Here is a 57,671-nt window from a genome sequence, read left to right on the forward strand (position 1 = left end):
CTCGAAAACGAGGAGGAGTTCGAGCACCGCAAGCTCGGTCTCCTGGGGGTGATGATGCCGGCGCGCGGGACTGACGACGGCGGCGCGGAAACAGCGGCGCCGTCGGCGCCGGCGGGGCGGTCAGCGAGACGGTTCCCAGCCTCGCCGGGGAGCCTGGGAGCCGGCCCGCTGCTCGTCACGGCTGCGGTAGACGACATAGGGCCGGGTCAGGTAGCCGATGGGCGCGGTGAGCATGTGCACCAGCCGGGTGAACGGCCAGATCGCGAACAGCAGCAGCGCGCTGAGCGCATGCAGCCGGAACAGCGGCGGCGCGCCGGCCATCGGCGCCGGATCGGGCTGGAAGTAGAAGATCGAACGGAACCAGGGCGAGATGGTGGTGCGGTAGTCGTAGCCGCCGCCGACGACGTTGGCCGCGACCGTGGCGGCCAGGCCCAGCACAATGACCAGACTCAGCGTCGCGTACATGAACTTGTCATTGCGGGTGGTGGCGGTGAACACCGGGCCGACGGTGCGGCGCCGGTAGATCAGGATCGCCAGGCCGCCGAGAGTGGCCACGCCCGCGATGGTGCCCAGCCCGACCGCGACGACATGGTAGGCCTCCTCGCCGACGCCCGCCGCCTCGGTCCAGCTCTTGGGGATCACCAGGCCGCCGATGTGGCCGAGCAGCACGACCAGGATGCCGAAGTGGAACAGCGGGCTGCCGATGCGCAGCAGCCTTGATTCGTACATCTGCGACGAACGGGTGGTCCAGCCGAACTTGTCGTAGCGATAGCGCCACACGTGCCCGAGCACGAATACGGTGAGCGCGATGTACGGCGTCACCACCCACAGCAGCACGTTCACCGCGTTCACCTGCTCGCCTCCATAACCGCGTAGGGCTCCAGCCCGACCTCCTCGGCCGGCGGTCCCTGCGTCGCCAGCCGCAGCGCGGCCTCTTGGTCGCGCTGGCTCGCCGGGCCGAGCGTGGCCAGCACCGCGGCCACCACGTCGGCGTACGGCGAGTTCTCGGCCTCCAGCGCCCTGCGCAGCAGCTCCACGCCCGCGCGGTTCTCCTGCAGCAGGCGCCTGGCCTCTCGGACGGCGCCGCGCGCGGACAGCTCGCACACCACCGCCAGATGGTCGGGCAGTTCCCCGTCGGCGGGTTCGAAGCCCGCGCTGCGGAAGGCGTGCTTGAACCGCAGCAGCGCCGCGCCGCGCTTGCGGGTGTCGCCGTAGGCGTAGTAGGTCAGGTAGGGGCAGCAGCGCCGCTTGAGGTCGAACGTCGCCACGTAGTGGGCGGCCAGTTCGGCCCGGCCGGTGGCCGCGGCGTGCTCAAGGAAGGCGGCCAGCCGGTCGCGGACCTCCCCGGAGGGCAGGCCGGCCACCGCTTCGGACAGGATCTCGTGCCCGCCGTACAGCCGCTCGTCGGGGTAGCCGAGCATCACCGCGGCCACCATGTGGGCGGTGCGCAGCCCGCCTTCGCCGAGAGCCCTCATGACCGTCCCTTCCCGTTCTTGCCGTTCTTCGGGAACAGGCCGTCGGGTGTGCCCCTGCCGTCCCAGTTGAGGAGGTTGACCCGGCCGCGCAGCTCATCGGCCCCCTCCGGGCCGTCGTCCGTCTGCCGCTTCTTGAGCATGTGGAAGTTCTCCACCGCGATCGGGGCGGGCACGCCGGAGGCCTCACCGAACGGGCCGCCCATGCCGGGGCCGCCCTCGTAGTCGAGGCTGCAGCCGGTGGCCGCCTCCTCCAGTCGCGCGCCCTGCTCGGCGTGGGCCTTGGGGATGACGTAGCGTTCGCCGTAGGCGGCGATGGCCAGCAGCCGGTGCATCTCCTCGATGCCCCGGCCGGTCATGCCGACCGCTGCCGCGATCGACTCCTCGCGCTCCTGGCCGAGGTTGACGCGGCGCATGTAGGAGCGCATCGCGGCCAGGCGGCGCAGTACGGCCCGCACCGGCTCGGGGTCTCCGGCGGTGAACAGCTCGGCCAGGTAGCCGATCGGGATACGCAGGGCGTCGATGGCGCCGAACAGGTTGCCGGCGTCCTCACCGTCGTGGCCGGTGCCGCTGAGCACGTCCACCACCGGCGACAGCGGCGGGATGTACCAGACCATCGGCATGGTCCGGTATTCGGGGTGCAGCGGCAGCGCCACCCCGAATTCGAAGATCAGCCTGTGGACGGGGGAGCGGCGCGCCGCCTCCAGCCAGTCCTCCGGGATGCCCTCGGCGCGGGCCGCGTCGATCACGGCCGGGTCGTGGGGGTCGAGCATGACGCCTCTCTGCGCCTCGTACAGATCCTTCTCCTCGGCGACGGAGGCGGCCTCGGTCACCCGGTCGACGTCGTAGAGGATGATCCCGATGTAGCGCAACCGGCCCACGCACGTCTCCGAGCAGACGGTGGGCAGGCCCACCTCCACGCGGGGAAAGCAGAAGGTGCATTTCTCGGCCTTGCCGGTGCGGTGGTTGAAGTACACCTTCTTGTACGGGCAGCCGGTCACGCACATCCGCCAGCCGCGGCAGCGGTCCTGGTCGACCAGGACGATGCCGTCCTCGGATCTTTTGTACATCGCCCCGGAGGGGCAGGAGGCGACGCACGAGGGATTGAGGCAGTGCTCGCAGATGCGCGGCAGGTAGAACATGAAGGCGTTTTCGAAGTCGAGCCGGACCTGGCCGGAGATCTTGCGCAGGACGGGGTCGGCGGGCGCGAGCTCGGGGCCCCCGGCAAGGTCGTCGTCCCAGTTAGCGCTCCAGCTGATCTTGGTGGGCTCGCCGGTGATGAGCGAGCGGGGCCGGGCGACCGGGGTGTCGTCCTGCATGGGCGCGGAGAACAGCCGGTCGTAGTCGTAGGTCCAGGGCTCGTAGTAGTCCTGGATCGACGGCATCAGGGGGTTGGCGAAGATGGAGAAGAGCTTCCTGAGCCGGCCGCCGGCCTTCGGTGTCAGCCGGCCTCGCCTGTTCAGCCGCCAGCCGCCCTTCCACCTGTCCTGGTCCTGGTAGGTGCGGGGGTAGCCCTGGCCGGGGCGGGTCTCGACGTTGTTGAACCAGACGTATTCGGTGCCGGCCCGGTTGGTCCAGGCCTGTTTGCAGGTGACCGAGCAGGTATGGCAGCCGATGCACTTGTCCAGGTTCATGACCATGGCGAGCTGGGCCATGACGCGCATCAGTAGTCGACCTCCTGGTTGCGGCGGCGGATCACGGTGACCTCGTCACGCTGATTACCGGTCGGGCCGAGGTAGTTGAACGCGAACGACAGCTGGGCGTAACCCCCGATCAGGTGCGTGGGTTTGATCAGCAGCCGGGTCAGGGAGTTGTGGATGCCGCCGCGCCTGCCGGAGGCCTCGCTCCTGGGCACGTCCACGACCCGTTCCTGGGCGTGGTACATGTACACCGTTCCGGTCGGCATACGGTGCGAGACGATCGCGCGGGCCACCACGACGCCGTTGCGGTTGAGCGCCTCCACCCAGTCGTTGTCGCCGATGCCGGCGCGCTCGGCGTCGGCGGGGCTCATCCAGATGGTCGGCCCGCCCCGCGACAGCGTCAGCATCAGCAGGTTGTCCTGGTATTCGGAGTGGATCGACCACTTGGAGTGCGGTGTCAGATATCGGACGGTGATGCCCTGTTCACCGCCCTCGCCGACGGCCGGCTCGCCGAACAGCGCGGTCATGTTCAGCGGCGGCCGGTAGATCGGCAACCCCTCACCGGCCTCGTGGATCCAGTCGTGGTCGAGGAAGAAGTGCTGGCGGCCGGTGAGGGTGTGCCAGGGCTTGCGGTGCTCGACGTTGATGGTGAAGGCCGAGTAGCGGCGCCCGCCGCTCTCGCTGCCCGACCACTCCGGCGAGGTGGTCACCGGCACCGGCCGGGCCTGCGTGTCGGCGAACGTGATCCTCTTGTGCTCGTCGGCGAGCCCGTCGAAGCTCGTGCCCGTGCGGCGGGCCAGGGTCGCGAAGCCCTGCGCGGCCAGATGGCCGTTGGTGGTGCCCGACAGGGCCAGGATCGCCTCGCACATGTCGGTGTCGCGGGCCAGCGACGGCTGGCCGTCGGCCACGCCGCCGCGGACGGTGCCGTTCATCCGGCCGAGCCGCTTGATCTCGCCCGACACGTCGAACGTCAGGCCCTTGGTGGTGGCGCCGAGTTTTTCCATCAGCGGGCCGAGTGCGGCCATCTTCTGCGCGATCGCCCCGTAGTCCCGCTCCACCGTGACGATCTTCGGGAAGTTCCGGCCCGGCACGGGCGCCCGTCCGCCGGCACGCCAGTCGTCCACGACGCCGCCCGGGGTGGCGAACTCGTCGGGCGTGTCGTGCAGCAGCGGCACCGCCACCAGGTCCCTGCGCACGCCCAGGTGGGTGGCGGCCAGCGCGCTGAAGGCCTTGGCGATGGCGGCGAAGGCCGAGAAGTCGGTGCGGGTCTGCCAGGGCGGGTCGATGGCCGGGGAGAAGGCGTGCACGAACGGGTGCATGTCGGTGGACGACAGGTCATGCTTCTCGTACCAGGTGGCGGCGGGCAGCACGATGTCGGAGAACAGCGTCGTGGAGGTCATCCGGAAGTCCAGTGACAGCAGCAGGTCGAGCTTGCCCTGTGGCGCCTCCTGCCGCCATGTGACGTCCCGCGGCCGCTGTTCCGGGGCGGCCTCCTCGGCCCGGACGGAGGAGTCGGTGCCCAGCAGGTGACGCAGGAAGTACTCGTTGCCCTTGGCCGAGGAGCCGAGCAGGTTGGCCCGCCACACCGTCAGCACGCGCGGCCAGTTCCGCGGCGCGTCGGGGTCCTCGCAGGCGAAGCCCAGCGTGCCCGCCGCGATCTGCTCGGTGACGTACGGCCCCGCCTCCCGGCCCGCGGCGGCGGCCTCGTCTGCCAGCTCCAGGGGGTTGCGGTCGAACGTCGGATAGGACGGCATCCAGCCCATCCGTGCCGAGGCCGACAGCAGGTCGGCGGTCGCCTTGCCGGCGAACGCGCCGTCGCCCAGCGGGGAGGAGACCACCTCGGCGCTGTAGGTGTCGTAGCGCCACTGGTCGGTGTGCAGATACCAGTACGCGGTGCCGATCATCTGCCGGGGCGGGCGCGACCAGTCCAGGGCGGAGGCCATCTGCGCCCATCCGGTGACCGGGCGGCACTTCTCCTGCCCCACGTAGTGGGCCCAGCCGCCGCCGTTGACGCCCTGGCAGCCGGTCAGCGTCGTCAGCGCCAGGAAGGAGCGGTAGATCGTGTCGGAGTGGAACCAGTGGTTGGTGCCCGCCCCCATGATGATCATGGATCGGCCGTTGGACTCCTCGGCGTTGCGGGCGAACTCGCGGGCGATCTTGATCGCCTTCGCGGCCGGTACGCCGGTGATCGTCTCCTGCCAGGCCGGCGTGTACGGCGCGCTCGCGTCGTCGTAGCCCGACGGCCGGCCCCGCCCGCCTCGCGCGTGCGGCTCCTCGCCGCCGGTTCCGCTGGACACGCCCTTCCGGGCGACGCCGTACTGGGCGAGCATGAGGTCGAAGACCGTGGTCACCAGCCTGCCGGCGATCTCGCGCACCGGCACGCCGCGCCGCAGCACCCCGCCGGCCCCGTCACCGTCGGCGGCCTGGTCGAAGCGGGGCAGCAGCACCGTCGCGCTCCGCCCGCCGTGCAGCGTCAGCTGCGGGTCGACGCCGTCCAGGTCGAGGTTCCATCGTCCCTGGCCCCGCTCGGAGTAGCGGAAGCCGAGCGAGCCGTTGGGCACGACCGGCTCGCCGGTGGCGGCGTCGACGAGCACCGTCTTGAACGCCGCCTCATCGCCCGCCTCCCCGAGATCGGCCGCGGTCAGGAACTTGGCGGGCACGTACCCGCCCTCCTCGCGCTCGGTCAGCGTCACCAGGAACGGCAGGTCGCTGTGGCGCTTGACGTAGTCGGTGAAGTACGGCACCTGCCGGTCGACGAAGAACTCCTTGAGGATCACGTGCCCCATCGCCATGGCCAGGGCGCCGTCGGTGCCCGGATGCGGCGCCAGCCACTCGTCGGCGAACTTCGTCGCGTCGCTGTAGTCGGGGCTGACCACGACGACCTTCTGACCGCGGTAGCGGGCCTCGGTCATGTAGTGGGCGTCGGGGGTGCGCGTCACCGGCACGTTGGAGCCCCACAGCATCAGGTAGGCCGCGTCCCACCAGTCGGCCGACTCCGGTACGTCGGTCTGGTCGCCGAACACCTGCGGGGAGGCCACCGGCAGGTCGGCGTACCAGTCGTAGAACGACAGCATCGTGCCGCCGATCAGCGAGACGAACCGGGCACCGGAGGCGTGGGAGACCATCGACATGGCCGGGATCGGGGAGAAGCCGGCGACACGGTCGGGGCCGTAGGTCTTGATGGTGTGCACGTGGGCCGCGGCGATGATCTCGGTGGCCTCCGGCCAGGTGATGCGGACCAGGCCGCCCTTGCCCCGGGCCGACTGGTAGCGGCGCCGCCGCTCCGGGTCGGTGGTGATCTCCGCCCACGCCTGGACCGGATCGCCCAGCCGGGCCTTGGCCTGCCGGTACATCTCCACCAGCACGCCGCGCGCGTAGGGGAAGCGCACCCGGGTGGGGGAGTAGGTGTACCAGGAGAAGGCGGCGCCGCGCGGGCAGCCGCGCGGCTCGTACTCCGGGCGGTCGGGGCCGACGCTGGGGTAGTCGGTCTGCTGGGACTCCCAGGTGATGATCCCGTCTTTGACGTAGACCTTCCACGAGCACGATCCGGTGCAGTTCACGCCGTGGGTGGAGCGCACCACCTTGTCATGGCTCCACCGGTCGCGGTAGAAGGCGTCCCCCCGGCGTCCGCCGATCTGGTGCACGGTCCGCAGGTCGTCACCGACCCGGCCCGGCCGTAGGTGGCGCCCCAGCCGTAACAGGGCGTCGTTGACCGGCCCGTCCATACCCGCCATAGGTGACCCTCTTTCTCTTGTCACGAACCGGATGTGCCCGTCATCGGTGTTTTCATGGCCAGACAGCCGCATGGAAGACCCTGCGTCGTTTGACCTGTGTGCCACCTGTGTCGCTCCGGCCCGGTGCTGCTGTGATCTTGATCTTTGCGGCTGACCGTATGACCAGCTCAGGGCCTTTAGTCCCATTTTTAAATCCGAAGGACCCAGAGCCTGCCGTAACGGGCCGGGGGCCTGGCTCAATCCGGCGGCGGGTCCCCGTGCCGACGTCACCGTGAGGACATCAACGGCGCCGGGGTCACGGCCGCGTGGCGCCGAGCGGTTGAGCGGACCACGGTCAACGTCAGCACCGCCACCCCGGCCAGCAGGGCCAGGCCCAGGCCGTAGGAACCGAACCGGCCGTAGACGAAGCCCATCACCAGCGGCGGAACGAACCCGCCCAGGCCGCCGGCGGCGCCGACCAGGCCGGTGACCGAACCGACCTTGTCGCCCGGGGCCACCTGGGAGACAAGGGCGAAGGTCGCCCCGCTGCCGGCGCCGAGCGCCGCGGCCATGGTCAGGAACGCGGCCGTGCCCAGGAACATCAGCGGCGGCGTGAACGCCTGCGCCGCCGCGCAGAACGCGACCACGGTGAACACCGCGGCCAGCACCGGGATCGACCCGATCCGGTCCGACAGCCAGCCCCCCACCGGGCGCATCACGACCGCCACGAGCACGAAGCCCGCCATCCGGTTCGCCGCGTCCGCCTGCTCCAGCCCGTAGGCCGACCGCAGGTAGACCGGCAGGTAGACGGAGAAGGCGACGTAGCCGCCGAACGCCACCGCGTACAGGATGCAGGCCCGCCACGTGATCGGGAGCCTTACGGCGGCGGCCAGCCGGGCGGCGGTCGGCTGCGTCGGCGCCGTACGGCCCGGCGCGTCCCGCAGGAACAGCCCCGACACGACGGCGTAGACGGTCAGCACGGCCGCGGTGAGCAGGAAGGGCGTGGCCGAGCCGCCCGCCCTGACCAGTTTGACCGTGGTCAGGGCGCTGATCGCGGTGCCGGCCATCCCCATGCCGAAGACTCCGACGGCCAGGCCGCGGCGCCCGGGGGGGAACCAGGCGCTCACGAAGGGCACGCCCACGGCGAACACCGTCCCGCCGATCCCCAGGAAGAACCCGCCGGCCAGCAGCGCCGCCGGCGAGGTCTGCCCGGCCACGCCGATGAACAGGACGGGGACGATGGTGGCGGCCGAGATCAGCGGGAACATCACCCTGCCGCCGAACCGGTCGGTGAGCGCCCCGACAGGAACGCGGCCCAGCGAGCCGACGATCACCGGGACCGCCACCAGCAGCGCCTGCTGGGAGGCCGACAGGCTCAGGAGCTCCTTGAACCTCGGGCCCAGAGGGCTGAGCAGCGCCCACGCCCAGAAGTTCACCGCGAACCCCACGGTGGCCAGTGCCAGCATCAGCGCCGGCCCGCGGCTGAAATCGCTCAGAGTTTTCCGATTGGCTCTGTCGGTACGCATTTTCGTCCGTTCCTGTCCGCGGGTTCACACCCACGCGGCGCCGTGGTGCGTCTCGCTGTGCCCGGCACGTGAGGGTGTCTGCGTGCGAGCGGGGCCATACGGCATGACCGGGATGATCGGTACGTGTCCGATGGGAGGCGACGGGGCGGCCCGGCAGGCTGTGAATCCCCCGCATGAACGGCTCTCACGACGATCCGCCCCTCAGTCATCATCCACCGGCACCGGTGCTTCCCGGGCGGATCCTCCGCTCACGGCGGTTCTTCCTTTTCGCCCTCATCCCACCCCGAAGTCTTGGATCCCCGTAGAGACCAAGGTCCTGCCGGCCGAGGACCTTTCGCCCCCGCCTTCGCCTGAGGCCGCCAACACGTCCCCGAGGGGTCGCGCATGGCACCGATGGGCCTTTCGACGCGGCGGAGGCGGGCGCGGCGGAGGCGGGCGTCTGCTCCCGGGTGAGCGGGATGGGCCCGGCGTCCTGGAAACGGGTGGCGGGACCGATCACTCCCGCCACCCGTGTCACGCCCGGTCTACCTGTAGAACGACACCGACCCCACATGGATGCCGGGGTCGTAGTGCGTGCTGTGGCCGGGCGGGATGTCATCTCGGGGGTACCACCGGTCGTGGCAGCCCGGGTCGCTCCACAGCAGCGCCAGAGCCGGGGTGTCGTTGTGCGCGCCGGTGATCAACTCGTCCCCCAGGTTCGTGCAGCCGTCGTTGAAGGGGATGACGATGGACGGGCCGGACGCGGTGGTCAGGGTGAGCCGGCCGTCGACGTCGAGCCGGGGGGCGGCGTCGGCGGTGCCGGCGGCGGCGACGAGCAGGGTGGCGGCCAGCGCGGCCGCCGGGGCGAGGAGCTTGATCGTCTTCAAGAGGGTCTCCTGACAGGGGGAGGGAACTGCTCTCACAACCATTGCTCGCTCATGGTAGGCGAATGAATACGCAGAGTAAGGTAATGGTGGTGTCACCTGCCGTCATGCGGGGGTGGGCCGCTCGCCACAGGCTCGCGGGATGTCCTGCCTCGACGGAGCCGGCGTGAGGCCGGCGCTCCGGCCTGTGACACGCCGGCCCGGATGAGTGGGAACGACCACCCGGTCAGGAGGGGTGCGCCAGCAGCCGCCGGTAGGCCGCGCTGCGGGCGAGGAGATCGTCGTGCGAGCCGGTGTCGGCGACACGTCCCTCTTCGAGAAGGACGACGGTGTCGGCGGTGCGCAGGGTGGAGGACCGGTGGGCGATGATCATGGTGGTGTGGTCGCCGCGGGCCGAGCGCAGCGCCTCGTCGATGGCGGCCTCGCTCTCGGCGTCGAGGTTGGAGACGGCCTCGTCCAGCACCAGGATCGGAGCGCGGGTGAGCAGGGCGCGGGCGATGGCCAGGCGCTGGCGCTGCCCCCCGGACAGGTGGGCGCCGCGTTCGCCGACGAGGGTGTCGTAGCCGTCGGGCATGGCGGTGACGAAGTCGTGGGCGCAGGCCGTGCGGGCGGCGGTCTCCACTTCGGCGTCGGTGGCGTCGGGGCGGGCCAGCCGGATGTTCTCGCGGACGCTCATCGCGAACAGGTAGGTGTCCTGCGGCACGGCCACGACAAGGGAACGCAGCCTCTCAAAGGACAGGTCGCGAATGTCGTGGCCGCCGATCCGCACGGCCCCGCCCGCGACGTCCCAGTGGCGCAGCAGCAGGGATGCGCAGGTGCTCTTGCCGGCCCCCGAGTGCCCGGCGACGGCCACGGTCCGGTTGGCGGGGATGGTGAAGGAGATCCCGGTGATCGCGTCCGGCAGACCGGGACCGTAGCCGAAGCGGACGTCCTCGAAGGTCACCGTGGGATCGAGTGACTCCCGCGAAGGGGCATCGACGCGTTCGACGACATCGGGATCGGCTTCCAGGATCAGCAGCAGCCGGTTGGCGGCGGCGCGGATGGTGGACAGCTCCCGCCAGGTGTCGACGAGGGTCATCAGCGGCAGGAACGCGAAGGCGCCGAGCACCGCCACGACGACGATCCGGTCGGCCGTCAGGGCTCCGGAGTCCACCAGGGCCAGCGCGACCAGCAACGCGGCGATCAGGCCGATCGCCGCGACCGCGTCTCCGGCCGCCTTCTCGATGCCGCCCCGTGAGCGGTGCGCGCGGGTGGCGAGATTGAGCCGGTCGGTCGCGGTGCGCAGGCGGCCCGCCTGATGGTCCTGCCGGCCGAAGACGAGGGTCTCCGACAGGCCCTGGACGGCGTCGACGGTCTCCGCGGCCGCCTCGCCCGCGGCGTCGCGCATTCGCGCCGCCTGTACGGCGGAGCGGCGCCGCAACCAGAACGGCACCGTGGCCATGGCCACGACGGCGGGCAGCAGCGCGGCCCCGACGAGCGGGTGCAACCAGAACGCCGCGACCAGGCAGGCGGGCGGCACGGAGCCGGCGACGACGAGCGGGGTGAGACTGTGGGCGAAGAACAGCTCCAGCACCTCCACGTCGGCCATCGCGGTCGCGCCGATGTCACCGGAGCGACGGCGCAGCAGGTAGCCGGGGGTCAGCGCGGCCAGCTTGCGGTAGCAGCGGTCGCGCAGCTCGGCGAGCACGCGGAAGGCCAGATCGTGGGCGAGGTAGGACTCCGCCCACGCGGCCGGCACCTTGGGCAGCACCAGCGCGGCGAGCAGGATCAGTCCGGGGACGAGGTCGCCCGGGGCGATACCCCTCAGGGCCTGGCCGACCAGGCTCGCTCCCAGGAGCGCGGCGGCCAGCGCCAGCCCCTGGTCCAGCAGCCCGAAACCGATCGCCACGGTCAGCCGGGCCCGCTGAGGACGCAGCAACGTGAGCAGCGCGCCCCGCCGCCGCGCCCCGCCTTCAGCCGTTGCCTCAAAGGCCCCGGCGCTCCGCGCGGCGTGGTCGGAGCGCACGGTCCGGGGGGTCGCGGTCACGGGGTTCCCTCCTGCTGACGGGCGACGAGACGGGCGTAGGCACCACCCGTGGCGAGCAGTTCGGCCGGCGCGTCCGCCTCGGACACCCGGCCCTCGTCGAGGACGACCAGGTGGTCGGCGCCGGCGACGGTGGACAGCCGGTGGGCGATCACCAGCACGGTGCGACCGGTGCGCAGCCGGTCCAGGGCGCCCACCACGGCGCGTTCGGAGGCGACGTCGACGCTGGAGGTGGCCTCGTCCAGGATCAGCAGGGGGGCGTCGGCGAGGACGGCGCGGGCGATGGCCAGCCGCTGGCGCTGCCCGCCCGACAGCCGCAGGCCGCGCTCGCCGATGACCGTGTCGTAGCCGTCCGGCAGTTCGGTGATGAAGTCGTGGGCGTGCGCGGCGAGCGCGGCCTTTTCGATGTCGGCCCGTGAGGCGTCGCCACGGCCGAAGGCGATGTTGCCGGCGACGGTGCCGTGGAACAGGAAGGTCTCCTGGGAGACGACGGAGATCCGTGAGCGCAGGTCGGCGAGGGGCAGATCGCGCAGGTCGACGCCGTCGAGGGTCACCCGGCCGGCGGTGGGGTCGGCGAAGCGCGACAGCAGGCGGATCAGCGTGGTCTTACCCGCTCCGGACGGGCCGACGACGGCGGTGGTGCGGCCGGCCTCCAGGGTGAGGGTGACGCCGCGCAGAGCGGGCCGCTCCCGCCCGGGGTAGGTGTAGGCGACGTCCTCGAAGGCCACCCGGGGCGGCGCCGCCGGCGCCGGGAGCCGTACGGTGCCCGAGTCGGCGACGGGCGGTTCGGTGGCGAGCAGTTCGGCGATGCCGCGCGAGGCGGGCAGCGCCGCCTGCCCGGAGTGGAAGGCCGCCATCAGCTCGGTGACCGGGCGGAACGCCTCACGTGACAGCAGCAGTACGGCGAAGACCGCCGAGACCGTGAGTTCGCCGGAGGCGTACTGCCAGGCGGCCAGGCCGACGGCGGCAGCGGTACCGAACGCCGCGAAAAATCCGACGAATCCCGCGGAGACCGTGGAGACGAAGGTGAAACGCAGTGACTCGCGGAAGAAGGCCCATGCCTTCGCCGACAGACGTCGTCCGAAGCCGCCGTCGGCGCCGACGGCCTTGAGCGTGGGGAGTCCCTGCACCGCGTCCAGGTAGTCGGCGCTCAGGCCTCTCCAGCCCTTGAAGAAGCCGGTCAGCCCAGCCTGCATCCGGCGGCGCATGAGGCGGGGCGCGGCGGCCGCCGACCCGGCCATGATCGCGACGAGCCCGGCCACGGCCGGGTCGATCCAGACCAGTACGGCGACGATGCCGGCGCCGCCGAGCACCGAGACGAGCACCTGGGGCAGAAACACCCCGATGTAGCGGTCGATCGCCTCGACGCCGTCCACCAGCGTGGTCAGCACCCCGCCGGTGCGCACGTCGGAGACATAGCCCGGGCCCAGGGTGAGCAGGTGCCGGTAGAGGCGACCGCGCAGCGCGGTCTTGACCTGCTCGGCACCGCGCGCGGCGGCGACCTCTCGGGCCCACACCAGGACGGCGCGGACCGCGACCAGCGCCAGCGCGCCGCAGCAGGCCCCCACCGCGGCCCGCAGGTCTCCCTCAAGGCCGCCCGCTATCGCGAGGGTGAGTAACAGACTCTGCCCGACGTAGGTGGCCGACACGCCCACCCCGGCGGCCACGGCGGCCGACAGCCGGCCCCGTCCAGGACGGATCAGGTTCAGTAGCGTCCGGTTCAGCATGCCGGCTCCCGCGGGCCGGAGGTCAGGGTCGTCACAGGCGCTCCTCGGACTCGGTCAGCGGTTCGCACCACAGCGCGTGCCGCCCCGGCTCGATCTCGATCTGCCGGCTGCGCACGCCGAACACCCGCGCCACCAGGTCGGGCCGGAGCACCTCACGGGCGGGTCCGGCGGCGACGACCGTCCCGGCGTCCAGGACGCACAGCCGGTCGCAGTAGCGCAGCGCCAGGCTCAGGTCGTGGATCGCCAGCACGGCGGTCAGCCCCAGGCCGCGGATCAGGGTCAGGGCCTCCAGCTGGTGGCGGATGTCGAGGTGGTTGAGCGGCTCGTCCAGCACCAGCGCCCGTGGCTGCTGGGCGAGCGCACGGGCCAGCAGGACCCGTTGGCGCTCGCCGCCCGACAGGGTGCCGATGTCGCGATCGGCCAGGTGTTCGGCGCCGACCTGCCGGAGCGCCCGGTCGACGATCTCGTGGTCCGCGGCGGAGGGGAACCGCCAGGCGCGCAGGTGCGCGCTGCGGCCCAGCAGCACGACGTGGCGGACCCCTAGCCCGCCCGCCTGCTGCGACTCCTGCGGCAGGGCGGCGGTCCGCCGGGCGGAGGCGCGGTCGTCCATGGCCAGCAGGTCGGCGCCGTCGACCAGGACGACTCCGGCCTTCGGGCGCAGCGCCCGGTACAGACAGCGCAGGAGGGTGCTCTTGCCGGCTCCGTTGGGGCCGACGACGCCGAGCAGCTCGCCGCCCTCCACGTCGAGGTCGACGCCGCGCAGGATCGGGAGGCCGCCGAGCGATACCCGCAGCCCGGCGACGGTGAGGGTGGCCGCCCGGTCGTTCACGCCGTCGCTCCCGGACCGTCGCCGCCGCGCCGTACCAGCAGCCACAGGAAGACCGGTCCGCCGCACAGCGCGGTGACCACGCCGACCGGCAGTTCCGCGGGGGCGACGATCGTCCGGGCCAGCAGGTCGGCCCAGATGAGGAAGATCGCGCCGAGCAGCGCGGCGACCGGTAGCACGCGGGCGTTCTCGGAGGTCCGCAGCAGCAGGCGGGTGAACAGCGGCATCATCAGCCCGACGAAGCCGATGGCGCCGCTGACCGCGACGAGCGCGCCGGTGAGCAGCGAGGTCAGCAGGAACAGCTCCCCCCGCAGCCGGCCGGGCCGCAGGCCGAGGCCGGCCGCCGTCTGCTCGCCGAGCAGCAGCGCGTCCAGCGCACGTGCTCGCAGGGCCAGTGCCGGCAGCGTGAGCACGGTGAGCGCCAAGATGATCGCCAGTGAGGTCCAGCGGGCTCCGCCGAGGCCGCCCATCAGCCAGAACAGGACCTGGCGGGCGGCTTGACCTCCGCTGTCGTCGCCGAACAGCACCAGCAGGTTGATCACGGCCTGGCCGATGAAGGCGACGGCGACACCCGCCAGGAGCAGCCGTGTCATGCCCCCCGCTCTCGTGAGCGCGAACACCAGCGCGGTGGCGGACACCGCCCCGGCGAAGGCTCCCGCCGACAGCGTGTGGATCCCCGCGACGGCCGATCCCGCCAGGGTGACCGACACCGCGCCGACTCCGGCACCGTAGGAGGTGCCGAGGATGAACGGGTCGGCCAGCGGGTTGCGCAGCAGCGCCTGCAGGACGGTGCCGATCATCGCCAGCCCGGCGCCGACCAGGACGCCGAGCAGCACCCGGGGCAGGCGGATCTGCCACACGATCGCGTTGTGACGGATGTCCTCGGCGGCCAGGGGGGAGCCGCCGAGGACGGCCCACAGAACGCGCAGCAGGGAGTCAAGGGGAACCCGGACCGGGCCGAGTGCGATGCCCGCGATCACACTGGCCAGCAGCGCGGCGATCAGGGCGGGGACGAGGTACCGGGTCCGGGCCCGGCCTCGCGGGCCGGCCCTGTCCAGGGGGGCGGCGGTGAGCGCCACCGCGCTCTTTCCCGGGGTGTTCACCGCCGCGGGTGGAGTTCGTCGGCGACCTGCTGGGCGACCTCGGGGTTGCGTGGGCTGATCGCGCCGAGCCCGGTGAGGCCGATCGTGACGAACCGGTTGTTCTTGACGGCCGTGACGTCCTTGAGCACGGGGTCGGCCCTGAGCTGCCTGATCTTCGCCTCGGCGGTGGCCCCGGCGGTGAGGTAGTCGACCACGACGATCACGTCGGGGTCGCGCCTGACGATCTCCTCCCAGCCGGTCTCGGCCCAGTCCGTGGCCAGGCCGGCGAAGACGTTGCGGCCGCCGCCGGTCTCCAGCAGCGCGCCGGCAAGCCCCCGTCCGCCACCGACCGTGGGCGCGCTCTGCCCGGAGTCGAACAGCAGCACGTCCACCGGCGCCTTGCCCCGGACCTGGGCGCGCACCGCGTCGAACCGGGCGGCGAGTTCGGCGTTGAGCCGATCGGCGGCCTGCGGCGCGCCGAAGAGCGTCCCCAAGGCGGTGACGGTCTCGGCGAGGGAGTCGAGAGTGAGCCTCTGCCCGCGGCACTGGACGGTGAACAGCGCGATGCCGGCCTGCCGGAACTGGTCCGGCGGCAGCCCGTTGGCCTCGCTGAAGGTCGGGCCGAACCCGCCGATGAGCACGTCCGGCCCCAGGGAGATCAGGCTCTCCTTGGACGGATAGGCGGTCTCCGACAGGACCGGCACCCTGTCGTAGGCGGCTTTGAGATCCGGCCGGACCGGGTTGTCCAGGAGCGAGCTGCCGATCAGCCGGTCACCCAGTCCCATCGCCAGCACCAGCTCGGTGGCGTGCTGGTTGAGGGTCACCGCGCGGGAGGCGGCCCTGTCGAGCTTGATCTGTTCGCCGCATCGCCGCAGGGAGATCGCCGACCCGCCGGCGGTGGCCGCTGCGGGTTGAGGGGCCGTTGCGGTGTTTCCGCAGGCGGCCAAGGCGAGGGCTGTCGGCAGAGCGACGATCAGCAAGCGCGAACGCCTCACACACTTCTCCCTGATGCATGTGGATCGCAACAACGAAACTATTGCAAGAGTGTCCGTTGCGGGCCAAAGTGGCAAGTGCCCCCGCCAACCTCGGGGGCATGTTGATCCACGAGGGAGATGCGCATGGACTACTCCAACGAGGAACTGGCCAGAGTCTTCGAGGGCGACGAGTCCGAAGTCGTCGTGAGCGTGGCTCACCACACCTGACGGCGATGACGCTCTGACGTGCGGGGTCCCTGCGGGCCCCGCACACCCACTCCGGCCAGGGGAGGTGCTTCAGTCCACCGTGACGACGGTCTCGGGAATCCACACGCGGGGAACCCACCGGGCCGTGCCCCCGGAGGAGACATGGTCACGGATCGCCCCGCTTCTCAGCCGCTACGGCGTCACCCGCATCGCCGACGTGACCGGCCTGGACCACATCGGCATCCCGGTCTTCCAGGCGGTACGGCCCGGCGCCAGAACCGTCTCGGTCTCCCAGGGCAAGGGCCTCACCCGAGCCGCCGCTCGCGTGTCCGCCGCGATGGAGGCCGTCGAGCTGCGACACGCCGAGAACCTGATCGGTGACAGCGGGCCGGCAACCGGGCCCGTGACCGCCCGCGCGCTCGGCCTGCCCTACCGGCTGGACGAGCTGGACCTGGCCGACGGCTCGCTCGTCCACCCGGACCTGCCGTTGCGCTGGCTCACCGGGGAGGGGGCGCTCAGCGGGGCGGCCGTCCCGGTGCCCCTGGACGCCGTACGGCTCGACCACACCTTCCGGGCCGAATGGCGTCCGCCGCTCTTCCACGCCACCAGCAACGGCCTCGCCTCGGGCAACACCGTTCCCGAGGCCACCGCGCACGCGCTGGCCGAGCTGTGCGAACGCGACAGCCTCGCCCTGCTGCGCCGCCGCCCCCGCGAGGAGTGGCGCCGCCTGGAGCTGCCCACCGTCGACGACGAGGACTGCCGCACCCTGCTGAAGGTCTACGCCGAAGCCGGCGTGCAGGTCGACGTGGTGATCGCCACGTATCCCTCCGTGTCACCGGTGTGCTTCGAGGCCCGCATCCGCTCCGAGGCGTTACCTGTCACCTTCACCGGCGCCGGATGCCACCTCGACCCCGCGATCGCGCTGTGCCGGGCGCTGACCGAGGCCGCGCAGAGCCGCCTGACCGCGATCGCCGGAGCCCGCGACGACCTGCCCGCACTGCTCTACCGAGCCTCGGCGGGAACCGCCCGCGAAGACCTGGGCACGCCCGTCCCCTGGAACGGCCGCTCGGCGAGCGCCGCCGACCTCGCCGCCGACGCGCGCGTCCTGGCGCACCACATCGCCGAGCGCACCGGTCACGAGCCCGTGCGGGTCGTGCTTCCCAGCCCCACCGGCATCGCGGTCGTCAAGGTCGTCGCCCCCGGACTGGCCTTCGACTCCCGCACCGACGTCAGCGCGGGACGCCCGGCATGACCGACCACGTCTACCTCGGCCCGTCCCTGCCCGCCGAGGCCGCACGCGAGGCGCTGCCCGGCGCGATCCTGCATCCGCCGGTACGGCACGGCGACCTGACGGCCTGCGACGCCGGCCCCGGCGACCGCGTCGCCGTCGTCGACGGCCAGTTCTTCCAGTCGGCCTCGGTGCGGCACAAAGAGATCTGCGCGCTCCTCGACCGGGGAGCCGAGGTGTACGGCGCGGCCAGCATGGGCGCCTTGCGCGCCGCGGAGCTGGGCCCGTTCGGAATGGTCGGTCACGGCGTCGTCCACCGCCTCTACTCCAGCGGCCTGATCGACCGCGACGACGAGGTGGCGCTGGTACACGCCGACCCGGACGCCGGCGCCCGGCCGTACACCGTCGCCCTGGTCTCCGTCCGGGTGGCGCTACGCAGGCTGCGACGGCGCGGCGCGATCGGCCCGGCCGACGAGACCCGCCTGCTGGAGGCGGCGCGGCGACTGCCGTTCACCGAACGAACATGGCGGCGGCTTCTCACCACCACCTCGGGCGTCCCCGGCAACGCCCTGGAGACCCTCCGCCAGACCACGGCGGCGCCCGCCCTCAGCTGGGACGTCAAGGCGCAGGACGCGCTGGCGCTGCTGCGGCGGCTGGCCCGGAACCTGCCGGCCACCCCCACCCGGCGGCGCCCCGCCCCCGTCACCACCCACATGGAACGCTGGCGCCGCGCCGCGTATCCCGACGACACCGTCCTCGTCTCGGCCGCCCAGCTCTACGCCGAGGACTATCCCAAACTGCACCATCGTGTGATCTTGCGGCTGATCACCGGATCCGCCGCCGAGGACCTCGACGAGCTCGGCCACCACGCGTTCGGCCTGGCCCGGCAGCGCGGCCTGTTCCCCTCGCCGGACGGCTCGCACAACCCTCACCCGGGGCTTCCCCCAGCCTGGACCCACTGGCTCGATCCAGAAGAGCGCCCACGAACCGGCACGACCATCCATCAGGACCCGGCTGCGGACGGCGGTCTGGTCCGTGCGGTGGCGCTCGTCCTGGTCCGGTCCTACCGCTGGCGGTCCGGACTGGCACCGATCCCCGCCCTCGCCGAGGCCATCCGCCCGCTGCCCGGCACCCACCGGATCCGCGAACTCGCCGCCGCCGCCGACACGCTCAACGCCACCCTGGCCGAGCGCGGCCGACACCTCGACCGGATCTCCCCTCAGACGCTGACCCGGCTCTGCCTGCAACGCTGGAAGGCCCCCGATCTCGCTCCCACCCTCTACGACCGGGGTTTCCTCGATCTCGGCGACCTCGCCGCCAGGGCCACCCGTTTCTGCCCGCAGCTCGCGCTCACCGACCCGCCCGCCGTACGCCTGCAAGGGAGCTGACCGATGGCCCTGCACCGCCTCGTCGACGATACCGACCGGCTCCGCGCCGCCTGGGAGGCCGAGGTCCTGCACTGCACCGGGCTGGGCGGCTTCGACGACGTCTTCGGCCTGGCGCTGGCCGAGGACCTCATCGTCAACCGCGGCCTGCGCATCCCCTATCTCCGGCTGCTGCGCGACGGTGCGTACCTGCCGTCCGCGCGCTTCACCCACCGCACCGGCACCGCCGCCGGCCAGGCCGACGGCGTCGCAGACCCGCACGCCATTCTGCGTGAAGTCGCCGGGGGCGCGACCGTCGTGCTGCGCGGACTGGTCCGCTACGCGCCCACCATCGCCGACTTCTGCGCGGAGCTGTCGGCCGAGCTCGGCGTGCCGCTGTCGGCCGGCGCCTACCTGACTCCAGCCGGCTCACGCGGCGCGGGACCGCACTACGACCCCATGTCCGTCCTGGTCCGCCAGGTCCACGGGACCAAGCACTGGCGCCTGCAGGCCCCGCCGGAGCGCCGCCCGCGCACCCTGCCCGCGCCCGGCGAGCGCTACGACACCCCCGTCATCGCCGAGCCGACCCTGCGCCCCGGCGATTCCCTCTACATTCCGCGCGGCGTCGTACATGACGCCTGGACCGGCGACGAGCCGTCGGTGCACATCACCTTCAGCGGCGACACCCCGCCCACCTGGGCGGACGTCATGCACCAGCTCGTGGAGCGGGCAGCCGCCGAAGACGAGCGGCTCCGGGAGACCTTCCCGTGGCGCTTCGGCGACGACCCCGACGCGCTGACCGGCCAGGCCAAGGACCGGATCGCTCTCCTGATCGCCTTCCTCGGCACCGCCGACCCCGGCCGGTTGGCCTCCGAGGTCATCGCCAGGCACGCGGCCCTGCCCGAACCCGCGCCGCGCGGGCGGCTCGCCGCCGCCCTCGCCCGGCCCGTATGAACGCCTACCCCCGCGTCGTCGCCGCCGCGGCCCTGTCCAACCTGGGCGACGGCATCCGGGTGGTGGCCCTGCCCCTGCTGGCCGCCACCCTCACCCGTGACCCGGTACTGGTCGCGGGCCTGACCGCGTGCTCCTTCATGCCCTGGGTGCTGTTCGGTCTGCCTCTCGGGGCACTGATCGACCGCAGCCGTCCGGAGGCGGTCATGGTGGTCGCCAACGTCGGCCGCGCCGCCCTGCTGTTCCTGCTCACCGCCGCGCTGCTGGCCGATGTCCGCTCGATGCTCCTCATATACGGCGTGGCCTTCCTGCTCGGCGTGGGCGAGGCGGCCTACGACAACGCCGCCCAGTCTCTCGTGCCCAAGGTCGTGGGCGACGCCGGCCTGGAGAGGGCCAACAGCGCACTGGTCACCGCCGAGCGCGTCGGCCAGGACCTGATCGGCCCGGCGGCGGGTGGCGTGCTTTTCGCCGTGGCCCTCGCCCTGCCCTTCGGGTTGAACACCGCGGCCCTCGTCGTGGCGGTCGCGCTGCTGATCGGGATTCGCACCGCGGCCCCACCGCCGGCTGACTCCGGGCGGGGCGCCAGAGCCGTACTGACCGACATGGCCGACGGCATGCGCTGGCTGCTGCGCCCTCATCTGGTCAGGACCCTCGTCCTGGCCGGGGCCGCGCTGACCTTCCTCACGATGACCTGGGAGGCCACGCTGGTCCTGCTGGCCACGGGCCCCATGGGAGTCGGAGAGGCCGGCTACGGTGTGGTGCTCGCCGCGGGGGCCGTCGGGGGCGTCGCCGGAGCGGTGATCACGCCGCTGCTGGTCCGCCGTTTCGACCGCCGGACACTGCAGGTGGCGGCCCTGGCGGTGTGCGCGCTGATCGACCTGACGCTGGCGGTCGTGCCCACTCCCGTCACGGCCGCGGTCGCCTGGGGCGGCACCGGGGGCGCCTTCGCCGTGTGGAACGTGCTGTCGGTCACCTTGCGTCAGCGCCTGGTCCCGCCCGGGCTTCTCGGGCGCGTCAACAGCGCCGCCCGCACGCTGTCGATCTCAGCCGTCCCCCTGGGCGCGCTGACCGGCGGCGCGATCGCCTCCTGGGACCTTCGGGCGCCGGCATGGGTGAGCGGCATCGGGCTCGCCCTGCTGACGGCCGGATTCACGCTGGTCACCCGGGCTCGCCGCAACGCCGTTCCGGAGCCACGATGACCGGACAGGAGCCGATCCAGGACCCATGGAGCGTCTCGAATCCCAGCTGCCGGCCGTAATCTCCCCGGCGCCGGCGCAGACGGCTGGCGGCCAGGTACTCACCATCGCAAGGCGGAGAGGTCGACGGGCCGAGGCCGGAGCGTCCGCGTCCGTGTCGTGAGCCCGCTCAACCGCCGGGACATCTCCTGGACCGGAAGCCGCCTACGGTCACCATGACCTGGAAGGAGCCACTCGAAGCGGAGGCGGCCGGCCGTGCGGGCCAGGGAGGCGGCCAACTCCTCTATGGAGTACCAGGTGACGCTCTCGGCCACTTCGAGATCCGCTGTGGTGCGCGACCAGTAGAAGCTGTCGCCGCTGAAGCAGTACCGCTCGTCGGCGACGTAGAGCACGCTTCCCCGGGTGTGCCCGGGCAGCGGGTACGCCATGACGTTCTCGGCGATCTCGGCCGGGCCGATGCCCCGGATCACCCGATCGGCGTCCGGTGCGGCGTCGAGGTCGCCCTCGTGGATCCACAGGCGGGCGCCGAAGCGGTCGGCGTAGCGGCGGCCGTGCGCGGCGTGGTCGCGGTGCGTGAGCAGCACGTCGGTGACGGGCCCCAGCGTCTCGTACCGCGACGCCAATCCACGGTCCCACCGCGGAGTGTCGATCATCATCATGGTCCCGGACGGGCGTCGCAGCAGGTAGGAGTTGGCTCCCGCGGTGTGCCGGGAGTTGTGCCCGCACAGATGAACGGAGTCGTCGAGAGCGAGGGGGAAGGGATCCGCCTCCGGGTCCAGAGCCCGGGAGGAGTGACGGATCGACCGTGTGGGGCAGGCGAAGGCGGCCGCGTGCATCCGCCCGGTCTCCGCCTCGCCGTACGGCTGACGGAGCATCACCGAACGGCCGTCGGCCTCACCGATCAACCCCGGGGCGAGCTGCCGGGCGACGTCGCAGTTCGTACAACGGCCGTCCACGTACCACCCCTGTTCGCCGCCGGGCTGCTTCGTCGCCGCGGCGGTCTCCTGCATCCGCGCGGGGGCGGCCGGGTTGTCCATGGTGCCCTCTTTTCCGTCTTTTCCATGAGCCGCCGGGATCCGGCCGCCTGTCCTGCCAGGAATATCGCGCAGTACGCGAAAAGGGAAGAGGGCCCGCTTCTTGCGCTTTCCAGGAAGTTCACATCTCATAACCGCTTCTGGTGAAGACAGAAAGGGGAACGCGGCATTAGGCCCTTTCTTACGGATCATGCCTGATCCGCGAGCCGGGAATGATCCGGCGGAAAGGTGTCATGCCGTCGGGAGCATCGCGCGGCGTCCAGGAGCGGCGGGGGATTGGCTGGTCATTCCTCCGTCCACCACCAGAAGCTGTCCGGTCAGATAGCGGGATTCGTCGGAGGCGAGAAAGACCATGGTGTAGCCGATGTCCTCGGGAACGCCAAGGTAGGGAAGCGCGTTGTATCCCTTCAGCGCCTCGATCACCTCGGCGGGAAGGTTGTCCAGAAGCGCCGGGGTCATGATCGCTCCTGGGGCCACCGCGTTGCAGCGGACGCCCTGCGGGCCGTACTGGACGGCGATGGACTTGGTGATGTTGATGACCGCCGCCTTTACCGCTCCGTAGGAGATCTGGAGTACGTCGCCGACCAGACCGGCCACCGAGGCGGTGTTGACGATCGAGCCACCGCCCGCCCGGATCATGTGCGGGACGGCGTGCCGGGAGCCCGTCAGGGTGGAGCGGATGTTGAGGTCGACGGCCCGGCCGAACTCCTCCATGTCGAGGCGGAGCAGGTCCAGGTCCTTGCGCGGATCCGTCCCGCCCACGTGGTTGCAGAGCACGTCCAGTCGTCCGAACTCACGCACGGCCGCCTCCACCATGTCGCCCACGGACGTGTCGTCCGTGACGTCCACCGTGCACGGCACCGCCAGGCCGCCCGCCTCGACGATGGCGCCGGCGGCACTCTCGGCCGACGCGGCATCGTGATCCGCCACGAGGACACGGGCGCCCTCGCGGCTCATCAGCTCCGCCGCGGCCAGGCCGATCCCACTGCCCGCGCCGGTGATGATCGCGGCCTTGTCCTTCAGGCGGTTCATGGATTGCTCCTTTGCTCGTCCCAGGGCTGCCCGCGAGCTTTGTCAATACGATGACAAGCGTAAGTCGTCCATGATGACTTACCGCCCTGACCTCGCCGAGGAGCGCGTCCACCATGACCTCACGCCCGCGCGCATTCCGGGCCCCGGCGGTCGGCGGCGGTGACCCGAGCCGGCGACCGGCGTACGGCCCCGTGCCGTGGCGGCAAGACGGATCAGCCGTGGCCGCCGACGCTCGGGAGAATACGTTGCGGTCGTTAAGGTCCTACGCGGCGCAGAACTCGTTGCCCTCCGGGTCCCGCATGATCCACCACTGTCCGGCGGGCCCCTTGTTCACTTCGCGGACGCGGGTCGCGCCCAGGTCCTCCAGTCGTGTTACCAGCTTGTCGAGGCCACCGGGCTCACCGTGGACGTCAATGTGCAGGCGGTTCTTGCCGGCCCTGCCCTCAGGGACGTCCTGGAAGAGCAGACGCCGCCCGCGGCCGATGCCGCTGGTCTCGTCGAACGGATCCTCGGGGTGGCGGATAGCGGCGTAGCCGCGGAAGGTCTTGCGGCCGCGGTGTTCGGCGACCGCCTCCTCATCGATGTGGCCGGCGGCCAGCAACTGCTCGATGAGCGCGCCGGGGTCTTCCACCTCGTAGCCCAGCGCCGCGGCCCAGAAGTCCGCGAGTGCGGGTGCGTTCGTGCTGTCGACGACAAGTTTCCAGCTCAATGCCATGTAACTAGTTATATTGGTTACATGGACTCCGTCGCAACCCGAGGGCTCACGCTGTACTCCCACACCGGCGTCGCCTACCGGTTCGACCCCGGCGCCCTGTGTCTGGAACTGCTCACCACCGGCGGCCCTGGCCCCTACCGCCGGTACGAGGTACTGCACCAGCCCGCCGACCTGGCCGCCTGGGCCGGGCGTTCGCGGCTGACGCCGACACCGGAACTGCAGATCTCCGACGCCGAGGTGGCCGACGCGCGCCGACTGCGTAACGCGCTGTTCCGGACGGCTGTCGCCCGCACCCGCGGCGAGCCGCCCGCACGCGCCGATCTGGAGGTCATCAATCGAGCAGCCGTCCAGCCACCCCTGGCACCCGTCATCGGATCGGATGGAGACCGGCAGTGGCCGGGGACCGCCGACGGCACGCAACTGCTCGCCACCGTCGCGCGTGACGCCGTCGAACTTCTCACCGGTCCCTTCGCGCACCGTATCCGGATGTGCGCGGCCGAGGACTGTCATCTGATCTACGTCGACGCCTCGCGGCCCGGCCGTCGCCGCTGGTGTTCCATGGAGCACTGCGGCAACCGGCACAAAGTACGCGCGCTCCGCACCCGCCGTTCCAAGGAAGACTGATCACGATGCCCGCCGGACCCGCCAGGGATGTCGACCGGCGGATCGGCGTCTCCCGCCCTCTCTCCGTACGACGGGGGAGGATGTCAAGTGCTGGGTCTGCCGGCAGGTGGGGCAGGGGTTCGGCCTGTTCAGGCGTCCGTCGTGCTCTGGGCGGCTCTGGCGGTCGCGGCGGCGTGCTCGTCGGCGGTCATGCCGAGGTTGGGGTAATGCTGGTTGAGGTCGTGCTGGTCATCGGCCCACTGCCGGTAGGCCCGCCGGACGGTGGGCTCGTCGGAGTCGACAATGCGGGCGATATCGGCCCAGGTGACCCCGGCCAGCAGCGCGTGGTGGACATTGGCGGGATGGCGCACGGTGCGCGCGATGCACTCCGCCAGCGCCAGCAGCTCGATGTGCTCGGCCACGGTGAGCGGAGGCCGATCCTCGGCTCCGTGCCGGACCGGGTCATAGACCCCTCGGGCCACCAGCTCAACCCGGGCGCGAGCCGACGTGTCCTGGGCGGCCAACTTGTCGTAGCGCTCCAGCTGCTGACTGACGGGCATGTCGTAGTGAGCGTCGAGCCAGGTCGTGAGGTGCTCAGGCGTGGTCATGACGGCTTCTCCAGAGCGGTCGGGATGGTGACTTCAGGGGCCCGGTAGTAATACGAAATACCCCTTGGGTTCGTTGGGCTCATTGTGGCCCGCCTAGCAGATCGTGACCACATGTCTCTGATGAGAGGGGCCCTTAGATGGGACCAGCCCGGTCGAGGCCCCTTTACGGGGACGGCCCAGCCCTCGGCGCACGACCCGCACCCGCTCCAGCGCCCGGTGAAGGGGGCGTCAGACAGTACCTGGACCTCCCCGGCGAGCGCACAACGTCACGTGGTGCGGCGGCGCACGATCCAGATGGTGGCGGTGAAGAGTACGGTGGCGAGGCCGAGGGCCCAGATCGACTCGATGGCCTGGAAGGCCTGGAAACTGCTGCCGGGGTGGTATTCGGTGTAGTGGCGCAGGCCGTGTTCGGCCATGTACTGCTCGACCAGGTTGCCGGAGCCCGGGGCGGGCCTGTTCCCGTCGTAGATCTGGCGGATGATCGCTGATTTCCTCCCGTCGGTGAGCCGCTGCCCGGAGCCGTCGATCCAGCCGTTGTCGATGGCCCAGTCGGTGGAGGGCCGCCACCCGGCGCCGGGCCGCGTCGTCGGGTCGGTGATCCGCACGAGGGGCGTCCGGTACCGGGGCCGTAGGTACTCCTCCATGGTGAGCCGTACGGCGATGAAGACGGCGAGAGTGGCCGCCATGGCGGCGATGGTGCGCCGCAGCAGCGCGCCGGCGAGCACGCCCACGGCGAACGCGAGCAGGGTGAGGGAGGCCAGGCTCGGCGCGGCGACGATGAAGGCGGCCGTCCGCAGGCGGCCGCCGAGCTCGTCGAGAGGAGCACGCCACCAGGTGAACAGGGTGGCGAACGCGCAGGCGAGAACGGCGACACCGGCGCCGACCAGGGCGAGCTTGGCGGCCAGCCAGCGGGTGCGGGTCACGCTCTGGGTGAAGGCCAGCCTCCACGTGCCGTGCTCGAACTCGCGGGCGAGCAGCGGCGCGCCGATGAAGACGCCGGCGAGCGCGGGAAGGAATGTGACCCAGACGAGCCGGTTGCCCCATTCGGTGTGGCGGCCGAGGAACTGGTCGACGAGCTGGGCGCAGTCGCGTTGGCCGGCGGGGTCGGCGACGCAGGCTCCGACCCCGCCGGACCGGTACTCCTGGTGCATGGCGACGCCGGTGACGATCAGCGGTACGGCCACCACGGCCAGCAGCAGGGCGGCGGCGAGCAGTTCTCCTCGGTGTTCCGGACATGGGCGACCACACTCCCGCTCGACATGCGATTTCAAACGCACAGATGTGTTTCAATTCACAAAACAACGACCAAAGCTACGGTTACCGACTCTATCTAAACAGGCCAGGACAGTACGCTTGGGCAAGCTCTGTCTACTATGGACCAAAGTCAGGAACATGTAGCCCCTGGAAGAACTTTAACGACGACTTCGCAGGGCTACTTCAGCAATTCAGTTCTCCTCGCCTAGGCTGGTCCGATGTTTGGCTATACTGGAACTAGTAATATCTGACCCCCGTAGCCTCCAAAATGCGGCTACGGGGGTTCCATATTATATTTTGGAGCCAACTATCAGCTCACTTCGTCTTACTAGCCTGGTTTTAGCTGCGCTCGTGGCTCTATCAGCATGCACGCAAACCGGTCCTAACACTCAAACGGCCAACTCTAAGAAGACACCCGAAACCGCCGTGTCGAAGCCTGAGCCCGTACTTAAAGGTATCCGAGAAAACATCGGAAAGCGGCCAACCAGCCTTGCCGAGGTCAGGACTCTTGGATCCGCCACCGCTGACGGCAATCGCTGGTCGCTAGTTGCCTTCCGTGACGGCAACGGAGTCTTCTGCATCGCTGTCGATTCATCGCATCGGCAAGGGACGCCTGCTTGCGACATTGAATTGCCTAAAGCTCACCCCATCAATATGGCAATGGAGGTCACGGACGGCAAGAAAATTCTTCTCTACGGTGGAGTTAGAGACGAAGTACGCGAGCTCTATCTTTCCGACGCGTCTGGCTCTCACCGACAACGCACGTACACATACTCGACCCAACCAAATAGATGGTTTTTTATCCTCATTAACCATCTTCCGATCAAGAATATATCTGCAGTACTGTCCGACGGACGTTCCTATTCAGTGCAGCCTGAAATAGTGAAGGCCGCTAATGCGGCGGCAAAAGGGCAAGCTCCACCTACGTCCAGCAATCCCCCCACCCCTATTGGCCCTAAATCTCAGTGATCCACTCCTTACGGCGCGTTGCTAATCGTGTACTAACCTCGATGTTTCGTGATGTTGGTGGGGCCGTATAACAACCCCACCAACTGCTGTTTTTCAGCAGTGGGTCAGGCCGGCGGCCCGACTCTCGCGTCGAGTGGGCGGGGTTCCACGGGCACGGGTGGTGTCCCTTCCGGCTTGTTGAGGCGGTTGTCGCCGGTCAGGGGGCTGGCAGGGTCTGCAAGCGGGTGATCGCGGAGGCGATCAGGCCGGCCCATTGCCACTGGCTGCTGAGCCGGAGCCGAAGTCTCCTGCCGCCTCGGGCCAGGCGTCCGGCAGCGGAGAACAGGCGTAGCCGCAGACGTTTGGGTTCCCAGCGGCGGGCCGGACCGTCAAGGGCGAGTATCTGGGCCCAGGCCGTCACCTCGGAGGCCGGCGCGACGAGTTCGAGCCACAACTGGTTCTGAGCGAACCCATGCAAGGGGAGATTGCGCAGGCCGGTGTCCTTGGCGGCGCGAATGCGGTCTTCGCAGCGGGCTCGCCGCCGGTGCCGCAGTTCAAGGTCGCCGAGCTGGCCGCGGCCACCGCCGGGCCGGGTGCCGGTAACGAAACAGGTGATGGGAATCTGGCCTACGGCCAGTCGTCCTTCAGGTTGTGTTCCCCGACCGGCGGCGCTTCTCCTTGGTCACCCGGTTCTGTACGGTCTCCCGCGACACACCGAAATCCTTAGCCGCTTGCCCGATCGTCGACCGCTCGTCCAAGACGGCCTTGACGACCTCCTTCTTGAACTCCTCTGAATAGTTCTTCCCCGCCACGAACCCTTCCTTCCGAACCAGTCAGCGCCCTACTTGGCACCGTGTCCGGAAGATCAGGGGCACCTCAAGGGCCCTCCAGCTGGTCCAGGCCGCGATCGTCTATTTGAACACCCGCATGGTGCAACTCGTCTTGGCCGAACCGAAGTGGAGCAAGAAGCTCACCGACGCCGACCTGCGCGGCCTGTCAGCCCTGTTCTGGACCCGTCTGAACCTGTACGGCAAGTTCGAGCTCGACATGAGCAAACGACTCGACCTCGGTCCGGACCTCGCAGCTCCGGACCTCGCATCAGATCCGCAGACCGAGATCGGCCAGGCATAGCCCGGTGAGCACGTCGAGCGGTGGTGACCTCGCTCGGTGCAGGGTCACCACCGTTCCTGGATGTCAGCAGCAGGCGCCGGCCTTCTGCCATCGGCCGGCTCGGCTGCGCTGCCGTCGGCGGTGGCGGCCGCTGGGCTGCAGCAGGCCGAATCGGCCTGCTTGGCCAGCGTGTTGGCGTCGGCCTTGACCACGTACACCTCCCACGGCTCGGCGCCGGGCCCGTTCACCCACACCTTGTCCTGGACGGCGTAGCAGCAGGTGGTGTCCTCCTCCACCGTGGTCGCCAGGCCGCGCCCGGCCAGGTGGGTGGTGGCGGCGGTGACCTCGTCGGTGGAGGCGACCTCGACGCCGAGGTGGTCCAGGCGAGTGTCGGTGCCCGGCTCGCCTTCGATGAGGACGAGCTTGAGTGGCCAGCCCAGCTTCGACGACATGCTCGCCCTGCTCCGCCGCATGATCATCGCCTCACGATTTTCCGCTACCCGGTCCGCGCAGCCCGACCTCGCGAAAATCGAGGATGAGGCTCTGGCTTGGGCTTACGCAACGGGATAGCGGCCAAACCCGAGCAGGAATCAACCTAATCTTCAATAGACTCGCGGACGGGCTGCGCCCGGCTCGGGCGCATCAGCCACACGGCAGCGGCGAGCGTGAGCACCCAGCCGATCACTTCGATGAGCAGGTGATCCGTTGCGTTGGGGACGGATTGCAGCAGGTACACCCGGACGCTGTTGATCGCTCCGTGCGTCAAAACCGCGGGCCAGACACCCCCCGACTGCCAGCGAAGTGCGAGCAACAGCGGCGCCCATGGCAGCATGCCCGCGAAGTAGATAACGATGTCCCAGGGTGGTCGATCACCGATGACGGCGAGGACCGGCAGGTGCCAGACGATCCAGACCAGACCGCTGACAAGGGCCAGCGGCCAGAATCCCCATGACGCGGCCCGCGTCGCCAGCCAGCCGCGCCAGCCGAACTCTTCGCCGATGGCGAAGACTGACTGCATGAGGAAGACCGGAACGATCCATATGGTCGCCGCGAAGATCTGGTCAAGCGGGTTGAGCTGCCAGATCCCCAATGCCAGTGCGATGGCGGTTTGGATCGCGGCGATCGCGGCGATGAGGCCGATGCCGATGCCGGCCCACTTGGGTGTGCCGCGCCACCTGGTGGCGAACGTCTCTCGGAACGTTCCGGGTCGTCGGGCAAGCCACATGATGATCGCTGCGAGCAGCGGGGTCAGTTGCAGGATCGGAGTGATCAGGTTGTAGAAGTCCGTCGGGACCAGCCGGAAGACCATCGGAACGGCCAGCGCGAAACACAGCAGGACGGCGATCGCGAAGAACCACGTGGCATCGATAACAGTTGATCTGGCAGAACTGGAGCGCGTGGGGGGCGCAGTCATGATGACCTCGTTTCGTGCGGGCGCGGGGATCTAGCTCGATGAGTGATCTTGGTGTAGCGCGGATCGGCCATCTTGAACTCGGGGAGAACCTTGACGACCGGGTCGTCCACGGAAAATCGGTCCGTCAGCAGCATGATCGCCGTCGCCGTCATCGACTTGCTCAAGGACGCGATACGGAACGGCGTCCGGGGCGTCACCGCGTTGTCGTCCTCATCCCGGACGCGGACGATCGTCTCGACGGACGACCCGTCGATCACGGCAGCTGCGACGCCCGGCGTGCCGTAGACGGAGCGGTAGTCGTCGATCAGCTCCTGGTCACCGGCATAGGCCGGGGCTGTCCAGCCGACGAGCATGACGACGCTGAGAGGTATGAGACGTAGGAAACGCACAATCTCGAAGCTAGGCCGGGCGGAATCGGTCCGGCCTCACCCGAAGGGGTGAACCTGGTACCGCCCGTTAGGATGGAATTCGTGGCGAGCGACGAGCCCGTTCTCGTAGGCGTAGATCACCACGTGCACGCGGTCACGCAGGTCCAGCTTCTGCAGGACGGCCCGGACGTGCGACTTCACCGTGTTCTCGCTCAGCACCAGTTCCGCGCAGATCTCGCTGTTGGACCTGCCGCGGGCGAGCAGGCCGAAGATCTCGACCTCGCGCGGGGTGAGGCCGTCCAGGGCCGCCGTCCGCCGCGTCGGCGCCTGCCGTACGAAATCAAGGACAGTCGCGGCGACCCCCGGGGCCGGCGCCGACGCGCCGGAGGCGACGTCGCACACGGCCTGGGCCGGGGCGGCAGGCCGAACTCCTTGGTCAGGTAGCCGCTCGCGCCGGCCGATCCTCACGAGCTGGCCTCAGCGCAACCGGGCGACACGGTCCGCCTGGTGCCCGGATCCTTGGCCGAGGCGACGATCGCCGTGGTGCCCGTCGGCGACCAGGCCGGATATCCCCGCCCGGCAAGATAAGCAAGGTGATCAGCTCCTGGCTGGAACCTCGCCGTCGTCGGCCAGCACCCGGTAGACGCCGGCCACCGAGGGATGCCGGCCCTTGCTCTTGCCCGCGGGGATGACCAGCTTGCGGGCGATATCGGGCACCGCCACGCCCCGGGCGCGCAGCGACCGGGCATAGGCGATCATGCCGTCGTCGAACACCTTGGGGCGGCCGCCGTGGCGGTCGCGCTCGCGTGCCGAGGCCTGGCCTTCGAGGGACTTCTCCCGGATGTACTCCCGTTCGGACTCGGCCATCCCCGCGAAGAAGGCGAACAACGCCGCCCGTGCCCTGAGGGGTTGTAGATGCCCTGCAGCGGGCCGCTCAGCAGTTCCAGTTCGATGTCGTGGCGGTGTAGTTCCTCGGCGATGGCGAGCAGTTCGGCGGCACCCCGGCCCAGGCGCTTCATCTCACGCACCGTGAAAATCACGCGCTGATGCGGGACGGCCTGCTTGATCGTGCGGGCGTGGTCCATCGCGCGGGCGGACTCCGGCCGCAGCTTGATGCGCGTGCTGATCTTCTCGGCAAAGATCGGTTCGCAGCCCGCCGCCTTCAGGGCGTCGAGTTGACTGTCCAGCTCCTGCTGCGCTGTGCTGCACCGGGCATAGCCACCCGGGTCGGCCTCCTCGCGGCCGGCGGCGCCACAGCGTCCAGGGCCGGTTCCACCTGCCAGACGCGGCCGGGCCCGTGCTTGGCGGGAGTGCGCACCTCCAACTCGGTACGCAACTGCGGCACCAGCATGAAGCGCGGCGTGTGGTACTTGGACGCGACCTTGCCGCCCCGTGTCCGGCAGGCGCTGCCCGCAGGCGCCTCACACATCGGGCAATCGAACTGTTCGACAGCGGCGGCCGGGGCCGCGAGCTCGGTCATGTCGCAAAACCTATCGCGGGTGCTGTTAGAAGGCGGTTTTGCGAGAGGTTATGAGAACGGAGATCGAGGACAAACCGGACGCGCGCCGGATGGTCGTGAGCTCTCGCGGAACTGGTCATTTCTGCGAATCACACACCGTCACCTTGGCTACGAAGAGCTACCTCGCCCCCGGTGACGCCGACCCGAATACCGGGCCCAGACTGCCGGCCCGCCCGGAGGCGACCCTGTGCGTCGCACCCTGAATAAGGTTAGCCTTGCCTTGCAATAATGCATACCGAGGAGAGGGTCCACTATGCGGGTCGTCATGTTCGGCTACCAGACCTGGGGCCATCGCACGCTGCGGGCTCTGCTGGACTCCGACCACGAGGTGGTCCTGGTGGTGACCCACCCCAGGAGCGACCACGTCTACGAGAGGATCTGGGACGACTCGGTCGCGGAACTCGCCGAGAAACACGACGTCCCGGTGCTGCTGCGCTACCGGCCCGACGACGACGAACTGTTGCGCGCGCTCCGCGACGCGGCACCGGACATCATCGTCGCCAACAACTGGCGGACCTGGCTACCGCCGGAGATCTTCGACGCGCCGCCGCACGGCACGCTCAATGTCCACGACTCGCTGCTTCCCGCTTACGCGGGGTTCTCCCCGCTGATCTGGGCCCTGATCAACGGGGAGAGGGAGGTCGGGGTCACCGCGCACCGCATGAACACCGAGCTGGACATGGGCGACATCGTGCTGCAACGGGCCGTGCCGGTGAGACCGGACGACACCGCCACCGACCTGTTCCACCGGACGATCGACCTGATCGAGCCGATCGTGCACGACGCGCTCGACCTGATCGCCTCCGGCCGGGCACAGTGGGTCCCACAGGATCGCAGCAGGGCGAGTTTCTTCCACAAGCGGTCCGTCGAGGACAGCCGTATCGACTGGAACTGGCCGGCGGAGGATCTGGAGCGGCTGGTGCGCGCGCAGTCGGACCCGTATCCCAACGCGTTCACCCATCACTGCGGGGAGCGGATCCGGATCGTGTCGGCGGCGGTGTCGCGGGCCCGTTACGGCGGCACCCCGGGGCGTGTCTTCATCCGTGAGGGGGACGGGGTCGTCATCGTCGCCGGCGCGGATGCCCGGAGCGGGCGGAGGCCCGGGCTGGTCGTCAGGAGGCTGCGCACCGATGACGGCACCGAGCACGCCGCCTCCGACTACTTCCAGACCATGGGCGGCTATCTCACCCCGCAGCCGTGAACATGGCGCCCGCGCTCGGCGGAGGGTTCCCGTCGCGGGGGCGCCCGCTCCCGGCATGACCGCCGGCCGTCGCCCGAGGTGACGGCCGGCGGAGGGCTCAAGCCGTCTCGGCGACCGCCCTGACGCCGGGGGCGTCGTGGTGGCGGCCCATCGGGATGATCAGCGGTGTGCCGCTCACCGGGTCCGTCATGACCTGGCAGCGCAGATCGAAGATCTCCTCCACGGCCTGGGCGGTGATGACATCGGCCGGGGCGCCCTCGGCGACGATGTGGCCGGCCTTCATGGCGACGACGTGATCGGCGTACCGGCAGGCCTGGTTGAGGTCGTGAAGGACCATCACGATCGTACGGCTCTCGCGCCGATTGAGGTCGGTGATCAAGTCCAGGACGTCGACCTGGTGGGCCAGGTCCAGGTAGGTCGTCGGCTCGTCCAGGAGCAGCACCGGGGTGCCCTGGGCGACGGCCATGGCGATCCAGGCGCGCTGGCGCTGGCCGCCGGAGAGCTCGTCGACCGCGCGGTTGGCGAGGTCGGTCATGCCGGTGGCGGCCAGGGCGCGGTGGACGGCCTGCTCGTCGGCCTTCGACCACTGCCGCCACCATGTCTGGTGCGGTGACCGGCCGCGGTTGACCAGGTCGATGACGGTCAACCCCTCCGGGGCGACCGGTGTCTGCGGCAGGATGCCCAGGCGCTGGGCCAGTTCCCTGGTCGGGATGGACTGCAGGGCGCGGCCGTCGAGCCGGACGGTGCCCTGACGAGGCGCGAGCAGCCGGGCCAGGGCCCGCAGCAATGTGGACTTGCCGCAGGCGTTGGCGCCGATGATGGCGGTGATGCGGCCCGGCGGGATGACCAGGTCGAGATCCTCCGCGACCAGCCGGTTGTCGTATGCCAGGTGCAGGCCGTTCGCCCGCAGGTCCGGGTCGGTGGTCGACATGCGTTCAGCCTCCTGAGCCCGCGCGGTTGGTGCGGATGAGTAGCCAGAGCAGGACCGGCGTGCCGAGGACGCCGGTGACGATTCCGACGGGTAGTTCCGTGCCGGAGATCAGCTCGCGTGCGATGAGGTCGCCGGCGAGTACGATCAGGGCCCCGGTCAGCCCCGAGGCGATCGGGGGCGGCCAGGCGGTGCCGGCCAGCCGCTGGGCGATCTGCGGCGCGGCGAGTGCCACGAAGGCGACCGGCCCGGCCGCCGCGGTGCCGAAGGCGACCAGCCCGACACCGGTGAGCAGCAGGGCGAAGCGGACCGGCTGCACCCGGGTGCCGAGACCGGCGGCGACGTCGTCGCCGAGCTGGAGCGTACGCATCAGGCGGCCCAGCACCAGCGCCGTCGGCACCAGCAGCGCCATGACGGCGGTGAGCGGGACCGCCTGGTCCCAGCCGCGGCCGTTGAGGTTGCCCACCAGCCAGCCGAGCGCGGCCTGCGCCTGGAAGCGCCCGCCCCTGGCCACCAGGTAGTCGGTGGCGCTGGTGCAGACCCACGACACCCCGATGCCCACCAGGATGATCCGGTAGCCGGTGGTGCCGCGCTTCCAGGCCAGCGTGTAGACGAGCAGGGCGGTGGCCAGCGCGCCGAGCAGTCCGAGTGTCTGGGTGCCGAGGCCGCCGTCCCAGCCCAGTACGATGCCGGCGACCACGGCGGTTCCGGCGCCCGCGGTGAGGCCGATCATGTCCGGGCTGGCCAGCGGGTTGCGGGTCATGGTCTGAAACAGCGCGCCGGAGACGGCGAAGGCGATGCCGGCCAGGAGCCCGACCACGGCGCGCGGCAGTCGCAGTTCCCGGACGACCAGCAGCGTCCCGGGGTCGCCGGAGCCGGTCAGCGCCTTCACCACGTCGGTCAGGCCGATCGGGTAGTCGCCGACCGAGATGCCCCAGCAGAAGACCAGAAAGGCGGCGACGGCGAGTGCCACGCACACCGCGATCAGCCGGGGCCGCAGGATTCCGGAGACGGGCGGCGCGGTCAGCCGGAAGGGGTGGTGGAAAGGGGGCGGGAACGTGTCGCCGGGGTGGTGCGAGTTCTGCCGGGGGTGCGGGGGCGACGGGCGGGTCATGCTCACACCTCCGCGAGCCGGCGGCGGCGGACCATGGCGATGAAGAACGGGCCGCCGATGAAGGCGACCAGGATTCCGGCCTGGATCTCGGTCGGCCGGCCGACGACCCGCCCGGTGATGTCCGCGGTGAGCAGCAGGCAGGGGGCGAGCACCGCCGACAGCGGCAGCAGCCAGCGGTGGTCGGGGCCCAGACCGGCGTATTGGGCGAGGACCCGGGCGATGTGCGGGACCGCCAGGCCAAGGAAGACGACCGGGCCGATGACCGCCACCGCCCCGCCGGTCAGCAGGGTGACGGCGATCACGCCCTGGAGCCGGATGAGACCGAGCCGCCGCCCCAGCGAGGCGGCCACGTCGTCACCGAGGGCCAGGCTGTTGAGCATGGGCGCGCAGGCCAGCGCCAGCACCGCGCCGGCGGCGACGAACGGCAGGAGCTGGAGCACCACCTCGCCGTTCTGGTCGGCGAGTGAGCCGGCCGACCAGAAACGGTAGCGGTTGAGCGTCTCCGGGTTGGTCAGGACGACGGCGCTGGTGAGCGAGAACAGCAGCGAGGTTACGGCGACTCCGGCGAGTGCGAGCTTGACCGGGGTCAGGCCGGAACGCCCCAGCTTGCCCAGCAGGAAGACCAGGACACTCGCGACGAGGGCGCCCGCGAATCCGAACCAGATGTAGCCGAACAGCGACCCCGGCCCGAGGAACGCGACCGACAGCACGATCGCGAAGGCGGCGCCGGCGCTGACGCCCAGGATGCCGGGGTCGGCGAGCGGGTTGCGGGTCAGCGCCTGCATGAGCGCGCCGGACAGTCCGAGAGCCGCGCCGGCCGTGAGGCCCAGCGCGGTGCGCGGCACGCGCACGGACCAGACGACGTTCTCCACGAGCGGGCTGCCCGGGTGGCCGAACAGCGTCCGCACGACCTGGTCGAGGGGGATGCTCAGGGCCCCGAACGCGATCGACAACAGGCAGAGCGCGACGAGGACACCACCGAGCAGCGTCACGAGAAGCGCCGGCCGGAGCCCCCCGCCTGGAGTCATCGAGCTGTCTCCACTTTGCGACTTCCTTAGGTTAGGCAGACCTTAACTTTAGCCATTGGGTCTGTATTGCCACTCTTGGCAGGGGTCTATCTACTTAGGTAACGCTTACCTTAGTATGTGGCGGTCGCGGCTCAGCCGAGCCGGTTCCGTCCAGCTCGGGAGGAGCGGTCATCCGTGTCCGCTAGTGAAGAAGCGATGGCGTACTGGCGTCGGCAGCTTGCCCCGCTTCCGCAGGAAACGGCTCTTCCGGTCGATTACCCCTATCCGCCGGCGTCCGCCGAGAACCGGCGGACGCGCGCCCGCACACTCGCCGTCACCGCGCCGGAGACGTCCTTGCTCGCCGCGTACGTCGCACTGCTGCACCGCTACGGCAGGTCGGGCGAGATCAGCGTCGGATATGACGGGCTGCCGCTGCGGATCGGGCTGAGCGGCGAGACGGGCTTCGGTGAACTGGAACGGCGCGTGACGGGCGCCTGCCGGGAGGCGCGGGCGCACCGGGTCCCGCTGTCGGCCCTGGTGGCCGAACTACGGCCGGAACCCACGCGCGGCGGCGGGCTGTTCTTCAACACCGGCTTCGGTCCCGGCTCCGCGGCGGGGGAGGCCGCCGGACCCCTGGACATGGTCCTGGAGGTCACCACGGGACAGGCGCGGGTGACCTACCACCCGGATCTGTTCGAGGCCGCGACCGTCGACAGGCTCCTGGGGCACTACGCGACCCTGCTGGCCGACGGTCTGGCCCGGCCGGACGTCCCCGTCGGCGATCTGGAGTTGCTGAGCGCCGGGGAACGGCACGAGATCCTCGTCGAGTGGAACGACACCGGCCACTCCGTCCCGCCGCTCACCTGGCCGGAGATGTTCGCCGAGCAGGTCCGCAGGCGGCCGGACGCCGTCGCCCTCGTGTTCGAGGACACCTCGTTCACCTACGCGGAGCTGGACGAGCGCGCCAACCGGCTGGCCCACGCGCTGATCGCGCGCGGTGCGGGCCCCGAGCGCGTGGTGGCCCTGGCCCTGCCCCGGTCGGCCGAGCTGATCGTCGCGGAGGTGGCCGTCCTGAAGTCCGGCGCCGCCTACCTGCCGGTGGACACCGACTACCCGGCCGATCGCATCGCCTACATGCTGGCCGACGCCGCCCCCGCCTGCCTGATCGCCACCGCCGACACGGCGGCCGGCATCCCCCCGCGCGCCGGGACGGAGGTGATGCTCCTCGACGCGCCGCAGACCGCGCGGGAGGTGGCCGCCCGCCCCGGCCACGATCCGGCGGAGGCCGACCGGGGGCCGCTGTCCGTTCTCAACGCGGCATATGTGATCTACACCTCCGGCTCCACCGGCCGCCCCAAAGGCGTCGTGCTCTCCCACGGCGGCGTCGCCAAACTCGTGGCCACCCAGAGCGAGCGCTTCGGCGTCGGGCCGGACAGCCGCGTCCTGCAGTTCGCCTCCCCCAGCTTCGACGTGGCCTTCTGGGACCTGTGCCTCGGCCTGCTCTCCGGGGGCCGCCTCGTCGTCGTGCCGGCCGAGCGCCGAGTGCCCGGCGCGCCGCTCGCCGACTACGCGAACGCCAACGGCGTCACCTTCATGATCCTGCCTCCGGCCCTGCTGGCCGCCATGCCGGACGACGTCCGGCTGCCGCCCGCCGCCACCTTGCTGGCCGGCACCGAACGCGTCTCGCCCGAGCTGGTCGGCCGCTACGCGCGCGGCCGGATGATGTTCAACGCTTACGGCCCGACCGAGGCGACCACCAACTCCACCCTCGGCCTGTGCGACCCCGACATCCCCTCCGGCGCCATCGTGCCCATCGGCGGCCCCGACCCGGGCACCCGGGCCTATGTGCTCGACACCCGCCTCAGGCCCGTCCCGGTGGGGGTCACGGGCGAGCTGTACCTGGGCGGCGCCGGGCTGGCACGCGGCTACCTCGGGCGGACGGGCCTGACCGCCGAGCGGTTCGTCGCCGACCCCTTCGGCGCACCGGGGGAACGCCTGTACCGCACCGGTGACCTGGTGCGCTGGAAGCCCGACGGGCGGCTGGAGTTCCTCGGCCGCGTCGACTCCCAGGTGAAGATCCGCGGCTTCCGCATCGAGCCCGGCGAGATCGAGTCCGTGCTGTGGGGGCACCCGGCCGTGGACCAGGTCGCGGTCGTGGTCCGCGAGGACCGGCCGGGCGACCGGCGGCTGGCCGCCTACGTCGTCCCGTCGCTGGACGCCGAGGCGGGCCGCGACGAGACCGAGCGGGTGCAGGAGTGGAAGGCCCTTCACGAACTGCTCTACTCCGCCGCCGGCTCCGAGGGCTTCCGGGAGAACTTCGCGGGCTGGAACAGCATGTACGACGGCCTGCCCATCCCGGTGGAGGAGATGCGGGAGTGGCGGGACGCCACGATCGGCCTCATCGACGAGTCGCGGCCGCGCCGGGTGCTGGAGATCGGCGTCGGCAGCGGACTCATCCTCTCCCGCGTCGCGCCCGGCTGTGAGAGCTACTGGGGCACGGACGTCTCCGAGGAGGCGGTACGGGCGTTGCGCGCCCAGGCCGGCGCGGTGGCGGGGCCGACCGGCCGGGTGGAACTGCGCGCCCAGCCCGCGCACGACGTCACCGGGCTGCCCAGGGGCTTCTTCGACACGGTCGTCGTCAACTCCGTCGCCCAGTACTTCCCGAGCGCCGAGTACCTGAAGGATGTGCTGCGCGAGGCCGGAGCGCTCCTGGCCCCCGGTGGCAGCGTTTTCGTCGGCGACGTGCGCAACCTGCGCCTGCTGCGCTGCCTGCGGGCGGCCGTCGAGACCCGGCGCGGCGCCGACCCGCAGGACAAGCAGGCCCTGCGGGCGGCCGTCGAGCGGTCCGTGGCGTGGGAGGGCGAACTGCTGCTCGACCCCGACTTCTTCGCGACGCTGGAGGACTTCGAGGCCGACATCCACGTCAAGCGGGGCTCTTTCCACAACGAGCTGACCCGCTACCGCTACGACGTGGTGCTGCGCAAGCGGGCCACCACCACGCCGGACGGCGACGGGACACCGGCCCCGGCCGGCGCGGAGGAGATCGGCTGGGCCGACCTCGGCGGCCTGGGCGCGCTCGGCGCGCGCCTGGCCGGCCGTCCCGCCCGGCTCCGGGTCACCGGCGTGCCCAACGCCCGGCTCACCGAGGACCTCACCGCGCTGTGCGCCCTGGAGGACAGCAGCCGTCCCGCCCCGGCCGACGACACCGACCCCGAGACGCTGCACGCGCTCGGTGCCCGGCACGGCTACCGCGTGGCCGTCACCTGGAACGGTCACGCCGACGACGGCCGCCTCGACGTGCTCTTCGCCATCGGGGACACGCCGCTCGCCGTCCCCTACCGCCCGGCCGGCGGCTTCGCGCACGCCAACCGGCCCGCGCCGTTCCGGGACGTCACCGCTCTGATGAGGACCCTGCGCTCACACACGGCGGAATGGCTGCCCGAGTACATGGTCCCCTCCGCCTTCGTCCCCCTCGACCGGCTCCCGGTCACCCCGAGCGGCAAACTCGACATCGTCGCGCTCCCGGCCCCCGACTACGCGGCCCTCAGCTCGGGCCGCGCGCCGCGCGACGCCCGCGAAGAGCTGCTGTGCGCGCTGTACGCCGAGGTGCTGGGCCTGGAGTCGGTCTCCATCGACGACGACTTCTTCGCCCTCGGCGGCGACAGCATCATCGCCATCCAACTGCTCATCCGGGCACGCAAGGCCGGGGTGCGGCTCACCTCCCGGGAGGTCTTCCGGCATCGCACGGTCGCCGCGCTGGCGGAGATCGCACCGGACCGCGCCGAGGCACGGGACGCCGGGAGCGACCTGCCGCTCGTGCGGCTCCCGGAGGCCGAGCTCGCCGAGATCCAGGGCGATCACCCGGTCACCGTCGAGGACCTGCTGCCGCTCAGCCCGCTCCAGGAGGGCTTCTTCTTCCACTCCCTCCTGGACGGCTCGGACGGCGACGCCTACGTCGTCCAGCAGGTCATCGAGCTGGCCGGCCCGGTTGACGGTGAGAGCCTGCGCCGTGCCGCCCAGCGCCTCCTGGACCGGCACGCCCCGCTGCGCGCCTGCTTCCGCCAGCGCCCGGACGGCCGGCCCGTGCAGATCGTCGCCGACCGGCTGGACCTGCCCTGGCGCGAGGTGGACCTGTCCACGCGGGACGCCGAGGAGCGGCGATCGCTCATCGACGCCGTCGCGACCGACGAGCGCGCCCGCCGCTTCGACCTGGCCAGGCCACCGCTGGTGCGATGCGCGCTGGTACGGCTCGGGCACGAGCGCGCCCTTCTGATGCTGACGTTCCATCACATCGTGGCGGACGGCTGGTCGCTGCCGGTGCTGCACCGCGAGCTGATGGCCTCTTACGGGACCGCCTCCACCGTGCTGCCCGAGCCGGCCCCCTACCGCGACTATCTGCGCCGCCTGTCCGCGGCGGATCGTGACGCCGCCCGCGCGGCCTGGCGGATCGCGCTCGGCGGGCTGGACGAGCCGACCCGTCTGGTCGGCGTTCCGGCGGACGGCACGCCGCTCCAGCCCCAGCAGGTCCGCGTGGAGCTGTCCGAGCGCGTCACCGCCCGGCTCGCGGCCCGCGCGAGGGAGCACGGGGTGACCCTCGGCACGGTCGTCCAGAGCGCCTGGGGCCTGCTTCTCGGGCGGCTGACCGGCCGCCAGGACGTGATCTTCGGCACCACCGTCTCCGGTCGCGACGCCGAGGTCGACGGCATCGAGTCCATGGTCGGCCTGTTCATCAACACCCTGCCGACCCGCTTCCGGTGGCAGCCCGCCGACACCCTCGCCGATCTGGTGGGCCGGCTCCAGGAGGAGCAGGCCGGACTCCTGGACCACCAGCATCTCGGCCTCGCCGAACTCCAGCGCATCGCCGGGCTCGCGGGCGGCGGCGAACTCTTCGACACCCTCGTCGTCTTCGAGAACTACCCGTCCGACACCGGCCTCGCCGACCCCTCCGGCACGGTACGGATCACCGGCCACGAGTTCCACGACGCCGTCCACTACCCCCTCGCCCTGATCGTCAAGCCGGGCCGCCGGCTCGACCTGCGCCTGAAGCACCACGCCCGGCGGCTGGACGGCGAGGCCGTCCAGCGGATCGCCGACCGGCTGGTCCGAATCCTGCGGGCCCTGGCCGACGACCCCGGGCAGGTCGCGGCCCGCGTCGAGGTGTTGTCCGGCGAAGAACTGACGCGAGCGCAGCCGGCGGGGGAGGAACGGGACGTCCCCGAGACCACCCTGGCCGCCCTCTTCGAGGCCCAGGTGGCCCGTACCCCACGGGCCACGGCGGTCGTCTACGACGGTGAGAGCCTCACCTATGAGGAACTGGACGCCCGCGCCGAGGCCCTGGCCCGCCGCCTGCGAGCCCGGGGCGCGGGCCCGGAGCGGATCGTCGCGGTCCTCGTGCCGCGCTCGGCGGAACTGATGGTGGCCCTGCTCGGCGTGCTGAAGTCCGGCGCGGCCTACCTGCCGGTCGACGTGGACTACCCGGCCGACCGCGTCGCCTACATGCTCACCGACTCCGGCGCGAGGACGGTGGTGACGACCGCCGCCACGGCCGCACTGCTGCCCGAGGCCGACGGGCCTGTCCCGCTCGTCCTCGACACCCCGGACACCCCGGACTCTCTGGACACCCCGGATTCTCCGGACGGCGGCGACCGGAGCGCCGGCCCCGCCCCGGTGCCCGCCCGCCCGGACGGTCCGGCGTACCTGATCTACACCTCCGGCTCGACCGGCCGCCCCAAGGGGGTCGTCGTCACCCACCGCGCCATCGTCAACCGGCTGGCGTGGATGCAGGGCGAGTACGGGCTGCGCGCCGACGACCGGGTGCTGCAGAAGACACCGTCCAGCTTCGACGTGAGCGTCTGGGAGTTCTTCTGGGCGCTGTGCGAGGGCGCCGCCGTGGTGCTCGCCAGGCCCGACGGCCACCGCGACCCGTCGTACCTGGCCGCGCTCATCCGCGAGCAGCGCGTCACCACGATGCATTTCGTGCCGTCGATGCTGGAAGCCTTCCTGCAGGCCGACGAGATCACCGATGACCCGTCCTGGGCCGCCTCGCTGCGCCGTGTCTTCAGCAGCGGCGAGGCGCTGCCCGCCGCCGCCGCCGCACGCTGGCGGGCGCTCACCGCTGTGCCGCTGCACAACCTGTACGGGCCCACCGAGGCCGCCGTCGACGTCACCCACCACGCCTGCGACGGCTCGGCGGACACCACCGTCCCCATCGGCCGCCCGGTGTGGAACACCGGGCTGCGGGTGCTGGACTCCTGCCTGCGCCCCGTGCCGGCCGGTGTGCCCGGCGAGCTGTACCTGACCGGCGTGCAACTCGCCCGGGGCTACCATGCCCGGCCCGGCCTGACCGGCGAGCGGTTCGTGGCCGACCCCTACGGGCCGGCCGGTGGCCGTATGTACCGCACCGGAGACCTGGTGCGCCGCCGCGAGGACGGAACCGTCGAGTATCTGGGCCGCACCGACCGGCAGATCAAGCTGCGCGGCAACCGCGTCGAACCCGGCGAGATCGAGGCCGCCCTGGCCGGTCTGCCCTCCGTCGCCCGGGCCGCGGTGACCGTCCACGGGTCGGCGCTCGTCGCGTACGTCATCCCCGCCGACGGCGAGCCGCGTCCCCTTGACACCGCCGCGCTGCAGGCCGCCCTCGCCGGCGTGCTGCCCGCGCCCTTGGTGCCCGGGGCGTACGTGGTGCTCGACGCCCTGCCGCTGAGCCCCAGCGGCAAACTCGACCGCAACGCGCTCCCCGCGCCCCCGGTGGCGCGGGCCGAGGCGCGCGCCCCGCGCGACGAGCGCGAGCGTGCCCTCACCGAGATCTTCGCCGCCGTGCTGAGGCTCGACGGGGCCGGCGTCGACGACGACTTCTTCATGCTCGGCGGCGACAGCATCACCTCGATCGGCGTCTCCAGCCGTGCCCGCCGGGCCGGCCTGGACCTGAGCCCCCGCGACGTCTTCGAGCACCGCACCCCCGCAGCCCTGGCCGCCGCGGCCACGGCCGCCGCCGTGGCCGCACCCCGTGATCTGAGCGCCACCTTCGCGCTGACCGAGGAGGAGACCGAGCGCGTCCGCCGCCTCGGCGGCTCCGTGGAGGACATCTGGCCGCTGGCGCCGCTCCAGGAAGGCCTGTTCTTCCACTCCACCTACGACGACAGCGCCCTGGACGTCTACACCGTCCACGAGTCCTTCGACTTCGCCACCCGCCTCGACGCTGGCCGTCTGCGCGCCGCCACCACGGTGCTGCTGGCCCGTAACCCCAGCCTGCGCGCCGGCTTCACCAGCGACGGCCTGCGCCGGCCGGTGCAGTTCATCGTCGGCGACCCGGAGACACCGCTCGAAGAGATCGACCTGTCCGAGCTGCCCGCCGCCGGACAGGACGCGCGGCTGCGCGAGCTGATGGACGCCGAGCGGACCCGCAGGTTCGACCTGGCCCGGCCGCTGCTCTTCCGGATGCTCCTGATCCGCCTCGGCGAGGCCCGCGGCGACCGGCTCGTCATCGGCCGGCACCTGCTGCTGTGGGACGGCTGGTCCGCCTGGCTCTTCCTCGACCAGCTCTTCGCGCTCTACGAGACGGGCGGTGACGGACGTGAACTGCCACGCCCCGGTTCCTACCGCGACTACCTGACCTGGCTGGAGGCCCAGGACACCGGGATCGCCACCCGCGCCTGGCGCGCCGCCCTCGGCGAGCTGGACGAGCCCACCCTGCTCGCCGCCGCCGGTCAGAGCCCGGAACCGGTCATCCCGGAGAGCCTGGAGGCACTCCTCCCCGCCGACCTGGGGGAGCGGCTGCGCGAGACCACCCGCCGGCACGGCCTGACCCTCAACACGGTGCTCACCACCGCCTGGGGCCTGGTGCTGGCCAGCGCCACCGGCAGCACCGACGTCGTCTTCGGCACGACGGTCGCGGGCCGGCCGAGCGAGGTGCCGGACGTCGAGAACGTCATCGGCATGTTCCTCAACACCGTCCCCGCACGCATCGCCTTCACCCCGGCCGAGCCGGTACTGGACCTGCTGCGGCGAGTCCAGCGCGAGCGCCTGGCCCTGATGCCGTACGAGTATCTGGGCCTGGGCGTCCTGCAGGCCGAGAGCGGCCACCGGCAGCTTTTCGACACCCTCTTCGTGCTGCGCAACAGCGACACCGAGGAGCGGCTGGTCGAGCTCTCCGACCGCCACGGCGCCACCGCCGTGGCCAACGTCGACGCCACCCACTATCCGGTCAACCTCATCGTGACGCCGGGGGAGCGGATCCGGGTCACCCTCGCCCACCGGCCCGACGTCATCGCCCGCCCCCGCGCCCAGGCCCTGCTGGACCGTTTCACCCTCCTGCTGGAGCGGCTGACACACGACCTGGCCGCGCCCGCGGGCAGCCTGGACCCGCTGCTGCCCGCCGAACACGCCGCGCTGGAACGGGAACGGGCCGCAAGCCGCGTGCCCGTCCCGCAGGAGACCGTCGCCGACCTGCTCGCCGCCCAGGCGGCCCGCACCCCCGAGGCGACCGCGCTCGTCTTCGGCGGCCGGAGCGTCACCTACGCCGACATGGACGCCCGCATCAACCGCATGGCGCGGCTACTACTCGCGCGGGGCGCGGCACCGGAGAAGGTCGTCGCACTCGGCCTGCCGCGCTCCATCGACATGGTCGTCGCGCTCTTCGCCGTACTGCGCACCGGCGCCGCCTACCTGCCGCTGGAACTGGACCACCCGGACGACCGGCTCACGATGACGCTCGCCGACGCCCGGCCGGTGCTGCTGCTGTGCACCGCCGCCGTCTCCGCGCGGCTGGAGCACGGTATCCCGGACCTGCCTCGCGTCGTGCTCGACGACCCGGCGGTGATCGGGCGACTGGCCCGGCTCCCCGGTGACCCGGTCACCGAGGCCGACCGTCCTCGTTTCAGCCTGGAGCACCCGGCGTACATCGTCTACACCTCCGGATCCACCGGGCGCCCCAAGGGCGTCGTCACGCCCTACCGCGGCCTGACCAACATGCAGCTCAACCACCAGAAGGAGATCTTCGCCCCGGCCGTCGCCTCCGCCGGCGACCGTCGGCTGCGCATCGCGCACACGGTCTCCTTCGCCTTCGACATGTCGTGGGAGGAGCTGCTCTGGCTGGTCGAGGGGCACGAGGTGCACATCTGCGACGAGGAGCTGCGGCGCGACGCCGAAGCCCTGGTCGCCTACTGCGAGACCCACCGCGTCGACGTCGTCAACGTCACCCCCACCTACGCCCACCTGCTGATCGAGGAGGGGCTGCTCCGGGGGCACCGCCCGCCGCTGGTGCTGCTCGGCGGCGAGGCGGTGTCGGAGACGGTCTGGAACCGGCTCCGCGACACCGAGGGCACCTACGGCTACAACCTCTACGGCCCCACCGAGTACACCATCAACACCCTCGGCGGCGGTACGGACGACAGCCCCACCCCCACCGTCGGCCGCCCCATCCGCGGCACCCGCGCCCACATCCTGGACGCCTGGCTGCGACCGCTCCCCGACGGCGTCCCCGGCGAGCTGTACATCGCCGGAGTCGGCCTGGCCCGCGGCTACCTCGACCGGCCGGGCCTGAGCGCCGAACGGTTCGTCGCCGACCCGTACGGCGAGCCCGGCGAGCGCATGTACCGCACCGGAGACCTGGTGCGCCGCCGCGCCGACGGCAACCTGGACTTCCTCGGCCGCACCGACGACCAGGTCAAGATCCGTGGCTACCGGGTGGAACTGGGCGAGATCGAGACCGCGCTCACCCAGCATCCCCAGGTCGCCCAGGCCGCCGTCATCGCCCGCGACGACGCCTCCGCCCCCGGCACCCGGCGCCTCGTCGGTTACGTCGTGCCCGCCGAACCGACGGGCGAGGAGCGGGAGTCCGCCGAGTGGGAGCGGATCGGCGAGTGGCAGAAGATCTACTCCGACGAGTACGAGCAGATCGGCACCGCCGTCCTCGCCGAGGACTTCGCCGGGTGGGACAGCAGCTATGACGGCCGGCCCATCCCGCTGGAGCAGATGCGCGAGTGGCGCGAGCAGACCGTCGCCCGCATCCGGGAACTGCGCCCGCGCCGGATCCTGGAGATCGGCGTCGGCTCCGGGCTGCTGCTGTCGCGCCTGGCGCCCGAGGCGGAGGCGTACTGGGCGACGGACTTCGCCGCCCCCGTGATCCGCAAGATCGCGGAGGACCTGCGCCGCGTCCCCGAACTGGCGGCCAAGGTCGAGCTGCGCTGCCAGGCCGCCCACGTGACCGAAGGGCTGCCCACCGGCTACTTCGACACGATCGTCATCAACTCCGTCATCCAGTACCTCCCGAGCGTCGACCACCTGACGGAGGTCATCGGGAGCGCCATGCGGCTGCTGGCGCCGGGCGGCGCCCTGTTCGTCGGCGACGTACGGAACCTGAGGCGGGCCCGCTCCTTCCACATCGGCGTCCAGCTCACCCGCGCGGGGGAGGACGCCGACCCCGAGCACGTCCGCCGGGCCGTCGAGCGGAGCCTCGCACTGGAGAAGGAACTCCTCGTCGACCCCGACTACTTCACCACCCTGGGCTTCGGCGTCGACCTGCGCACCAAGCGCGGACATCACCACAACGAGCTCACCCGCCACCGCTACGACGTCGTCCTCCACCACGGCGAGCCCGACGTCGGCCTCGGTGGCGAACCGGTGCTGACGTGGGCCGACGTCGCCGCCCTGCCGGGTGGCGAACCGGTGGCGGAGGGTGTCGGCGGCCTCGCCCGGCACCTACGCGAGCGGCGGCCCGAGCGGCTGCGGGTGAACGGCGTCCCCGACGCGCGTGCCGCCACGGAGCGGGGAGCCGCACCGGCCGGGGGAGCCGGGGGAGTGGAGCCCGAGGCGCTGCACGCGCTCGCGGCCGAGGAGGGCTACCGGCTGCTCACCACCTGGTCGCGCGAGCCGGGCGGCTACGACGCCGTCTTCGTACGGGGCGAGTTCCGGACCACCTCGGGCCTCTACCTGCCGGGCGGCGGTACGGCCCCGTACGCCAACGTCCCGATGGCGGCGCGCGGCGCGAGTGGCCTGGTGCGGCGCCTGCGGGAGGACCTCCGGCGGCAACTGCCCGACTACATGGTCCCGGCCGCGTTCGTCATCCTCGACCGGCTGCCCATGAACGACAACGGCAAGCTCGACGTGCGGGCGCTGCCCGACGCCGAACCGGCCGCGCCGCTCACCGGTGGACGCGGACCGCGTACCCCTCGCGAAGAGGTGCTCTGCCGCCTCTTCGCCGAGGTCCTGGGCCTGCCCGAGGTCGGCGCCGAGGACGGTTTCTTCGACCTCGGAGGCCACTCGCTGCTCGCCACCCGGCTCATCAGCCGGGCCCGGACGGAGCTGGGCGCCGAACTCGCCATCCGCGACCTGTTCGAGGCCCCGACGCCCGCGCTGCTGGCCGGCCGCGCGGACACCGGCCGACAGGCCCGGACCGCCGTCGAACCCGTGGCCGACCGCCCCGAGCGCATTCCGCTCTCCCCCGCGCAGCGGCGGCTGTGGCTGGCCGAGCGGCTCAGCGGCGGCGACGCCTACCACTTCCCGCTGGTCTTCCGGCTGCGCGGCGCGCTGGACACCGGCGCGCTCCACCGGGCGCTGCGCGACGTGGCGGGCCGTCATGAGGCGCTGCGCACGGTCTTCGCCGAGCAGGAGGGCGAGCCGTACCAGTTGATCATGCCCGAGGCCGAGGCCTGGCCGCGCCTCACCGTCGAGGACTGCCCGCGGGAGGAGCTGGACGCCCGGATCGGCGCCGCCGTCGGCCGCCCGTTCGACCTGGGCACCGAACTCCCGCTACGGGCCGCGGTGTTCCGGGTGGCCCCGGACGACCACGTGGTGGCGATCGTGCTGCACCACATCACCACCGACGAGTGGTCCGACCGGCCGTTCCTCACCGACCTGGGCACCGCCTACCGGGCCCGCCGCGAGGGCCGGGCGCCGCACTGGACGCCGCTGCCGGCGCAGTACGCCGACTACACCCTCTGGCAGCAGCGACTCCTCGGTGAGCCGGCCGACCCCGGCGGCGAGGGCACGCGGCAGCTCGCCTTCTGGACCGGGACGCTGACCGGCCTGCCGGAGGAGATTCCGCTGCCGCTCGACCGGCCCCGCCCCGCCGCGCCGACCGGCCGCGGCGGCATGGTACGCGCGGAGCTGCCCACGGACACCGCCCGCGCCCTGCGCGCCATGTGCGCCGAGACCGGCACCAGCATGTTCATGCTTCTTCAGGCCGCGGTCGCCACCCTGCTGCACCGGATGGGGGCGGGCACCGACATCCCCCTGGGCGCGCCGATCGCCGGTCGCACCGACAGCGCCCTGGACGACCTGGTCGGCTTCTTCGTCAACACCCTGGTGCTGCGCGCCGACCTGTCCGGCGACCCGACGTTCACCGAGCTGCTGAACCGGGTCAAGGACGCCGACCTGGCGGCCTTCGAGCACCAGGACCTGCCCTTCGAGCGGGTGGTGGAAGCGGTCAACCCGCCGCGTGTGCCCGGCCGCAACCCGCTGTTCCAGGTCATGCTGGGCTACCACTACCGCCCCGACGGCGATCCGCGGGTGCTCGGCCTGCCCACCGAGTGGTGGCCGGCCCGGATCCAGACCGCCAAGTTCGACCTGGACTTCACCTTCGTCGACCACGTCGGCGAGGACCGCGTCATCCTGCTGCTGGAGTACGCCGCCGACCTCGCCGACCCGGAGACCGCCCAGGCGATGGCCGAGCGCACCGTGGCACTGCTGGGCCGGCTGAGCGCCGACCCGGACCGGCCGATCAGCCAGGTGCCCGTACTGACCGACGAGGAGCGTCAGGCGTCCCTGGGTGCCTGGAACGACACCGCGCGACCGGTGGAACGGCGCACGGTCCCCGAGCTGTTCGCCGAAGCCGCCCGGACCCGGAGCGACCGGACCGCCCTGGTCGCCGACGGTCGCCGGCTGACCTTCGCCGAACTGTCCGCCAGGGTCGAGGGCATCGCGCGACTGCTGCTGCGGCGGCGGGGGGTGACCGCCGGGAGCGTGGTCGGCCTGGCCCTTCCCCGCGCCGAGATGGTGCCGGCGATCCTCGGGGTGCTCACCGCGGGCGCCGCCTACCTTCCGCTCGATCCCGGCTATCCGGCCGAACGGCTGGAGTACATGATCGACGACGCGGCACCGGTCTGCGTGCTCACCACCGCGGCCGTCGCCCCCGCGCTTCCCGCCGGACGGGCCGAAACCCTGCCGCTGGACGACCCCCGGATCGCCGCCGAGCTGGAGAATCACCCCGGCGACGGCTCGCCCGCCCGCATGCCGCCGCCGTCCGGACGGCGATCCGCCGCCGGGCAGGAGGGCCGCCCCGCCGCTCGCGCAATGCCGTCCGACGCCGCGTACGTCATCTACACCTCCGGCTCCACCGGCAGGCCCAAGGGCGTGGTCGGCACGTATCGCGGGCTGAGCAACCTGTTCGGCTCGCACCGCGAGGACCTCATCGACCCGGCCCGCCGCGCGGCGGGCCGCGAGGCGCTGCGCGCCGTGCACGCCGCGTCCTTCAGCTTCGACGGCTCGTGGGAGCCTCTGCTGTGGTTGCTCGCCGGGCACGAGCTGCACGTCGTCGGCGAGACCACCATGACCGACCCGGCCGCGCTGCTGGCCTACCTGGCCGACGAGCGGATCGACTTCGTCGACCTCACCCCGACCTACCTGCAGGAACTGGTCCACCACGGGTTCCTCGACCCCGGCCGCCACCGGCCGGGGGTCATCGCGGTGGGCGGCGAGGCCACCCCCGCCCCGCTGTGGGAGCGGCTGTGCGCGCTGCCCGGCACGGTGGTCCACGACCTGTACGGACCGACCGAGTGCGCCGTCGACGCCTACGGCTGGCACGGTGGCGGCCCGGACCGGCGGCCCTGGGCGGCACCGCTGGCCAACACCCGCGCCCACGTGCTGGACACCGCGCTGCGCCCGGTCCCCGCCGGGGTGCCCGGCGAGCTGTACCTGGCCGGCGCGGGCCTGGCCCGCGGATACCTGGGCCGCCCCGGGCTGACCGCCGAACGGTTCGTCGCCGACCCGTTCGGCGAGCCCGGCAGCCGCATGTACCGGACCGGCGACCTGGTGCGGCGCCGTGCCGACGGCACCCTTTCGTTCCTTGGCCGGGCCGACGACCAGGTGAAACTGCGCGGCTTCCGCATCGAGCTCGGCGAGATCGAGGCGGTGCTGCGCGCTCACCCCGGCGTGGCACAGGCCGCCGTGGCGATCCGCGAGGACACTCCCGGCGTGCGCCGCCTCGTGGCCTACCTGGTCCCCGTGTCCGGCCAGGGCCCGCTCCTCCCGTCCGGATCCGGCGCGGCCGCCCTGCCCGGCCGTGGCACGGACCCCGCCGAGCTGCGGGCACACGTCGCCTCCGCGCTGCCCGAGCACATGGTCCCGGCGGCCTTCGTGCGGCTTCCCGCCCTGCCGAGGTCGGTCAGCGGCAAGCTGGACCGTCGCGCGCTGCCCGCCCCCGACCCGGCGGCCGTCACGTCCGGGCGCCGTCCCCGAAACGCCCGCGAAGAGATCCTGCGCGAGCTGTTCGCCGCCGTGCTGGGAACGGAACGGGTGGGTGTCGACGACGACTTCTTCGCCCTCGGCGGCCACTCCCTGCTGGCGATGCGGCTGGTCAGCCGCGTCCGCACGGCGCTGGGCGCCGAGATCACCCTCCGCGCGGTCTTCGAGGCCCCCACCGTGGCCCGGCTCGCCGAGCGGCTGCGGGAGGGACGGGGCGGCAGGCCCGCCCTCGCCCCGGCGGTCCGGGCGGAGTACCTGCCGCTCTCCTTCGCCCAGCAGCGGTTGTGGGTGCTGTACCGGCTGGAGGGCCCGAGCGCCACCTACAACATCCCGATGGCCTGGCGGTTGTCGGGCCCGCTGGACCCGGACGCCCTGGACGCCGCCGTGCGGGACCTGGTGGTCCGGCACGAGAGCCTGCGCACGGTCTTCCCCGAGCGGGACGGCCACCCCCACCAGCTCGTCCTCGACCCGGACCGGGTCCGCGTCGTCACCCGCACCGAACGGATCACCGAGGACGAGCTCTCCGGGCGGCTGGCCGAGGCGGCCGGCCACGGCTTCGAACTCGACCGCGAACCGCCGCTGCGAGCCCGGGTCTTCCAGGTGGCGCCGCAGGAGCACGTACTGCTGCTGGTGGTCCACCACATCGCCGGTGACGAGTGGTCGGACCGGCCCCTGCTGCGCGACCTCACCACCGCCTACCAGGCCCGCCGCGAGGGCCGGGCACCGCGGTGGGAGCCGCTGCCGCTCCAGTACGCCGACTACACCCTCTGGCACCGCGACGTGCTCGGAGACGGCGACGACCCGGACAGCCCACAGGCCCGCCAGCTCGCCTTCTGGCGGCGGACCCTGGCGGGGCTGCCCGAGGAGCTGACGCTCCCGGCGGACCGGCCCCGGCCCCGGGAGAGCAGCCACCGCGGCGGGGCGGTCGGCCTGTCGCTCGGCCCCGACCTGGAGCGCGGCCTGCGCCGGCTCGCCCGCGCTCACGGCGTCAGCATGTTCATGGTGGCCCAGGCGGCCGTGGCCGCGCTGCTGCACAGACTGGGAGCGGGTGAGGACATCCCCCTCGGCGCGCCGATCTCCGGCCGTACCGACGAGAGACTGGAGGACCTGGTCGGGTTCTTCGTCAACTCCCTGGTGCTGCGCGCCGACCTGTCCGGCGCGCCGACCTTCGGCGAACTGCTGGAGCGGGTGCGCGAGGCGGACCTGGCCGCCTACGAGCACCAGGACCTGCCGTTCGAGCGGCTGGTGGAGGCGATCAACCCGGCCCGTTCACTGGCCAGGCACCCGCTGTTCCAGGTGATGGTCGTCTACCTTGCCGACCAGGGCGCCCTCCCCGCCTTCCCGGGGCTGGCCGCGCGGCCCGAACCGCTCGGCCAGGAGACCGCCAAGTTCGACCTGAGCTTCGACTTCGTCGAACAGGGCGACGGCAACGGCATCCAGGGCTGGATCGAATACAGCGCCGACCTGTTCGACCACGACACGGTCGAGCGGATCGCCCGGCGGCTGGTGCGGTTGCTGGAGCAGGTGGTGGCCGATCCCGGCCTCCAGGTGCGTCACCTGGAGGTGCTGGACGAGCGGGAGCACCGGCTGGTCGTCGACGAGTGGAACGACACCGCGCGAGCGGTGGAGGCGACCACCCTGCCGGAGCTGTTCCGCGCCCAGGCGGCGCGGACGCCGGACGCGCTCGCCCTGGTCTTCGATGACGAGCGCCTGACGTACGCGGAGCTGGACGCCCGCGCCGAGCGCGCGGCGCGGGCGCTGGCCGGCATGGGGGCCGGTCCCGGGCGCACGGTGGCGGTGGCGCTGCCGCGCTCCGTCGAGCTGGTGGTCGCCCTGCTGGCGGTGCACCGGGCGGGCGCGGCGTACCTGCCGCTGGACGCGGACCACCCGCAGGAGCGCATCGCGTTCATGCTGCGGGACGCCCGCCCGCTCTGCGTGCTGCGCGACGGGCTGCCGGACGGCCCGCCGGGAGAGCTGCCCGGGTCCTACGACCCGCGGCACCCGGCGTATGTGATCTACACCTCCGGATCCACCGGCCGGCCGAAGGGCGTGGTGGTGCCGCACGAGGGCATCGTCAACCGCCTGCTGTGGATGCAGGACGCCTACGGCCTGACCGGCGAGGACCGGGTGCTGCAGAAGACACCGTCCAGCTTCGACGTGTCGGTGTGGGAGTTCTTCTGGCCGCTGATCACCGGGGCGACGCTGGTGGTGGCCAGGCCGGAGGGCCACAAGGACCCGGCGTACCTGGCCGGGCTGATCCGCGACGAGCGGGTCACCACGGCGCACTTCGTGCCGTCGATGCTGCGGGCCTTCCTGGAGGAGCCGGGCGCCGCGCGATGCCCGGCGCTGCGCCGGGTCATGTGCAGCGGTGAGGCCCTGCCCGCGGACCTCGCCTCTCGCCTCCACTCCGTGCTCTCCGCGGAGCTGCACAATCTGTACGGGCCGACCGAGGCGTCCGTCGACGTGACCGCCGTCCAGGTACCGCCCGGAGCCGTGAGCGTCCCGATCGGACGGCCCGTGTGGAACACCAGGACGTATGTGCTGGACACCGCGCTGCGCCCGGTGCCGCCGGGCGTGGCCGGGGAGCTGTACCTGGCGGGCGTCCAGCTCGCCCGTGGATACCTGGACCGTCCCGGGCTGACCGCCGAACGGTTCGTCGCCGACCCGCACGGCGCGCCCGGCACACGCATGTACCGCACGGGTGACCTGGCGCGGTGGGACCGCGACGGGGCGCTGGAGTTCCTCGGCCGGGCCGACGACCAGGTCAAGATCCGGGGCTTCCGGATCGAGCCCGGGGAGATCGAGGAGGTGCTGTCCCGCCACGAGGCGGTGGCGCACGCCACGGTGGTCGCCCGTGAGCAGCGGCTGGTCGCCTACGTCGTCCCGGCCCCCGGCCAGGCGGCCCCCGGCTCGGCGGCCCTGCGCGACCACGTCGCCGCCGCGCTGCCCGAGTACATGGTCCCGGCGGCCTTCGTCGTCCTGGACACCCTTCCGGTCACCCCGAACGGCAAGCTCGACCGCGGCGCCCTGCCCGCGGCCGACTTCGCCGCCGAGGTGACCGGCACCCTCCCGCGCACCCCGCGCGAGGAGCTGCTGTGCGAGCTGTTCGCCGCCGTCCTGGGCCTCGGGCGCGTCGGCGCCGAGGACGACTTCTTCACTCTCGGCGGCGACAGCATCGTCGCCATGCAGCTGGTCAGCCGGGCCCGGACGGCCGGTCTGGTGATCAGTCCCCGGGACGTCTTCCGGCACAAGACGGTCGCCGCGCTGGCCGCCGTCGCCGACGTGCCGGACGCCACGGGCGGCGAGGCCTCCTCCACCGCGCTCATCACGCTCACCGAGGACGAGCACGCCGAACCGCCCGCCGTGGGCGCCGCCGAGATCCTGCCGCTGACGTCGCTCCAGGCGGGCCTGTTGTTCCACGCCTCCTTCGAGTCCGGCGACGACGCGCCGGACGTCTACACGGTCCAGGTGTCCTACGACATCGACGGCCCGCTGGACGCCGCCCGGCTGCGCGAGGCCGGGCAGGCCCTGCTCAACCGGCACGACAACCTCCGCGCCGGCTTCCACTATCTGTCCTCCGGCCGTCCGGTGGCCGTCATACCGCGCACGGTCGCCCTGCCCTGGCGTCAGGTGGACCTCTCGGAGCTGGACGAGACGGCCCGGGAAGCCCGGTGGACCTCATACCTCGCCCAGGAGCGACGCCGTTTCACACCGGCCGAGCCGCCCCTGCTGCGGCTGATGCTGGTCCGCCTGGAGCCCGGCCGCCACCGCCTGGCGCTGTCGCACCAGCACCTGCTGCTGGACGGCTGGTCGCTGCCGCTGCTGATGGGCGAGCTGTCCGAACTGTACGCCCGCGGGGCGGACCCCTCCGGCCTGCCGGCCCCGATCCCGTACCGGAACCACCTCGCCTGGCTCGCGCGGCAGGACGCCGAAGCCTCCGCGACCGCCTGGGCCGAGGCCCTGGACGGCCTGGACGGCCTCACCCACCTGGTGCCCGCCGACCCGAACCGGGTACCGATCGTGCCCGAGACGCACACCACGCACCTGACCCGGGAGCTGACCGAGGCCCTGACGGCACTCGCCCGCTCCCACGGCCTGACCGTCAACACCCTGGTCCAGGGAGCCTGGGGCATCCTGCTGTCCCGGCTCACCGGCCGCGACGACGTGGTCTTCGGCGCGACCGTCTCCGGGCGATCCCCGGAGCTGAACGGCGTCGAGTCGATGATCGGCCTGTTCATCAACACGGTCCCGGTCCGCGTCCGCGTCCGCGACGGCGAGCCCCTGTCGGCGTTCCTCCGCCGCCTCCAGGACGAGCAATCCCGGCTTATCGCCCACCAGCACCACGGCTTGGCCGACATCCAGCGCAGGGCCGGGCTGGGCGAGCTCTTCGACACGCTCGTCGTGTTCGAGTCCTACCCCGACGCCGGGGGCCCCGGCCTCGGGGCCGGCGACGGCCTGCGCACCGCCGTACGCGACCACCAGGACTCGACCCACTACCCGTTCACCTGGGCGGTCGAGCCCGCCGGCACCCTCGTCCTGACCGCCGAGTACCGGCCCGACCTGTTCGACCCCGCGGCGGCCGGGCGGATGGCCGACTCGATGGTCCGGCTCTTCGAGGCGATGACGGCCGACGCCGGACAACCCCTCGGCCGGGTCGACACCCTCGGCCCCGCCGACCGCCGCACCATCCTGGAGAGCTGGAACGACACCGCCCTGCCCGCCGTCCCCGGCTCGCCCGCCACCGTCCCGGAGCTCTTCGAGGCCCAGGCCGCCGCCACCCCGGACGCCGTCGCGGTCGTCTCGGGCCCGGTCAGCTGGACCTTCGCCGAGCTCAATGAGCGGGCCAACCGGCTCGCACGCCTGCTCGCCGAGCACGGCGCGGGACCGGAGCGGATCGTCGCCCTGTCGCTGCCGCGCTCGGCGGACTTCATGCTCGCGATCCTCGCCGTACTGAAGTCGGGCGCCGCCTACCTGCCCATCGACGCGGACCTGCCCGCCGAGCGGGTGCTCGACATGCTCGGCGACGCCCGGCCCCGGCTGATCCTGACCGGCGCGGAGCCCGCCGCCGCCCTGGCCGGCGGCGGCGTGCCGCTGCTGCGGCTCGACACGCCCGAGACCGCCGAACGGCTGGCCGTCCAGCCCGGGAACGACCTCACCACCGCCCCAGACCCGCGGCACCCGGCCTACGTCATCTACACCTCCGGCTCCACGGGACGGCCCAAGGGCGTGATGGTCTGCCACCGCAGTGTCGTCAACCTCTTCCACAGCCACCGCCGCACGCTCCACGACCCGGCCAAACGCGCCACCGGCCGCCGCCACCTGCGCGTCGGCCACGCCTGGTCGTTCTCCTTCGACGCCTCCTGGCAGCCGCAGCTCTGGCTGCTGGACGGGCACGCGCTGCACATCGTGGACGACGAGACGCGCCGCGACCCCGAGCTGCTGGCCACGGTCATCCGCGAGCAGAGGCTGGACTTCATCGAGGTCACCCCCTCGTTCTTCGCGCAGATGGCCGACATCGGCCTGGTCGAGGACGGCGAGTGCCCGCTCGCCGTGGTCGGCGTCGGCGGTGAGGCGGTGCCGGACCTGCTCTGGAGCCGCCTGGCCGGCCTGCGTTCCACCGAGGCGTTCAACCTCTACGGTCCCACCGAGGCCACCGTGGACGCCCTGGTCGCCCGGGTCCGGGACAGTGACTCCCCGCTGGTCGGCCGCCCGGTCGGCGACACCCGCGCCTACGTGCTCGACACCGGCCTGCGGCCTGTCCCCCCGGGCGTCACCGGGGAGCTGTACCTCGCCGGCGCGGGCCTGGCCCGCGGCTACCTCGGCCGCCCGGACCTGACCGCCGAGCGGTTCGTCGCCGACCCGCACGGGCACCTGTTCGGTGAGGCCGGCGCCCGGATGTACCGCACCGGCGACCTGGCCCGCTGGGACGCCGACGGGCGGCTGGAATACGGCGGACGCGCCGACGACCAGGTCAAGATCCGCGGGTTCCGCGTCGAACCGGCCGAGGTCGAGGCCGTGCTGGACCGGCACGAGGCCGTCGCCCAGGTCGTGGTCGTTGCCCGCGAGGACCGGCCCCGCGTCAGGCAACTGGTCGCCTACGTGGTTCCGGCCGAGGGCGCGGGGCCCCCGGCCCCGGCCGCCCTGCGCGCCCTCGCCACCGCCGCCCTGCCCGACTACATGGTCCCGGCGGCGGTGGTGATCCTGGACGAGCTGCCGCTGCTGTCCAACGGCAAGCTCGACCGCAAGGCGCTGCCGGCGCCGGACTTCGCGTCCGCCGCCGGCGGGCGCGCGCCCACCGGCGACGTCGAGTGCGCCCTCGGCGCGATCTTCGCCGAGGTGCTCGGCCTGCCCGAGATCGGTGCCGACGACGACTTCTTCGCCCTCGGCGGTGACAGCATCGTCGCGATGCGGGTGGTGAGCCGGATCCGCGCGGCGGGCCTGAGGGTCACCCCGCGCCAGGTCTTCCAGCACCGCACGGTCGCGGCCCTTGCCGCTGTCGCCGGCACGCCGGGCCCGGACGCCGGGAACCCGGTACCCGGCGACGGCACCGGCACGGTCCCGCTGACTCCGATCATGCACGCCCTGCGCGAACGCGGCGGCCCGATCCGGGGCTACCACCAGGCAGCGCTGCTGCAGACCCCCGCGGCCATGGACGAGGCCGGGCTCAGGTCCGTGCTCCAGGCCGTCGTGGACCGCCACGACATGTTGCGGGCCCGCCTGGAGCGGACCCGGGAAGACGGCGCCGGGCAGTGGTCGCTGCGGGTGCCCGTCCCGGGCACCGTGGACGTGGCGTCCCGGCTCGTCCGGGTCGACACGGCCGCGACCGGCGAGACGGCGCTCCGTGAGGTCATCGCCGAGCACGCCCGCGCGGCCCGAGCCCGCCTCGACCCGGACACGGGAGACATGCTGCGGGCGGTCTGGTTCGACGCGGGCGGGGACCGGCCCGGACGGCTGCTGCTGCTGATCCATCACCTGGCGGTGGACGGCGTGTCCTGGCGCGTCCTGCTGCCCGACCTCGCCGCCGCCTGGCAGGACGTCGCCGCCGGCAGGACCGTGACGCCGGCGCCGGTCGGCCTGTCGTTCCGCCGCTGGTCGCACCTGCTCGGCGAGCGCGCCAAGGACCCGGTCCGCGAGGACGAGTTGCCACTGTGGACCTCGATCCTGGAGGGCGGCGACCCGCTCCCTCTGGCGCGGGCCCTCGACCCGGAGCGGGATGTGGCCGCCACCTCACGGCAACTGTCCCTCACCCTGCCCGCCGACCGTACGGCGCCGCTGCTGGGCCGGGTGCCCGCCGCCTTCGGAGCGACCGTCAACGACGTGCTGCTGACCGCACTGGCGCTGGCCGTCGCCGACTGGCGCCGCCGCCGGACGGACGGGCCGAGCCCCGGCACCTCGGTGCTGGCGGACCTGGAGGGCCACGGCCGCAATGAGGAGCTGGCGGGCAACGCGGACCTGTCGCGCACGGTCGGCTGGTTCACCAGCGTTGTCCCGGTCCGCCTGGACCCGGGCGCCGTGGACCTGGCCGACGCGCTCGCCGGCGGGCCCGCGCTCGACGAGGCGCTGG

General features: G+C 72.0%; 34 protein-coding genes and 2 pseudogenes (1 of these 36 running past the window's edge). 8 read left to right on the plus strand and 28 right to left on the minus strand.

The window, feature by feature from the left end; all coding sequences use genetic code 11:
• Nucleotides 1-120 precede the first annotated feature (120 nt).
• From narI to ACWEF2_RS23455, 11 genes are all read right to left on the minus strand, one after another.
• The gene (narI, locus tag ACWEF2_RS23405) at nucleotides 121-852 is read right to left on the minus strand and encodes a respiratory nitrate reductase subunit gamma (protein WP_453818422.1); all 732 of its coding nucleotides are present in this window, start codon (nucleotides 850-852) and stop codon (nucleotides 121-123) included.
• Nucleotides 849-1,475, minus strand: a complete 627-nt coding sequence (gene narJ, locus ACWEF2_RS23410; RefSeq protein ID WP_453818424.1) for a nitrate reductase molybdenum cofactor assembly chaperone — start codon at nucleotides 1,473-1,475, stop codon at nucleotides 849-851. The genes narI and narJ overlap by 4 nt, the downstream gene beginning before the upstream one ends.
• A complete protein-coding gene (gene narH / locus ACWEF2_RS23415) occupies nucleotides 1,472-3,136 on the minus strand; it encodes a nitrate reductase subunit beta (protein WP_453818426.1) in 1,665 nt (554 codons plus the stop codon). The genes narJ and narH overlap by 4 nt, the downstream gene beginning before the upstream one ends.
• The gene (locus ACWEF2_RS23420) at nucleotides 3,136-6,846 is read right to left on the minus strand and encodes a nitrate reductase subunit alpha (protein ID WP_453818428.1); all 3,711 of its coding nucleotides are present in this window, start codon (nucleotides 6,844-6,846) and stop codon (nucleotides 3,136-3,138) included. The genes narH and ACWEF2_RS23420 overlap by 1 nt, the downstream gene beginning before the upstream one ends.
• Nucleotides 6,847-7,112: 266 nt before the next feature.
• Nucleotides 7,113-8,351 carry an MFS transporter gene (locus ACWEF2_RS23425; protein WP_453818430.1) on the minus strand — a complete coding sequence of 413 codons (1,239 nt, stop codon included), beginning with the start codon at nucleotides 8,349-8,351 and terminating at the stop codon, nucleotides 7,113-7,115.
• 524 nt (nucleotides 8,352-8,875) lie between these two features.
• Complete coding sequence (locus ACWEF2_RS23430; protein WP_453818432.1) at nucleotides 8,876-9,217, minus strand: hypothetical protein; 342 nt, start codon at nucleotides 9,215-9,217, stop codon at nucleotides 8,876-8,878.
• Nucleotides 9,218-9,440: 223 nt separating this feature from the next.
• Nucleotides 9,441-11,240 (minus strand): ABC transporter ATP-binding protein, encoded by a 1,800-nt coding sequence (locus tag ACWEF2_RS23435; RefSeq protein ID WP_453818434.1) that lies wholly within the window; start codon nucleotides 11,238-11,240, stop codon nucleotides 9,441-9,443.
• Nucleotides 11,237-12,964, minus strand: coding sequence for an ABC transporter ATP-binding protein (locus tag ACWEF2_RS23440; RefSeq protein ID WP_453818436.1), 1,728 nt, complete (start codon nucleotides 12,962-12,964; stop codon nucleotides 11,237-11,239). The genes ACWEF2_RS23435 and ACWEF2_RS23440 overlap by 4 nt, the downstream gene beginning before the upstream one ends.
• Before the next feature lie 31 nt (nucleotides 12,965-12,995).
• Entirely contained in the window at nucleotides 12,996-13,793 is a 798-nt protein-coding gene (locus ACWEF2_RS23445; protein WP_453818438.1) for an ABC transporter ATP-binding protein, read from the minus strand.
• The gene (locus ACWEF2_RS23450) at nucleotides 13,790-14,893 is read right to left on the minus strand and encodes a FecCD family ABC transporter permease (RefSeq protein WP_453818440.1); all 1,104 of its coding nucleotides are present in this window, start codon (nucleotides 14,891-14,893) and stop codon (nucleotides 13,790-13,792) included. Before ACWEF2_RS23450 ends, ACWEF2_RS23445 begins: the two co-directional genes overlap by 4 nt.
• On the minus strand, nucleotides 14,890-15,867 hold the full coding sequence (locus tag ACWEF2_RS23455) for an ABC transporter substrate-binding protein (protein WP_453818442.1): 978 nt from the start codon (nucleotides 15,865-15,867) through the stop codon (nucleotides 14,890-14,892). Before ACWEF2_RS23455 ends, ACWEF2_RS23450 begins: the two co-directional genes overlap by 4 nt.
• 286 nt (nucleotides 15,868-16,153) lie before the next feature.
• Here ACWEF2_RS23455 and ACWEF2_RS23460 point away from each other — a divergent pair, with 286 nt between their 5' ends.
• The 4 genes from ACWEF2_RS23460 to ACWEF2_RS23475 are packed head-to-tail and all read left to right on the plus strand — an operon-like array spanning nucleotide 16,154 to nucleotide 20,795.
• Nucleotides 16,154-17,305 carry a YcaO-like family protein gene (locus tag ACWEF2_RS23460; protein ID WP_453818444.1) on the plus strand — a complete coding sequence of 384 codons (1,152 nt, stop codon included), beginning with the start codon at nucleotides 16,154-16,156 and terminating at the stop codon, nucleotides 17,303-17,305.
• Nucleotides 17,302-18,669, plus strand: a complete 1,368-nt coding sequence (locus ACWEF2_RS23465; RefSeq protein ID WP_453818446.1) for a TfuA-like protein — start codon at nucleotides 17,302-17,304, stop codon at nucleotides 18,667-18,669. The genes ACWEF2_RS23460 and ACWEF2_RS23465 overlap by 4 nt, the downstream gene beginning before the upstream one ends.
• Before the next feature lie 3 nt (nucleotides 18,670-18,672).
• A complete protein-coding gene (locus ACWEF2_RS23470; RefSeq protein ID WP_453818448.1) occupies nucleotides 18,673-19,599 on the plus strand; it encodes a JmjC domain-containing protein in 927 nt (308 codons plus the stop codon).
• A complete protein-coding gene (locus tag ACWEF2_RS23475) occupies nucleotides 19,596-20,795 on the plus strand; it encodes an MFS transporter (RefSeq protein WP_453818450.1) in 1,200 nt (399 codons plus the stop codon). Before ACWEF2_RS23470 ends, ACWEF2_RS23475 begins: the two co-directional genes overlap by 4 nt.
• A 98-nt stretch (nucleotides 20,796-20,893) precedes the next feature.
• Here the strand turns inward: ACWEF2_RS23475 and ACWEF2_RS23480 are convergent, their stop codons facing one another.
• The 3 genes from ACWEF2_RS23480 to ACWEF2_RS23490 form a co-directional block, all read right to left on the minus strand.
• Nucleotides 20,894-21,829, minus strand: a complete 936-nt coding sequence (locus ACWEF2_RS23480; protein ID WP_453818452.1) for a 4Fe-4S domain-containing protein — start codon at nucleotides 21,827-21,829, stop codon at nucleotides 20,894-20,896.
• 228 nt (nucleotides 21,830-22,057) lie between these two features.
• Complete coding sequence (locus ACWEF2_RS23485) at nucleotides 22,058-22,858, minus strand: SDR family NAD(P)-dependent oxidoreductase (RefSeq protein ID WP_453818454.1); 801 nt, start codon at nucleotides 22,856-22,858, stop codon at nucleotides 22,058-22,060.
• 262 nt (nucleotides 22,859-23,120) lie between these two features.
• Nucleotides 23,121-23,573, minus strand: a complete 453-nt coding sequence (locus tag ACWEF2_RS23490; RefSeq protein ID WP_453818456.1) for a VOC family protein — start codon at nucleotides 23,571-23,573, stop codon at nucleotides 23,121-23,123.
• Nucleotides 23,574-23,594: 21 nt separating this feature from the next.
• On the opposite strand from ACWEF2_RS23490, the gene ACWEF2_RS23495 reads away from it, so the two are divergent.
• Complete coding sequence (locus ACWEF2_RS23495; RefSeq protein WP_453818458.1) at nucleotides 23,595-24,197, plus strand: CGNR zinc finger domain-containing protein; 603 nt, start codon at nucleotides 23,595-23,597, stop codon at nucleotides 24,195-24,197.
• Between the two features lie 128 nt (nucleotides 24,198-24,325).
• Here the strand turns inward: ACWEF2_RS23495 and ACWEF2_RS23500 are convergent, their stop codons facing one another.
• The 4 genes and pseudogenes from ACWEF2_RS23500 to ACWEF2_RS23515 all read right to left on the minus strand — a co-directional run bounded on the left by ACWEF2_RS23500 (nucleotide 24,326) and on the right by ACWEF2_RS23515 (nucleotide 27,798).
• The gene (locus ACWEF2_RS23500) at nucleotides 24,326-24,784 is read right to left on the minus strand and encodes a hypothetical protein (RefSeq protein ID WP_453818460.1); all 459 of its coding nucleotides are present in this window, start codon (nucleotides 24,782-24,784) and stop codon (nucleotides 24,326-24,328) included.
• Between the two features lie 266 nt (nucleotides 24,785-25,050).
• Nucleotides 25,051-26,061, minus strand: a complete 1,011-nt coding sequence (locus tag ACWEF2_RS23505) for an ABC transporter permease (protein ID WP_453818462.1) — start codon at nucleotides 26,059-26,061, stop codon at nucleotides 25,051-25,053.
• 1,142 nt (nucleotides 26,062-27,203) lie between these two features.
• Nucleotides 27,204-27,602, minus strand: a pseudogene (locus ACWEF2_RS23510) (transposase); the annotation flags it as partial.
• Nucleotides 27,603-27,630: 28 nt separating this feature from the next.
• Nucleotides 27,631-27,798 (minus strand): sporulation transcriptional regulator SpoIIID, encoded by a 168-nt coding sequence (locus ACWEF2_RS23515; RefSeq protein ID WP_453818464.1) that lies wholly within the window; start codon nucleotides 27,796-27,798, stop codon nucleotides 27,631-27,633.
• 52 nt (nucleotides 27,799-27,850) lie between these two features.
• Here ACWEF2_RS23515 and ACWEF2_RS23520 point away from each other — a divergent pair, with 52 nt between their 5' ends.
• On the plus strand, nucleotides 27,851-28,117 hold the full coding sequence (locus ACWEF2_RS23520; protein ID WP_453818566.1) for a Tn3 family transposase: 267 nt from the start codon (nucleotides 27,851-27,853) through the stop codon (nucleotides 28,115-28,117).
• A gap of 44 nt (nucleotides 28,118-28,161) precedes the next feature.
• Here the strand turns inward: ACWEF2_RS23520 and ACWEF2_RS23525 are convergent, their stop codons facing one another.
• The 7 genes and pseudogenes from ACWEF2_RS23525 to ACWEF2_RS23555 all read right to left on the minus strand — a co-directional run bounded on the left by ACWEF2_RS23525 (nucleotide 28,162) and on the right by ACWEF2_RS23555 (nucleotide 31,358).
• Nucleotides 28,162-28,548: an ArsI/CadI family heavy metal resistance metalloenzyme gene (locus tag ACWEF2_RS23525; RefSeq protein ID WP_453818466.1), complete on the minus strand. Its 387-nt coding sequence runs from the start codon at nucleotides 28,546-28,548 to the stop codon at nucleotides 28,162-28,164.
• 143 nt (nucleotides 28,549-28,691) lie between these two features.
• A complete protein-coding gene (locus ACWEF2_RS23530; protein WP_453818468.1) occupies nucleotides 28,692-29,510 on the minus strand; it encodes a CPBP family intramembrane glutamic endopeptidase in 819 nt (272 codons plus the stop codon).
• Nucleotides 29,507-29,899 carry a serine hydrolase domain-containing protein gene (locus tag ACWEF2_RS23535; RefSeq protein ID WP_453818470.1) on the minus strand — a complete coding sequence of 131 codons (393 nt, stop codon included), beginning with the start codon at nucleotides 29,897-29,899 and terminating at the stop codon, nucleotides 29,507-29,509. Before ACWEF2_RS23535 ends, ACWEF2_RS23530 begins: the two co-directional genes overlap by 4 nt.
• A gap of 36 nt (nucleotides 29,900-29,935) precedes the next feature.
• Complete coding sequence (locus ACWEF2_RS23540; protein WP_453818472.1) at nucleotides 29,936-30,346, minus strand: response regulator transcription factor; 411 nt, start codon at nucleotides 30,344-30,346, stop codon at nucleotides 29,936-29,938.
• 129 nt (nucleotides 30,347-30,475) lie between these two features.
• Nucleotides 30,476-30,766 (minus strand): hypothetical protein, encoded by a 291-nt coding sequence (locus ACWEF2_RS23545; protein WP_453818474.1) that lies wholly within the window; start codon nucleotides 30,764-30,766, stop codon nucleotides 30,476-30,478.
• 101 nt (nucleotides 30,767-30,867) lie between these two features.
• Nucleotides 30,868-31,065, minus strand: a pseudogene (locus tag ACWEF2_RS23550) (recombinase family protein); the annotation flags it as partial.
• A complete protein-coding gene (locus ACWEF2_RS23555; RefSeq protein ID WP_453818476.1) occupies nucleotides 31,041-31,358 on the minus strand; it encodes a zinc finger domain-containing protein in 318 nt (105 codons plus the stop codon). The gene ACWEF2_RS23555 and the pseudogene ACWEF2_RS23550, both read right to left, overlap by 25 nt.
• A gap of 292 nt (nucleotides 31,359-31,650) precedes the next feature.
• Between ACWEF2_RS23555 and ACWEF2_RS23560 the strand changes: the two genes are divergently transcribed.
• A complete protein-coding gene (locus tag ACWEF2_RS23560; protein ID WP_453818478.1) occupies nucleotides 31,651-32,598 on the plus strand; it encodes a methionyl-tRNA formyltransferase in 948 nt (315 codons plus the stop codon).
• A 97-nt stretch (nucleotides 32,599-32,695) separates the two neighbouring features.
• Here ACWEF2_RS23560 and ACWEF2_RS23565 read toward each other — a convergent pair whose 3' ends face one another.
• From ACWEF2_RS23565 to ACWEF2_RS23575, 3 genes are read right to left on the minus strand one after another with little or no spacing between them, the layout of a single operon-like run.
• Nucleotides 32,696-33,529 carry an ABC transporter ATP-binding protein gene (locus ACWEF2_RS23565; RefSeq protein ID WP_453818480.1) on the minus strand — a complete coding sequence of 278 codons (834 nt, stop codon included), beginning with the start codon at nucleotides 33,527-33,529 and terminating at the stop codon, nucleotides 32,696-32,698.
• 4 nt (nucleotides 33,530-33,533) lie between these two features.
• Nucleotides 33,534-34,640: a FecCD family ABC transporter permease gene (locus ACWEF2_RS23570; RefSeq protein WP_453818482.1), complete on the minus strand. Its 1,107-nt coding sequence runs from the start codon at nucleotides 34,638-34,640 to the stop codon at nucleotides 33,534-33,536.
• Between the two features lie 2 nt (nucleotides 34,641-34,642).
• Nucleotides 34,643-35,668, minus strand: coding sequence for a FecCD family ABC transporter permease (locus ACWEF2_RS23575; protein ID WP_453818484.1), 1,026 nt, complete (start codon nucleotides 35,666-35,668; stop codon nucleotides 34,643-34,645).
• Between the two features lie 174 nt (nucleotides 35,669-35,842).
• On the opposite strand from ACWEF2_RS23575, the gene ACWEF2_RS23580 reads away from it, so the two are divergent.
• Nucleotides 35,843-57,671, plus strand: the 5' portion of a protein-coding gene (locus ACWEF2_RS23580; RefSeq protein ID WP_453818486.1) for a non-ribosomal peptide synthase/polyketide synthase. The gene runs 428 nt beyond the window's last position; the window shows 21,829 of its 22,257 coding nt (coding positions 1-21,829); the start codon lies at nucleotides 35,843-35,845; the stop codon falls past the right edge of the window.

It is taken from the genome of Streptosporangium sp. NPDC004631, assembly GCF_053601935.1.

Bases quoted from the DNA above. Each gene is read 5' to 3' on its own strand.
- narJ (WP_453818424.1), bottom strand. From the start codon at position 1,475: ATGAGGGCTCTCGGCGAAGGCGGGCTGCGCACCGCCCACATGGTGGCC.
- narH (WP_453818426.1), bottom strand. From the start codon at position 3,136: ATGCGCGTCATGGCCCAGCTCGCCATGGTCATGAACCTGGACAAGTGC.
- ACWEF2_RS23420 (WP_453818428.1), bottom strand. From the start codon at position 6,846: ATGGCGGGTATGGACGGGCCGGTCAACGACGCCCTGTTACGGCTGGGG.
- ACWEF2_RS23425 (WP_453818430.1), bottom strand. From the start codon at position 8,351: ATGCGTACCGACAGAGCCAATCGGAAAACTCTGAGCGATTTCAGCCGC.
- ACWEF2_RS23440 (WP_453818436.1), bottom strand. From the start codon at position 12,964: ATGCTGAACCGGACGCTACTGAACCTGATCCGTCCTGGACGGGGCCGG.
- ACWEF2_RS23465 (WP_453818446.1), top strand. From the start codon at position 17,302: ATGACCGACCACGTCTACCTCGGCCCGTCCCTGCCCGCCGAGGCCGCA.
- ACWEF2_RS23470 (WP_453818448.1), top strand. From the start codon at position 18,673: ATGGCCCTGCACCGCCTCGTCGACGATACCGACCGGCTCCGCGCCGCC.
- ACWEF2_RS23475 (WP_453818450.1), top strand. From the start codon at position 19,596: ATGAACGCCTACCCCCGCGTCGTCGCCGCCGCGGCCCTGTCCAACCTG.
- ACWEF2_RS23480 (WP_453818452.1), bottom strand. From the start codon at position 21,829: ATGGACAACCCGGCCGCCCCCGCGCGGATGCAGGAGACCGCCGCGGCG.
- ACWEF2_RS23485 (WP_453818454.1), bottom strand. From the start codon at position 22,858: ATGAACCGCCTGAAGGACAAGGCCGCGATCATCACCGGCGCGGGCAGT.
- ACWEF2_RS23490 (WP_453818456.1), bottom strand. From the start codon at position 23,573: ATGGCATTGAGCTGGAAACTTGTCGTCGACAGCACGAACGCACCCGCA.
- ACWEF2_RS23495 (WP_453818458.1), top strand. From the start codon at position 23,595: ATGGACTCCGTCGCAACCCGAGGGCTCACGCTGTACTCCCACACCGGC.
- ACWEF2_RS23500 (WP_453818460.1), bottom strand. From the start codon at position 24,784: ATGACCACGCCTGAGCACCTCACGACCTGGCTCGACGCTCACTACGAC.
- ACWEF2_RS23525 (WP_453818466.1), bottom strand. From the start codon at position 28,548: ATGTCGTCGAAGCTGGGCTGGCCACTCAAGCTCGTCCTCATCGAAGGC.
- ACWEF2_RS23530 (WP_453818468.1), bottom strand. From the start codon at position 29,510: ATGACTGCGCCCCCCACGCGCTCCAGTTCTGCCAGATCAACTGTTATC.
- ACWEF2_RS23555 (WP_453818476.1), bottom strand. From the start codon at position 31,358: ATGACCGAGCTCGCGGCCCCGGCCGCCGCTGTCGAACAGTTCGATTGC.
- ACWEF2_RS23560 (WP_453818478.1), top strand. From the start codon at position 31,651: ATGCGGGTCGTCATGTTCGGCTACCAGACCTGGGGCCATCGCACGCTG.
- ACWEF2_RS23565 (WP_453818480.1), bottom strand. From the start codon at position 33,529: ATGTCGACCACCGACCCGGACCTGCGGGCGAACGGCCTGCACCTGGCA.
- ACWEF2_RS23570 (WP_453818482.1), bottom strand. From the start codon at position 34,640: ATGACCCGCCCGTCGCCCCCGCACCCCCGGCAGAACTCGCACCACCCC.
- ACWEF2_RS23575 (WP_453818484.1), bottom strand. From the start codon at position 35,668: ATGACTCCAGGCGGGGGGCTCCGGCCGGCGCTTCTCGTGACGCTGCTC.